Here is a 56941-nt window from a genome sequence, read left to right as displayed (position 1 = left end):
GGGGACGCCTTCGGCAGGAGGCGTCTGTACGCCTACGGGCTCGCGGCGTTCACCGTCACCTCCGCCCTGTGCGGCCTCGCCCCGACCATCGAATTCCTCGTCGCGGCACGCCTGTTGCAGGGCGCGGCCGCCGCCATGCTCGTGCCTCAGGTCCTCGCGACGATCCAGGCGGCGACCGCGGGCCAGGCACGGGCCCGTGCGATCGGCATGTACGGCGCGACCGCGGCCCTCGGCATGGTCGTCGGGCAGATCCTGGGCGGGCTCCTCGTCTCGCTGGACATCGCCGGGCTCGGCTGGCGGTCGGTCTTCATGATCAACGTGCCGATCGGCGTGGCCGCGCTGCTGGCCGTCCGGCGGATCCCCGTGACCAAGGCCGACACGAAGCCGGGCTTCGACCCCGTGGGCACCGTGCTGTTTGGTGTCACCATGGTCTGTGTCCTGGCCGTGGTCGTGGCGGGCCCCGACCTGGGCTGGCCGCCATGGCTGTGGTCGCTGCTCGCGGTCGCCGCGGTGGGGGCGCTGGCGCTGGCGCGGGCCGAACGCGGCCTTGAGGCACGGGGCGGCTCACCGCTGCTGTCCCCGTCGGTGCTCTCCCACCCGGGGATGCGCAGGGGGCTGGCGGCGATGGTGCCGTTCTCGGCCGCCTTCGGTGCCTTCCTGTTCGTCTACGCGCTGATCGCGCAAGGGCACTTCGGCCTGGACGGGCTCGCCTCCGGCGGAGTGCTGGTGCCGTTCGCCGCGGCGTTCTTCGCGGTCACGCTGTTCACCCCGAGGATCGCGGCGGCCCTGGGCGCCCGGATCGTCACCCTGGGCGCCCTCGTCCAGGGCACGGGCCTGCTGCTGCTGGCGCTGGTGATCCGGCTGGGCTGGCCGCACCCCTCCCTTGCGCTCGTGCTCGTCGGCATCGGCCTCTTCGGCATGGGCGCGGCACTGATCGGCCCGACGCTGTTCCGGATGATCCTCGCCGACGTGCCCCCCGGGCAGGCCGGCATGGGCAGCGGTGTGCTGGTGACCAGCCAGCAGATGGCGACCGCGCTGGGCGCGACCATCGGCGGAACCCTCTATGTCTCCCTGTCCGACTGGCTGTCGACGGCGTCGGCGGCCGTACTCGTCCTCGCCCTGTTGGGGTGTTTCGCAGTGACCGTGTTCGTGATCAGTCTGAAGCTCCCCGACCCCCGCTGACACCCGCGCCCCTGGAACGGCGCGCTCTGATCCAGACCTTCTCGTCGGCAACGGCGCGCCGTCCCGCGGCGTGCCCGCGCGCAGAAGCGGAGACAGCCAAGTGCAGTTACAGACAAGGACAGCCGTGGTGACCGGCGCGGCCAGCGGTATCGGTCTCGCCCTCAGCGCCCGCTTCGCACGCGCCGGCGGCCGCGTGGTCATGGCGGACGTCGAGGGCGACGAACTGCACCGCAGGGCCGCCGAACTCGCCGGGCTCGGCGGGGAGATCACCGCGATGACCCTCGACCTGACCGATCCGGACGCCGTCGAACGGCTCGCGGACACGGCGTTCGACCGCTTCGGCGCCATCGACGTGGTGTGCAACAACGCCGGTGTCCTCGGCCCCGTGGGACAGCCCCTGTGGGAGGTGGCGCTGCCCGAGATGCGGCGGGTCTTCGAGGTGAACCACTGGGCGCACGTCCTGGTGGCCCGTGCCTTCGTGCCCCGGTTGCTCGACGGCCGACGCCCCGCCCACCTGGTCCACACGGCCTCGATGTCCGCCTTCGTCGTCGGGGCCGGCAGCGCCGCGTACGCCGCCTCCAAGCACGCGGACCTGGCGGTCGCGCGCAGTCTGCGCGCGGACCTTCAAGGCACCCCGATCCGGGTGTCGGTGCTGTGTCCCGGCCGGGTCGACACCCCCATGGTCCGCGGACTGACGGCCCCGCGCGGCGCGGGCGGCGACACCACGGTCAGCGCGGAGGACGTCGCGGGACTCGTGTGGGAGGCCCTCGGTTCCGACCGCTTCTACCTCTTCAGCAACTCCGACGCCCCGCTGCGGCTGCGTGATCAGTTCGACGACATACGACGTCATGTTTCCCTTCCGTCCCCTGCTGTTGAGGAGGAGCTGTGGCCCGCGCCGAAAGCGACGACCGTAGCGACGAAGCCCTGACCATCGACCTGGAAGCGGTGAGGGAGAAGTACCGGCAGGAACGCGACAAGCGCAGCGTCGGCCGTACCTACCAGTTCGCGCGCGGTGACTTCAGCCGCTACGCACGCGACCCCTACACCGAACGGCAGGAGCGCGAGCCGCTCACCGACGAGGTGGACGTCGCCGTCGTCGGCGCCGGCATCGGTGGCCTGCTGACGGGCGCCCATCTGCGCAAGGAGACCGGCCTCGAGCGCATCCGGCTGATCGACGAGGCCGGCGACGTCGGCGGCACCTGGTACTGGAACCGCTTCCCCGGCGTCCGGTGCGACGTCGAGAGCTACGTGTACATGCCGCTGCTCGAAGAGATCGGCACGATCCCCACCGAGAAGTACTCCACAGGCCCCGAGATCTTCGCCCACCTCCAGCAGATCGCCCGCACGTACGACCTCTACCGCGACGCCCTCTTCCAGACCGCCGTCACCGAGCTGCGCTGGGACGAGGCCGCGGGCACGTGGCTGGTGAGCACCGACCGCGGGGATCTGATCCGGGCGCGGTACGTGGCCATGTCGATCGGCCTGATGCACCGCCCCAAACTCCCCGGGATACCGGGCCTGGAGACGTTCGCCGGGCACTCCTTCCACACCAGCCGCTGGGACTTCGACTACACCGGCGGCGACAGCACCGGCGGCCTGACCAAGCTGAAGGACAAGCGGGTCGGCGTCATCGGCACCGGCTCGACGACCATCCAGCTCGCCCCGCACCTCGCCGAGTGGGCCGAGCAACTCGTCCTCTTCCAGCGCACGCCTGCCACGGTCGACGTGCGCGGCAACCGGCCCACGCCGCCCGACTGGGCGGACAGCCTCGAACCGGGCTGGCAGCAGCGCCGGATGGAGAACTTCCACGCGCTGACCTCCGGGATCCCCCAGGACGAGGACATGGTCCAGGACCGCTGGACCCAGACCACGGCCAAGCTGGCCGCGGCGATCCTGCCCACCGGCGACACCGGGGGCGACCCGAAGGAGCGGGCGCTCGCGGCCGAGCGGGCGGACTTCCTCAAGATGGAGGAGCTGCGCGCCCGCATCGACAGCGTCGTCACCGACCCCGCGACGGCCGCCGCCCTCAAGCCGTACTACCGCGTGTACTGCAAGCGGCCCTGTTTCCACGACGGTTATCTCCAGACCTTCAACCGGCCCAACGTGACCCTGGTCGACACCCAGGGGCAGGGCGTGGAGCGGCTCACCCCGGCCGGGGTGGTCGCGAACGGCCGGGAGTACCCGGTCGACTGTCTGGTCTTCGCCACCGGCTACGAGCACGAGTTCGCCGTCCCGTACACCGACCGCGCCGGCTACGACATCGTCGGGCGCGACGGCAGGAAGCTGTCGGAGAAGTGGGCGGACGGAGCACGCACCCTGCACGGACTGCAGGTGAACGGCTTCCCCAACTGCTTCATCCTGTCCAAGGTGCAGGCCGGCCGGCACGTCAACATCGCCTACATGCTGGGCGAGCAGACCCGGCACCTCGCGCACATCGTCAAGTGCGTCGAGGAGCGCGGCCACCGGGTCGTGGAGGCCTCCGAGGCCGGCGAGAAGGAATGGGTCGAGGAGATCCTCCGGCTCGCCACCAACGACATCGACTTCCTGGAGAACTGCACGCCGGGCCTCTACAACAACGAGGGCGACCCGAGCGGAATGCCCCTGCTCAACTCCAGCTACGGCGGCGGCTCGGTGGAGTTCGTGAACATCCTCAGGCGCTGGCGCGAGGCGGGCGACCTCGCCGGCCTCGACCTGCGCTGACCACCCCACCCTTCTGCGAAAGGCGGCAACGCCCATGGACATAACGCCGATACGCGGCGCCGCGCTCGGCGCCGTCGTGCACGGCGTCCATGTCACCGGCGACATGGACAAGACCCAGTTCGACGAAATCTGGGCGGCGCTCGACGCCCATCTCGTCCTCGTCTTCCGCGGCCACGAGACCCCCTCGTACGAGGAGTTCCTGGCCTTCGGCCGCCGCTTCGGGTACATCCCGAAGACCGGTCTGACCAACGGCGCCCACCCCGACCACAACGAGATCCTGATCGTCTCCAACCTGGTGGAGGACGGCCGCAAGATCGGTGTCGGCGACGCCGACTGGATGGGGTGGCACACCGACTACTCCTTCCGCCCCCGCGTCTCCCAGGTCGGCTTCCTGGAAGCCATGGAAGTGCCGGCCTCCGGTGGCGGGGAGACCCTCTTCACCGACATGTACGCCCTGTACGAGTCGCTGTCGCCCGAAGAGCGCCGGCGCCTGCACTCCTACCGGGTCCGCCACGCCCTGCGCACCGGGTACGAGGAGACCATCGAGGAGGAGCTGCAGCGCGAGGTGTCCCTCGGCGAGGGCAGCGAACCGATCAAGGCCGAGGACGGCACCTCCACCATTCACCCGCTGATCGCCCGCAATCCGCGCACCGGCCGCCAGTCGGTCTACGTCAGCACCCTCAACACCAAACGGATCGTGGACCTCGCCCCCGACAGCAGCCGCAAGCTGCTCGACGAACTCCTGTCGCACGCGGGCAAGCCCCAGTTCACCTACGCCCACACGTGGCAGCCCGGGGACATCGTCATGTGGGACCAGCTCGGCACCATCCACGCCAAGCAGGCCTTCGACCCGGCCGAGCGGCGCGTCATGCGCCAGGTCGTCAGCATCTTCGACGACCCGACCGGCCCCTGGCGCGCGGAGGTCGTCGCATGAGCACCGCTCCCGCCTGCCTCAGCCACGGCCGGGTCACGATCACCCCGGCGCTGCGCGCCGCCGTCGACCGGCTGGACCACCGCTCGCGCCACCAGGCCGCCTACCACTTCGGCTGGATCACCGCCGGCGGCGCGCCGACCAGAGCCGACGCCGGCAAGGCCGTGCGGCCCGCGCTCGCGCTCCTCTCGGCGGAGGCGGTCGGCGCACCGCCCGAGGTCGCCCTGCCCGGGGCCGTCGCCGTGGAGCTCGTGCACAACTTCTCCCTGGTGCACGACGATCTGATGGACGGCGACGAGGAGCGCCGCCACCGGCGCACGGTCTGGAAGCTGTGGGGTCCCTCCAGCGCGATCCTGACCGGTGACGCCCTGCTGGCGCTCGCCCAGGAGGTGCTGCTGGACACCGGGCTGCCGACGGCGGCGCCCGCCGCCCGGCTCCTCGCCCGCACCACCCGGCATCTGATCCGCGGTCAGGTCCAGGACCTGTCCTTCGAACAGCGCCCGCACGTCACGGTCGAGGAGTGCGTCGACATGGCCGCAGGCAAGACCGGCGCGCTGATGTCGGCGAGCGCCGCGATCGGCGCCGTCCTCGCCGGGGCGCCGGAGCCGACGGTGGACGCGCTGGCGCTCTACGGCGACCAGGTCGGCCTCGCCTTCCAGCTCGTGGACGACCTCCTCGGCATCTGGGGCGACCCGACCGTCACCGGCAAGCCGGTCCACTCCGATCTGCGCGCCCGCAAGAAGTCCCTGCCGGTGAGCCACGCGCTGAACCAGGAGGGCCCGCTCAGCGCCGAGCTGGCCGCCTGGCTCACCGCTCCCGGCGAACCCGACGAGGAGGAGGCGCGGCGCGTGGCCGGCCTGATCGAGGGCGCCGGCGGCCGGGACTGGGCGCAGGCCGAGGCCGCCCGGCGGATGGCGCTGGCCGAGGACGCGCTGCGCGGTGTCGAGCTGAACGCCGCCGCGCGGGACGAACTCCTCGCGCTCGGACGGTTCGTCGTCGACCGCGAGGTCTGAGCCCGGCCCGCCCCCGTACCCGTACACCTCCTTTCCGATTCCGATTTCCGACTTCTGACTTCCGACTTCCCGATCGGCGCAGCACCCCCGAGAGGGCATCGTGCCCGCCACCCCTCGCCAGCCCACTCCCAAGGATTCCCTCATGCCCCAGGACGTCCACTTCCACATACCCCTGCCGGGTCGGCAGAGCCCGGATCACGCGCGGGCCGACGCCGAGCAGCTCGCCTGGCCGCGGTCGCTCGGACTGATCAACTCCGAGGCCGCGGCGACGCGTCATCTGCGCGGCGGCTACGCCGACCTGGCCTCCCGCTTCTACCCGCACGCCACCGGCGCCGACCTGGACCTGGGCGTCGACCTGATGTCGTGGTTCTTCCTCTTCGACGACCTCTTCGACGGGCCGCGCGGCGAGAACCCGGAGGAGACCAAACAGCTCACCGACGCCGTCGCCGCGGCGCTGGACGGCCCCCTCCCCGACACCGCGCCCCCCATCGCCCACGGCTTCGCCGACATCTGGCGGCGCACCAGCGAGGGCATGACACCCGCCTGGTGCGCGCGCAGCGCCCGGCACTGGCGCAACTACTTCGAGGGTTACGTCGACGAGGCGGAGAGCCGCTTCTGGGACACGCCGTACGACTCAGCGGCCCAGTACCTGGCCGTGCGCCGGCAGACCATCGGGGTGCAGCCGACGGTCGACCTCGCCGAGCGCGCGGGCCGCTTCGAGGTGCCGCACCGGGTCTTCGACAGCGCCGTGCTCTCCGCGATGCTCCAGATCGCCGTCGACGTCAATCTGATGCTCAACGACATCGCCTCGCTGGAGAAGGAACAGGCCCGCGGCGAGCAGAACAACATGGTCATGATCCTGCGCAGGGAGCACGGCTGGTCCGACGACCGCAGCGTCACCCACATCCAGGGCGAGGTGCGCGCCCGTCTGGAGCAGTACCTCCTGCTGGAGTCCTGCCTGCCGCAGGTCGGCGACATCTACCGGCTCGACGACGCCGAGCGCGAGGCCCTGGAGCGCTACCGCAACGACGCCGTGCGCCCCGTGATCCGCGGTTCCTACGACTGGCACCGCTCCTCGGGCCGCTACGACGCCGAGTTCGCGCTCGCCGCCGGCGCCCAGGGCTACCTGGAGGAGCTGGGGAGCACCGCCCACTAGCGGCGGCGCGCACCGCGCTCCGCCGTCGCGGCGGCACAGCTGTCCACCGACCGGCACAGCTGTCAACAGTCCAGTAGAGACGGGAAGTTGAGAATCGAATGACCGAGCAGACCACCTTCTCGGCGGGTACGGCTCCTGGGGCGCTCCCCGTCGTGGGGCACGCCGTCCAGATGATGCGTCACCCCCTGAACTTCATGACCTCGCTGTCGGCCCACGGCGACCTGGTCGAGATCAGGATCGGCCCGACCACGGCCTACGTCCCGACCCACCCCGAAGTGCTGCGGCACGTGCTGACCAACGACCGCATCTTCGACAAGGGCGGCATCTTCTACGACCGCGCCCGCGACATCGCCGGCAACGGCCTTGTCACCTGCCCGTTCTCCGACCACCGCCGCCAGCGCCGGCTGATGCAGTCGGCGTTCACCCGCGGCCAGCTCAAGCGCTACGCCGAGGCCATGCACGCCGAGATCGCCGACACGGCGTCGCGCTGGCACGACGGCATGGTCGTCGACGCCTTCCAGGAGATGTACGGCATGGCCCTGCGCACGGTCGGCCGCACCCTGTACTCGACGCCCGTCAGCCCCGAGCTCGCGGCGAAGGTGGAACGTTCCTTCGACGTGGTGCTCAACGGCCTGTTCCGGCAGATGTTCCTGCCGGACGCGATCCGCCGGCTTCCCCTGCCGTCCCAGCGCCGCTACAAGAGCAATCTCAACTTCCTGCACGAGACCACCCAGCAGCTCATCGACGACTACCGCAGCGACGACACCGAGCGCGACGACCTGCTCGCCGCCCTGATCGCCTCCCGCGACGACGACGGCGGCCGACTCGGCGACACGGAGATCCACGACCAGGTCATCAGCGTCATGGCGGCCGGCACCGAGACCGTCGCCGGTACCCTCACCTGGGTCTTCTACCTCCTCTCCCAGCATCCCGGGATCGAGGCCGCGCTCTACGACGAGATCGACACCGTCCTCGACGGCCGCGCCCCGCAGTGGGACGACCTGCCGAACCTCTCGCTGACCGACCGGATCATCTCCGAGACGCTGCGACTGCACCCGCCGGCCTGGCTGTTCACCCGCCTCACCGCGTCGCCGACCGAACTCGCGGGCCGTCACCTGCCCGCCGGATCCACCGTCGTCTTCAGCCCCGCCGCGGTCGCCCAGTACGAGGACGCCTTCGACAACCCCACGAAGTTCGACCCCGACCGCTGGCTCCCGGACCGCATCTCGCCGGCCTCCCGCCACGCGTTCGTCCCGTTCGGCACCGGCGCCCGCAAGTGCATCGGCGACCTCTACGCGCGCACCGAGGCCACCCTGGGACTCGCCACCATCCTCAGCCGCTGGCGGGTCTCCTGTGAGCCCGGCATGGACATCCGCCCGGTTCCGCTGGCCACCGTCTACCACCCGCGCCGGCTGCGCCTGCGGCTGGACGCACGCACGCCTCGCCGGGTGGCCTCCCCCGTCCCCGTACCGGCCGGGGGCGACGCGACGTGAGCGAAGGCGGCGCCGCGCCGCCCGGCCGGGCGGCGCGGTCCGCGTCGACGGGGCGGGCGGGGGACGGTCCGGTCGACGGACGGTCCTAGCGGCGCACGCGCGGCATCCCCAGGCCGATCCAGGAGATGATCTCGCGCTGGATCTCGTTGTTGCCGCCGCCGAAGGTGAAGATCACGGCTGAGCGGTAGCCGCGTTCCAGTTCGCCGTGGAGGACCGTGCCCGCCGAGCCCTCCTTGAGGGCGCCCGCCGCGCCGACGACCTCCATGAGCCAGGCGTACGCGTCACGGCGCGCCTCGGAGCCGTAGACCTTGACGGCGGAGGCGTCCTGCGGGGTGAGGGTGCCTTCCTGGACGGCGTTCACCATCTGCCAGTTGAGGAGCTTCATCGCGTCGAGCCTGGTGTGGGTCCTCGCCAGGCGCTGGCGGACCCAGGCCAGGTCGATGACGCGGCGGCCGTCGGCGAGCTTGGTGTCCATGGCCCAGCGCTGGACGTCGTGCAGGGCGCGGATCGCCATGGTGCCGTGGGCGGCGAGCGTGACGCGCTCGTGGTTGAGCTGGTTGGTGATCAGACGCCAGCCCTTGTTCTCCTCGCCGACGCGGCGGGAGACGGGCACCCGGATGTTCTCGTAGTAGCTGGCCGTGGTGTCGTGCGAGGCGAGGGTGTTGATGAGCGTGCAGGAGTAGCCGGGGTCGCTCGTCGGTACGAGGAGCATGGTGATGCCCTTGTGGGGCGGCGCGTCGGGGTCGGTGCGGACGGCGAGCCAGATCCAGTCGGCGGTGTCGCCGTTGGTGGTCCAGATCTTCTGCCCGTTGACGACGTACTCGTCGCCCTCCCTGACGGCCCTGGTCCTGAGGGCGGCGAGGTCGGTGCCCGCGTCGGGTTCGCTGTAGCCGATGGCGAAGTCGAGCTCTCCGGAGAGGATCCTCGGCAGGAAGTGGGCCTTCTGCTCGTCCGTGCCGAACCGCATGATGGTCGGCCCGACGGTGTTGAGGGCCATGAGCGGCAGCGGCACACCCGCCTGGGCCGCCTCGTCGAAGAAGATGAACTGTTCCATGGGTGTGAGCCCGCGCCCCCCGTACTCCTTCGGCCACCCGACGCCGAGCCAGCCGTCCCTCCCCAGGCGGCGCACGGTCTCGCGGTAGAACCGCTTCTGGGCGGCGGGGTCGGCGTACCGCGCGTGGACGCCGTCCGGCACCAGCTCGGCGAAGTACGCACGCAGCTCGGTGCGCAACTGCTGCTGCTCAGGCGTGTATTCGAGGTGCACGGCCCCTCCAGGCGCTCAACTGGTGGCTCACGGTTCGGCTCGCTCGGTCCCGGATCCGACGGCGCACACAGTAGAACGCGTTCCAGAAATAGGGAATGGTGACGACGTGGTCAGCGGCCGTCCCTCGGACGGTGGGCCGTGCCCCTGGGCCCCCCGGGCCCTCCCCGCTGAGCTGCGGATTCAGCCCGACGCATGTCCGGATGTGACAGGGAGTCGTCATTGCGGCCATGGGGCCGGGCGATGAGGATGGGGGCATGCCCCTTCCGCACAGGGTCGTCATCGCGGTCTTCCCCGATGTCGATCTCCTCGACGTCACCGGCCCCGCCGAGGTCTTCGCGCTCGCCAACCGCGAGACCGCGGGCCGCGCCGGCTACCAGGTGCGCCTCGCCGGGCCCGCCGCCGGAGCGGTCCGTACGTCGGCGGGTGTGCGGATCCTCTCCGACCTCTCCTTCGACGAGGTCGGAGAGGACGTGGACACCCTGCTGGTGCCGGGCGCGGTCGACATGGCCGACGAGGGGCCCGTGGCCCGGGTCGACCCTGATGTCGTGGCGTGGGTGAAGGACACCGCGCCGCACGCCCGGCGGGTGGCGTCCGTGTGCGTGGGCGCGCACGTGCTGGCCGCGGCGGGGCTGCTGGACGGGAAGACGGCGACCACCCACTGGTCGACCGCGGCGCAGCTCGCGGCCGACCATCCGGACGTCACGGTCGACCCGGATCCCATCTTCGTCCGCACCGATCGGGGGCGGCTGTGGACAGGGGCGGGGATCAGCGCCTGTCTGGACCTGGCCCTGGCGCTGGTCGCCGAGGACCAGGGCGAGGAGACCGCGCTCGCGGTGGCCCGGCAACTGGTGCTGTACCTCAAGCGGCAGGGCGGGCAGAGCCAGTTCTCCGTACCGCTCAGCCGCTCGGCCACCACCCGTCGTGACATCGACGAGCTGCGGCTGTGGATCGCCGACCACCTCGACGACGACCTGTCCGCGGGGGCCCTGGCCGCCCGGATGTGCCTGAGCGAGCGGCACTTCGCCCGGGTCTTCACGCAGGAGACGGGCACCAGCCCCGCCGCGTACGTGGAGGCCGCCCGTATCGAGGTCGCCCGGCGGCTCCTCGAGACCACCGACGATCCGCTCGACCAGGTCGCGACCGCCGCGGGGTTCGGCTCCGTCGAGACGCTGCACCGGGCCTTCCGGCGTCGGCTGGCCACCACACCGGTCGCCTACCGCCGCCGCTTCCGCACCCGTTCCGCCTGACCTGTCCGACCTGTCCGACCTGTCTGGCCTACCTGGCCTACCTGGCCTACCTGGCCTACCCGGCCCGCCGCACTCGAACCCGCGGCGGCAGCGGGGCAGCGGGCCTCGCCATGCCCGTCCCAGTTCCCGTCCCAGCCCCCGCACCCGTACCCGTACCCGTTCCGGGTTTTCGTTCCCTCAACTACCTGAAGAGAGGCACCTCATGAGCAACACCACCCCGTCCAAGGCCCTGCGCGACGTGTTCGGCCTGGACAACCGTCCGCCCCGGCTCGCCGCTTCCGCCCTCGTCCTGGTCGACTTCCAGAACACCTACCGCACCGGCGTGATGGCGCTGGAGGGCGCCGACGAGGCCCTCGCGGCCGCCGCCCGGCTGCTTGAGCGCGCCCGTGCCGCGGGCATCCCGGTCGTCCACGTCATCAACGACAGCGGGGAGAACACCCCGTACGACATCCGTGCCCACATCGGTTCGATCAGCGACGAGGTCGCCCCGCGCGACGGTGAGCCGGTCGTCGTGAAGGGACTGCCCGACTCCTTCCAGGCCACCGACCTGGAGAAGGTCCTGACCGAGCGCGGCTTCGCCCCCGGCGGCGACAGGGACCTCGTCCTGGCCGGGTTCATGACGCACATGTGCGTCCAGTTCACCGCGCAGGGCGCCGTCAACCACGGCTACCGTCCCACGGTCGTAGCCGAGGCCACGGCCACCCGCTCCCTCACCGCCCCGGACGGCGCGGTCGTGCCCGCCGCCACGCTGCAGGCCGCCGCGCTGACCACCATCACCGACCGGTTCGGCCCGGTCGTCCCCACCGTCGACGCCCTCCCCGCCTGAGCACCGCCGCCCTGCGCCCGGCCTCGGCCCCGCGTCAGCCCATCGTCGTCAGGAAGTCGTCGCACGCCTTCGCGCAGCGGCGGCAGGCCTCGGCGCAGCCGGCCGACGCGGGGCCGACGCCGCAGAGCGACGCGCACTGCAGGCAGATGGCGCGGCACCACTCGACCTGCATGCGGACGCGCTGTTCGTCCTGGTCGCTCTGCTCGGCAAGGACGCGGGACGTCGCGTCGCACACGTCCGCGCAGGCGCTGTTGAGGCGGGGCGCGTCACCCGGCTCCGCGGGGCCCTGCCGCATGGCGCATACGCGTACGCAGTCGTCGCAGGCCTGTGCGCAGGCGAAGCGGTCCTCCAGATAACGGACGAGGTCGTGGTGGCCGAGCTCCTCCGGCGGGGACGGGGTGCGCGCCGAGGTCGCAGTGGTCGTCACGGAAGTCATGGAAACGGCGGTCGTCGTCGATGTCACGGGCCTCTCCCTTCGCTCCCGCACGGGTAGCCGCGCCTCTGGTGGCCCAAACACGTCGGAGGAGGGGAAGCCTCGCGCCCCCTCCATGGCTTCTGTATTTGCCGGCACGAATGCCCCATCGGGCCGCCCCGCCAAGCCCGTTCGGCCCGGCACCGCGCGGTAGAACGGCGGGATGACGACTCATCACGGAAGCCGTTCCGTACCGACCGCGGAGATCGGCGACCGCCATCCGCTGTCCCTGGTCCTCGTCACCCTGACCGCCGTCAGCGGTCTCGTCGACGCCGTCTGCTATCTCGGTCTCGGCCGCGTCTTCACCGCCAACATGACGGGAAACGTCGTCGTCATCGGCTTCGCCCTGGCCGGGGCCCCGGGGTTCTCCGTCATGGGGTCGCTGGTGTCCCTCTCGGCCTTCCTCGTCGGCGCCGCCGCCGCGGGCCGCCTCGCACTCGCCTTCCGGGACAGGCACCGCGTCCCCTGGGTCCGCACGGCGGTCGGGGGCGAGGCACTGCTCCTCGCCATCGCCACCGCCGTCGCGTTCGCAAGCGACGGAACGCCGCCGTACCCCGTGATCGTCCTGGTCGCCCTCGCGATGGGACTGCGCAACGGCACCGTCGGCAGGCTGGCCGTCCCGGACATGACCACGACCGTCCTCACGCGCACCCTGGCGGCGCTCGCCGCCGAGTCACGACTCGCGGGCGGCACCGACCGGCGGGCCGTCCGCCGGATCGTCGCCGTCGCCGCGATGCTCGCGGGCGCGGTCCTCGGCGCGTGGCTCGTGCTCCACCACGGGATCGGCTGGCCGCTGCTCCTGAGTACGTCGATCGTCGCGGCGACGGCGATCGCGTACCGCGAAGGCGAATGACCCGGGTGGCCTGGAGGGCTCGCTCCCCCGCCTCCCGGTTCACACGACGCTCTCCCGATTGACTCAACTCCCGGATGTCATCACGTTTTAGACAATGTCTCGGTTTGGTCTCGGTCCCGTCCGCGCTGAACAAGCCCGCGCCCCGCACCCGTACTCACGCTCCGAGAAGCCGAGTTACGCGGCGCCGGACCCATGGCGTCGGCTCAGCGGCCACGGCACCGTCACGACGCATCACCATCCGAGGAGACCCCGATGACCAGCACGACCGGCACGTACCGCAGGAACACCGCCCTGTTCGCGTCCTTCGCGGCGGCGGGCGCCCTGCTGCTCTCCGCCTGCGGCGGCGGTGACGACGGCAACTCCGGTGCGAAGTCCCCCGGTTCCGCCCCTTCGTCGGCGTCATCGGATTCCATGGAGCTCTCCCTCAAGTCCGGTACCGCCCAGCAGAACAGCGCCCCCAAGAAGACCGGCGACTGGGCCAACGCCCCCGGCAAGCCCGCGGCAAAGCCCGTGCAACGCAAGTGGGTTCAGCTCTCGGCGAGCAGGGCGGGCGCCCTCGATCCGGTGGTCGTCAACGGCTCCGGATTCACCCTGTACCGCTTCGACAAGGACACCGCCACCCCCTCGAAGTCGAACTGCAACGACACCTGCGCCACCACGTGGCCGCCCGTGCTCGTGAACCCGGGCAGCAAGATCTTCGTCGACGGCGTGGACCCGTCGCAGGTCGGCGTCATCACCCGCGACGACGGCACCCACCAGGTCACCGTCGGCGGCTGGCCGGTCTACCGCTTCAGCAAGGACACCGAGCCCGGCGACACCAACGGCCAGGGTGTGGGCGGCACTTGGTTCGGCGTACGGCCCGACGGCCAGAAGTCCGGGCAGCCCGCGGGCCAGGAGGAGAAGGAGGGGCAGGACGGGACCGGGGCCGACCAGGCGCAGGACGAGCCCGCGTCCGACGGGGCCCGGCAGGCGCCGGCCACCAGCGCGATCCTCTTCGACGACGCCGGCTTCTCGGACAGCGGTCCGGCGCAGGGCGTCGCGGGCCGGGGCTGCCAGAACGTGGCACGGCCCAAGGTGACGTCGTCGATCTCGCTCAGCGGCACGGCGAAGATCTGGTCGGGCCGCGGCTGCACCGGCGAGTCGAAGACCGTCGACGGCGATGTCGCCGACCTGGCCTCCATCGGCTTCGACAACAAGATCAGCTCGGTGAAGTTCGGCTGACGGCCGACAGACGCCTTCTCCGACAGCCACCTCCCCCGACAGCCGCCTTCACCGACAGTCAGGTCCGCTGACCGCCCCTTCCCCCCCGACCGTCACTTCCCCCGACCGCCGCCTTCGCCGACGGTCACCCACAGACCGGTGCCCACCCCGATCCGTCCCCCGGGGGTGGGCACCACTCCTGCGCGCCGCCGCGCCACGGCCCTCAGCCCTCGGCGCGGCGGCGCGCCGGCGCCTTGAGCTGGATCAGCGCAACGGACGGCGGCACGGAGCCGGGCGTGCGGTCCGCCGCGGAACCCGTCCCGCCCTCCGCGTCCTCCAACTCCGCGGAGAACGCCAGGCGGTAGTCGACCCGCCGCTTCACCGTCTTGTCCGCGGTGAGTGTGAACTCCACGCTCCTGCGCCCCATCGCCGGGACCCGCACGCGCCGCGGCCCCTCCGCCCGCGCCGACCACCCCTGCGCCGGGTCGGCGGCGACGGTCACGGTCCGCTCCGAGGTGGTGAAGTTGTAGACGTCCAGGGCCATTCGGGTGCGGGAACCGAGCCGGTAGCCGAGCGGCGGCGGGGCGTCGCCGTTGTCCTTGCCGGGTGCGCAGTTGCGGGCGCAGTAGCGCTGGCTGAGGACGATGTGCTCGGCGTCGGAGAGCTCACGCGACCGCCGGACCCGGGGTTCCCTGCGTGTACGCGCGATCTCCTCGCCGCCCGCCGAGACCACGTACACGGGGTCACGCGAGACCGGCACCTCCACCACGCCTGAATCCGCGGCGGCCCCACCGCCCGTCCCGACACGCCTCCCCATGATGTCGTGCACGGCCAACAGGTCACCTCGTACGGGCAGTTGGACCCGGGCGGGCTCCGGCGCCCACACGACCGTGACGGTCACGGGGCGCCCCGCCCCGTCGCACTCCCCCGTGGCGAAGACGTGCCCGACCGCATCCGAGGGCAGCCCCTCCACCGCGGCGAGGAAGTGCGCCTCACCGAGCAGGGACGTCAGCGCGGCGCACGCGCTGTAGGCGGGCCAGGGCTGGAACTCGCGGCTGAGCAGCCCGAAGTACACCCCCTCGTCATGGAGCGGCGGGCCCCCGAACCAGAACTGCCGGTCGTTCCCCGCGGCAAGACCTTCCACCATGGAGCGCACCACGTACCGTGCCTGCACGGCCTGTTGGTCCACATCCAGGTCGCGCCCGGGTTCCGCGGCGAGGAAGGCCCCGCACTCGGTCATCCACAGCGGTACGCCGTTCCCGTACCGGCCCGCGAGTTCGTGCTGCTCGTCGGCGGCGCCCGGGAACGCGGGCTCGTCCTGTTCGGCGGGGTCCGGATAGCCGTGGAAGGCCCAGACGTCGGCGTACCGCACGACGTCGTTCTCCAGCATCAGCCGCTGGAAGTGGCCCGCCTCGGCGATGCCGGGCAGCACCGTGAGCGGCGGGTGCGGAGCGTCCGCGATGCCGAGGGCCGCCGCTTTGACGTAGGCGGCGTGGGCGTCTCCGGTGCTGCGGGTGACGTCGACGTCCGGTTCGTTGGAGAGCTGCAGCGCCTCGGGCGTGGCCGACTCGTCGCGCCCGGCGGCGAGATGGCGGGCGTAGCGGTAGGCGTCCCGCAGGTCCGCAGGGAGCGGCAGCGAGGCGTCGGTCATCGCCCACTCGGGGGCGGGCGAGACGACTTCGAGCGAGGCCAGGCCGTGTCGGCGCAGGGTGCGGGTGATGCGGTCGTAGTGCTCGGTGGCGTAGGTGCCGCGCTCCGGCTCGGCCACGGGCCAGACGTTGCCGTCGCGCACACAGCCCACGCCCATGCCCTTCATCCCCGCGGCGAACGCGTCCAGGCGCGAGGGCGGAACCAGCGAGAACACGAAGGCGTTGACGCCGAACCGGTTGGCGGGCCCGCTCACCGCGCCCCGCTCGGGCAGGCAGGCGAAGTGCCGGGTCAGGCCGGTCCCGTGCCCTTCGGCGAGCTCGGCCTCCACGCGGTAGTTCCCCGGCGGGAGTGGGGGAAGTGTCAGCGACGCGCGTCGCTGACCGCCGGGAACGGTCACGACGCCCTCGTCCACGCGCTCGCCGAAGTAGTCGGTGACCGTGTACCGCACGCGGTGCGCGGCTCGGCCGTCCGGTCCGGCGACGCGAAGACGCAGGCAGGCGGGCTCACCGTGCCGGTACGTGCCGATGCCTGTGCGCGGATCGCCGACGTACACGTCGCGCAGCACGGTGTCCGCCACGCGCGTCAGCGCGAAGCGGTCGAGGGCCAAGGCGTACGCGACGGCGTCGACGTCGGAGTCAGCGCCATCGACGATCGCCCTCTCCTCCACCCGGAACGTCACCTCATTGCCCCCGGCGCGCAGTTCGACGTCTCCCAGCGCGAGCACGCTCAGATCGCCCCACGCCGCCTCGGACTCGTACCAGTACGGCTGGGACCTCCCGACCTCCCTCGGCGGGCCGTCGTCGACGGCGACGGCGAGGTACGAGGCGGCGGCCTCGGTGTGCGGGGCCTCGACGGGGGCGGTGGCGACCGCGGTCAGTTCGTACGTCCCTGCGGCGGGCGCCTCGATCGTGTACGTGGCGAACCAGCCCTCGTCCGGCGGCTCTTCGGTCGACAGGAGCGCCAGGTACTTCCCCTCCCCCGCCCTGCGGTCGGCGGCGACGGGGATGTTCGTCCGCGCCGCCGACTCGGCCTGCACCGTGATCACCGCGTCACCGCGGCCCGCTTTCCTGGTCGTACGCCGGTCACATCCCATGCCTCACAGCACACATGGGCCCACCGGCCGCGGTCGTCCTGCGCGAGGGCGGCCCGCCCCGGATCCCTCCTCGGGGTCGGGGCTCACCCCCAGGGCGGACGCGACCCCGACACCGCCCCCGAGAACGAGGAGCTCACCGTACGGCGGTGACACGGGCGGTCCTGGCGCGGATCGCGAAGTGGATCGTGGGGCCCGGCACCGCGGGGGAACTCCGGCTGCCGGAGTTAAGGGAGCCCCGCCGCGACGGGGGAGACACGGCGGGGCTCACCCATCGAGTGCCCGATCTGCGGCCCGTCACACCCCCGGGTTCGCACCTCTTTGCGAGTGGCCGGCGGTCAGCGGGTGTCCCACCACCGGGATGCCTGGTCATCGGGGTCCTCGGGGCTCGCGAAGTGGAAGGGGATCCGGAACATCCCGGCCACCTCCTCGCCGATCCGCCGCGCCTCGACGGCCTCGGGCCACGGCGGCACCTGCCCGTTGAAGATCCGCAGGTCTGATCCGTGGCGCAGGGTGGTGAGCCGGATCTCCCGCGGCACCGCTCCACCGCCGCCCGCCGGGGCGAAGACGGCGACGACGTCCACCATCCACCCCTGGGTGTCCCCGTCCCACAGCGCCTCGATCACCACGGGCGGCTCCGGCTCGGCCCGGATCAGCGCCGCCATGTCGGCCACGGTGGGCGGGGAAGGGCGCACGATGCGGTCGGCGAGCGCTTCGTAACGCGACGCCACGACGTCCTGGCACGCGCGCAGGCTGCCGGAAAACGGCACTCCGGCGAGGACCCCGGCCTCACCGAACGCCTCCCGGACCTCCTTCACCGCCCACACCATGCGATCCGCCAGTACGAAAGCGTCCACGCGCTCCCGCACGGCTTGCGGCAGCGCGTCCCAGATCCGTGTGTCCATCGCGCCATTGGATCCCGGCGCGCCCCTGCGCCGGGCCGCGGGGTGGGCGCCAGGTATCGGTCACCCGGGGTTGGGCTCGCTCGTTCCTCACGCGTACGTGCGCCTCCCCCGCCGGTACGCGATCTCACCCAGCACGATGTCCACCGCGAGGAACGCCACCAGCGGAATGCCCAGCAGCGGCACGAAGTAGCCGAGGACGGCGACCGCCGCCATCAGGGGGACCAGGATGTGCGCCGGGACGTCCCGCCACGCTCCGCGCGGCATCGGGCGGCCGAAGCGCGCGCCGCGCCCTCGCTGCCACCACATCCGGTAGCCCCACACGATCAGCAGGACCAGGCACAGGGCCAGCGCGGCGAGCGCGATCTGGTTGGCCAGACCGAAGAGGGTGCCGGTGTGCGCGTCGATGCCCCAGCGCGTCAGCTTGGCGAGGACCGGATAGTCGTCGAACCGCAGGACATCGGTGACCTCGCCGTTCGCCGGGTCCACCGCGACGGAGTCCTGCTTCTCCGGCCAGCCGCGCCCGATCTGCTTGACCACGTACGCGGACGAGGCGTCGGCGGGCGGCACGATCTCCACGGGGTTCGAAAGGCCCTGCTGCCGGGCGGACTTCAGGACGGCGTCCAGGCCGACGTCCGTCCTGTCCGTGTCCGTCGCTCCCGTGGCCCCTGAGGCCGGGCCCGCACCGGCGCCGTGCCCCGCGTGCTCCCCGCCCGAGCCCGCCGCGGGCGCCCCGTCGGACGTGACGCTCGCCGACACCGCGGGCGTGGTCTGGCCGACGGCCTCCCGCAGGTCGCCGATGCTCTCGCCCGCGTACGCCGACCAGGTCAGGCCCGTCGCCGAGAGGACGAACAGGCCGAGCGCCGCCCACACGCCGACCGTGCCGTGCAGCGACAGCGTGCGGCGGCGGCCCTTCGCGCCCCGCAGCTTCCGCCGCGCCCTGCGCCGGCCGAACCACAGGACGAGACCACCGCCGGCGATCACCCAGAGCCAGCTGGCGGCGAGCTCGCTGTAGAGGCGGCCCGGCTCGCCGAGGTGCAGATCGCGGTGGAGTTCGTCGATCCAGGTGCGCAGCGGCAGGGCGCCGCTCGACCCGTACTGCTCCAGCGCGCCGCGCACCTCGCCCGTGTACGGGTTCACGAAGACGGCGAGGGTGCGGTCGGGGTCGACGCCGGGCACCCCGGACAGCAGGACGCGCGTGGTGGCGCCGTCCTCCGGGGACGGGCGGACCGCGCTGACCTTCCCCTCGGGGTGCGCCTCGCGGGCAGCGGCCACCTGGCGGGCAAGGGGCAGTTCGTTCTTGTCGGAGGCCACGGGGACGCGCAGCTCATCGGCGTACACGATCTTCTCGGCCTCGAACGAACCCGCGTAGAGCAGGCCCGTCACCGCCGCTACCAGCAGGAACGGCGCGATCAGCACACCGGCGTAGAAGTGCAGGCGCAGGACCAGCGGGCGCAGGGACGCCCAGGGGGACCTGCGCCCGGCGGGCCGGGCCCCCGAAGCCGGTGGCGACGGCTTCGGGGGCTCGGCTGGCTGCTGCCCGTCGCCTGCGGCGAGGACGGTGGGTTCGGCGGGCATGACGGGCTCTCCTGGATCGACGCGGTCGAATCGACCGACGGGCCGCGGCCCGGCTTCGGCCGGACCGGTCCAGGAGTCGGCCCGGGGACCGACCGAGTTCCCGCCTCCTCATGTGACGTACGCCACCGGGGAGCGGTCAGGTCGCGCCGGCTCCGTCCTGTCCCGGCGCGCCGGACCGGCGCCTGATCGTCTGGACGATCGCCGAGAAGTCCCTCGCCCCGCCCTCGCCCGCGGCGAACTCCTCGTACAACTGGGCCGCCCGCAGGCCGAGTTCGGCTTCCACTCCGGCCGCGCGGGCGGCCCCCGCGGCCAGGCCGAGGTCCTTGGCCATGAGCGCCGCGGCGAATCCCGGCCGGTAGTCGCGGTTGGCGGGGCTCGCGGGGACGGGGCCCGGCACCGGGCAGTTGGAGGTGAGCGCCCAGCACTGCCCGGACGCGGTGGAGGCCACGTCGAACAGGGCCTGCGCGGACAGGCCCAGGCTCTCGCCGAGCACGAAGGCCTCGCTGACCGCGACCATCGAGACGCCGAGGATCATGTTGTTGCAGATCTTCGCCGCCTGCCCGGCCCCGGCGGCCCCGCAGTGCACGGCCTTCTTCCCCATCACCGCGAGCAGCGGCTCCGCCTCGGCGAACTCGGCCGCGCCGCCGCCCGTCATGAAGGTCAGCGTGCCCGCCTCGGCCCCGACCACCCCGCCGGAGACCGGGGCGTCCAGGGCGCGATGGCCCGCGGCGACCGCGGCCTCGTGGGCGAGGCGGGCGTCCGCGACGTCGATGGTGGAGCAGTCGACGAACAGCGTGCCCGGGGCCGCGGCGGCGAGCAGCCCTTCGTCGCGGTAGAGGGCGAGGACGTGGCGCCCGGCGGGCAGCATGGTGATCACCACGTCGGCGCCGGAAGCGGCCTCGACGGCCGAGTCGGCGGGCACGACGCCCCTGCCCGCGGCCTCCTTCAGCGCGTCGGCCACCAGGTCGTGTCCGACGACGCGGTGGCCCGCCGCGACGAGGTTCGCGGCCATCGGCCCGCCCATGTGCCCGAGGCCGATGAAGGCGATCGTCCTCCGTGTCGCCCGCCCTGCGGCGTCCTTGGTCCCGCTCACCACGCCACCTCCTGTCCCGCGCCGCCGTCGGCCAGGGAGAGTTCCCGGTCGCCGAGCGGTGCGAAGTATCGTTCGACGTCGTCGTCCGTCACCTCGGCGAGCGTGCCGGGGTGCCAGCGCGGCGAGCGGTCCTTGTCGATGACCTGGGCGCGGATGCCCTCGGCCAGGTCGGGCGCGCTCAGGGCGGCGCAGGAGACGCGGTACTCCTGGTCCAACACCGCCTCCAGCGAGCCCAGTTCACGCGCCCGGCGCAGCGACGCCAGGGTCACCTTCAGCGCGACGGGCGACTTGGCGAGCAGCGTGTCGGCGGCCTCCTTCGCCGCGCGCGAGCCGTCCGCGAGGAGGCGGTCGACGATCTCCTCGACGGTGCCCGCGGCGTAGCAGCGGTCGATCCAGGGCCGCTCGTCCGCGAGAGGGCCCGGCGGCGCGTCCCCGACGTACCGCGCGAGGACTTCTCGTACGGGCGCCTCGGCGAGGTCGGCGAGCAGCCGGGGCAGTGACGACGACGGCACGAAGTGGTCGGCGAGGCCGCACCTGAGCGCGTCGCCCGCGGTCACCTGCGCGCCGGTCAGGGCGAGATGGGTGCCGAGCTCGCCGGGCGCGAGGCCGAGGAGGTAGGTGCCGCCGACGTCCGGCACGAAGCCGATGCCCGTCTCGGGCATGGCCACGCGGGAGCGTTCGGTGACCACGCGCACCCCGGCGTGCGCGGAGATTCCGACGCCGCCGCCCATCACGACGCCGTCCATGACGGCGACGTACGGTTTCGGGTAGCGGGCGACGCGGGCGTCGAGGCGGTACTCGTCGCGCCAGAAGGCCCGTGTCGCGTCACCGCTGCCGACGGTGACGTCCTCGTGGATGGACCGGATGTCGCCGCCCGCGCACAGCCCGCGCTCCCCCGCGCCGGTGAGCACCACGGTCGCGACGGCGGGGTCGCTCTCCCATGCGGTCAGCGCCTCGTCGATACGGCGGACCATGGTGTGGGTGAGGGCGTTGAGGGCGCGGGGGCGGTTGAGGGTGATGTGCGCCGCGCGGCCCTCGACGCGCAGGACCACGGGGTCGTCGGCCGCGGTCATCGGACGGCCTCGGTGAGGCCGCGGGCCACGATCACGCGCATGATCTCGTTCGTTCCTTCCAGGATCTGGTGGACCCGCAGGTCCCGGACGATCTTCTCGATGCCGTACTCGCTCAAGTAGCCGTATCCGCCGTGGAGTTGGAGGGCGCGGTCGGCCACGGAGTAGCCGGTGTCGGTGGCGAACCGCTTGGCCATGGCGCACAGTTCGGGGGCCCGCGGGTCGCTCCGGTCCAGGGCGTCGGCGGCCTGGCGCACCAGGGCGCGGGCCGCGGACAGCTCCGTGGCCATGTCGGCGAGCCGGAACCGCAGGGCCTGGGAATCCAGGAGGCGCGCGCCGAACGCCTCGCGGTCGGCGAGGTGGGCGATGCCGCGGTGCAGGGCGCTCTGCGCGCCGCCCAGGGAGCAGGCGGCGATGCCGAGGCGTCCGCCGTTGAGGCCGTTCATGGCGATGCGGAAGCCCTCGCCCTCGGCGCCGAGGCGGCGGTCCGCGGGGACGCGTACGCCGTCGAGGACGACCTGTCGGGTGGGCTGGGCGTTCCAGCCCATCTTGCGTTCGTCGGCGCCGAAGGACAGGCCCGCGTCGTCCCGTTCGACGACGAACGCGGAGATGCCGCCGGGCCCTTCCTCTCCGGTGCGGGCCATGACGACGTACACCTGCGAGGTGCCCGCGCCGGAGATGAACTGCTTGACGCCGGTGAGGACGTAGTGGTCGCCGTCGCGTTCCGCGCGGGTGCGCAGGGCCGCCGCGTCGGATCCGGCGCCGGGTTCGGTGAGGCAGTAGCTGCCGAGCGTCTCGGCCGCGCACAGGCCGGGCAGCCAGCGGGCGCGCTGGCTCTCGTCGCCGTAGCGGTCGATCATCCAGGCGACCATGTTGTGGATGGAGAGGTATCCGGCGATGGAGGGGCAGCCGGTGGCCAGGGCCTCGAAGACGAGGGTTCCGTCGGTGCGGCCGAGCCCCGAACCGCCGTGTTCCTCGCGTACGTAGACACCGCCGAGGCCCAGTGCGGCGGCCTTGCGCAGTACGTCGACGGGGAAGTGCTTGTCGCGGTCCCAGGCGACGGCGTGCGGCGCGAGGTGTTCCTCGGCGAAGTCGAGCGTGACCTCGGCGAGGGCGAGCTGGTCCTTGGTGAGGGCGAGTTGGCCCTTGGCGAGGGTGCCGTTCGGCGACGTCATCGCGGTCATCCCATCGTGGGGATGGTGAAGTCGGCGCCTTCCCTCGCTCCGGATGGCCAGCGCGAGGTGACGGTCTTGGTGCGGGTGTAGAAGCGGATGGCGTCGGGGCCGTGCTGGTTGAGGTCGCCGAAGCCGGAGCGCTTCCAGCCGCCGAAGGTGTGGTACGCCACCGGGACCGGGATGGGTACGTTGACGCCGACCATGCCCGCGCCGACGCGGCGGGAGAAGTCGCGCGCGGTGTCGCCGTCCCGGGTGAAGATGGCGACGCCGTTGCCGTAGGAGTGCTCGGTCGGCAGGCGCAGGGCCGCCTCGTAGTCGGCCGCGCGGGACACGCACAGGACGGGGCCGAAGATCTCCTCGCGGTAGATCCGCATGCGCGGTGAGACCCGATCGAAGAGCGTGGGCCCGGCGAAGAAGCCGTCCGCGTGTCCGGGCAGGGTGAAGTCGCGTCCGTCGACGACGAGTTCGGCTCCTTCGCCCACGCCGATGTCGACGTAGCGGCGTACGCGGTCGAGGGCTTCGCGGCTGACCAGCGGGCCGAAGTCGGCCTCGGGGTCGTCGGAGCGGCCGATGCGCAGCTCGGCGACGCGTTCCTTGAGGCGGGCGACGAGCGCGTCCGCGGTCTCCTCGCCGACCGGCACGGCGACCGAGATGGCCATGCAGCGCTCCCCCGCCGAGCCGTATCCGGCGCCGATGAGGGCGTCCACGGCCTGGTCGAGGTCGGCGTCCGGCATCACGATCATGTGGTTCTTGGCGCCGCCGAAGCACTGGGCGCGCTTGCCGTTCGCGGCGGCCGTGGCGTAGATGTGCGCGGCGATCGGGGTGGAGCCGACGAAGCCGAGGGCCTGGACGCGGGAGTCCTCGAGGAGGGTGTCCACCGATTCCTTGCCGCCGTTGACGACGTTGAGGACGCCGGGCGGCAGGCCCGCCTCGAGGAAGAGCTCGGCGAGCCTGAGCGGTACGGAGGGCGCGCGCTCGGACGGCTTGAGGACAAAGGAGTTGCCGCAGGCGAGGGCGGGCGCCGCCTTCCACAGCGGGATCATCGCGGGGAAGTTGAACGGGGTGATCCCGGCGGTGACGCCGAGCGGGACGCGCAGGGAGTGCACGTCGATGCCGGTGCCGGCGTTGTCGGTGAACTCGCCCTTGAGCAGGTGCGGGATCCCCGCGGCGAACTCCACGACCTCCAGGCCGCGTTGCAGGTCGCCATGGGCGTCGGAAACGGTCTTTCCGTGCTCGCTGGACAGCAGGCGGGCCAGCGACTCCCGCTCCCCTTCGACGAGTTGGAGGAACCTCAGCAGCACGCGGGCGCGCCGCTGGGGGTTCCACTCGCCCCACTCGCGCTGCGCGGCAGCGGCATCGGCGATCGCCGCGGTCGTCTCCGCGCGCCCGGCCAGCGGCACCTGCGCCTGTACGGAACCGGAGTTGGGGTCGTAGACATCGGCGAAGAGTCCGGACGTGCCGGACACGTGCTTGCCGCCGATGAAATGTGTCAGTTCACGGACCATGAGAGCCTGCTCTCGTCGGGTGAGATCCGGGGATGGCACGGCAGACCGACGGCGGCACCGGGGTGGGGGTGCGCGGCCGGGAATGACGTGGGACGCGAAGGCTCAGGAGCCGTCGCGGAGTCGGGGGGCGTCAGGGGCCACCGCTCGCTCCGCCGGTTCACCTGGGTCGTGGGTACGGACCGGTGCCATGCGTGTCTGCTCCATCCTCGTGGACAACACGGAACACCCCGCGGCCGGTATCCTGACTCCCGGATCAGCGCGCGTTCTCCCGCCTTCCCGACGGCACTTGTCCGTCAGTGGCGCATCGCTCCACGAGAACGCGCTCCCCGGTCACAGTGGCGGGACCGCGCCGGATTCACACCGGCTTCCCTGCACCGCGGGCTCTGGTCACGAACATATAGTTGGACGTCCTAGTAAGTCCACCCCGACTTACACGAAGGCCGGAAGCAGCGCCTCCGCCACCGCCTCGACCGAGGGCGGGAAGACCTCGGCCTGCTCCAGCAGTTGCGGGCGGCGGAGTAGGGCGGGGCAGGGACGTTCAGGTCGGTGCGTGGTGGGCCAGCGCGTGGTGCGGGTCCTGCTCGCCTTCGACGGGCGCGGGGTCGGCGTGGACCAGCGCCGCGGTCAGCCGGGGCACCGCGTGCAGCAGCGCGTGTTCGGCGTCGACCGCCACCTGGTGCGCCTCGCGCACGCCGAGTGAGCCGTCCACGAAGACCGCCACTTCGGCGCGCAGCCGGTGCCCGATCCAGCGCATCCGCAGCTCGCCGACACCCCGTACGCCCGCCACGTCCAGGAGAGCCCGTTCGGCCGCGTCGACCAGCGCGGGATCGACCGCGTCCATGACGCGCCGCAGGACCTCGCGGGCGGCGTCCCGCAGCACCAGCAGGATCGCGGCCGTGATGAGCAGCCCGACCACCGGGTCGGCGAACCGCATGCCCAGGGCTGCGCCGCCCGCGCCGGGCAGCACGGCCAGCGAGGTGAATCCGTCCGTGCGGGCGTGGAGTCCGTCGGCGACCAGCGCGGCCGAGCCGATCTCGCGGCCGACGCGGATGCGGTACCGGGCCACGCATTCGTTGCCGACGAAGCCGACGAGCGCGGCGGCCGCCACGACGGGGACGTGCTGCATGTCCCGTGGGTTCAGAAGCCGTTCGAGGGCCGTCCACCCGGCGAACGCGGCCGAGGCGGCGATGGTGAGCACGATGACGAGGCCCGCGAGATCCTCGGCCCTGCCGTATCCGTACGTGAAGCGACGCGTCGCGGCCCGCCTCCCCAGGACGAACGCGATGCCGAGCGGCACCGCGGTCAGGGCGTCCGCGGCGTTGTGCACGGTGTCGCCGAGCAGGGCGACGGAGCCGGAGACCACGACGACCACGGCCTGTGCGAGGGCCGTGAGCCCCAGCACGGCGAGCGACATCCAGAGCGCCCGCATCCCGCGCGCCGAGCTCTCCATGGCGGTGTCGACCTTGTCGGCGCTGTCGTGGGAGTGCGGCACGAAGAGATGCCGCAGGCGGCGCCGGAGGGAATGGGCGTGGGGGTGGGAATGGGCGTGGGGGTGGGGGTGTCGATGCGGGTGAGGGTGCTCGTGGTCGTGGCGGTCGCTCACGTGGGGCCCCTTCCAGTACGCGGACTTCCAGTACGCGGACGGCGCCCCTCATTGTGTGCGTACGAGCGCCCGCGAGGCGTGCGTATGGCTACACGCATGCGGCCCTCACCTGCGCATCTTTCGCACCGGCACGGTGCGAGGTCCCTGCGGTGTCGCTGTGGGGCGACTACCGCGCGCTCAGCAGCCCATCGCCCACGTGTGGGAGTCGCCGCGGTCGTTGGCGGTGGCGTTGTAGCCGACCTCGTCGCCCGGGCGGAGGCAGATCGTCATGTCGCCGCCGGTGGAGGGCCACTGGACGGCGTCCTCGTGGACCTGGACGTGGTCCTTGACGCCGGGTCCGGAGATCCCGTGGTTCGCCCAGGAGGAGTCCTCGTCGGCGATCCAGCTCTCCCACCATTCGTCGTCGCCCGATGCGTTCATGCGCTGGCCGCCGAAGTTGGCCTCGGTCCAGGCACAGAAGTTGCCGCTCGGGCAGTCCGCCGCCGACGCGGGTGCGGCCGTGGTCAGACCCATGCCGGTGGCGAGCAGAACGGCGGCGAGCAGGGCTACGGGGTGTTTCATGAAGGGTTCCTTTCCTTGCCTACTGCGGTGAGTGAGTGGTGCTGCGCGGACGGCCCGTCGAGTTCTGCGGTGAGCAGTTCCCGCGCCTCGGCGAGTGCGTGCGCGCGCATCTCCCGGTAGGCGGCGCGGTCGCTCGGCAGGGCCTTGGACTTGAGGTTGTTGACGTGGGTGACCGCCCGGAACCAGCGGCGCTGGTCGCCGTAGAGACGCCGCTCCGCGGTGGCCAGGCAGCCGTCGGTGTGGTGGCCGATGACGTGCCCGCTGGGCAGCTTGAGCCTGAGCTCGGTGGGGCCGGTGCCGAACAGCGCGCGGTCGACCCGGCGGGCTTCGGCCGCGTCGGAGGGCGGGCGGCCGGGGCGCGGCGGGGTGAGTCCGCGACCGGTCAGGCAGCGGTCGGTGAGCAGGAGTTGCGCTGCCTTGAGGGTGTCGTCCGGGCTGAGCGAGACGGTCGGTTCGCGGGGCGTACCGCAACCGGCCAGGCCGGCGAGCGGGGCCAGCAGACACAGCGCCGTGAGCGCAGCGCCGCGCGTGCGCCGCCCGGGGTTCACCCCTGCTCGCAGTCAGGGTGTCGGCCGGTGTCGAGGGCGTCGAACTCGTCCCACCACTCCCAGCCCCCCGAGTGGTCGGCGCCGTGGATCCTGCGCCGCGGACAGGGTCGCGGACTCGGGACGTGCGGGGCGTACACGGTCGTGTCGACCTGTGAGCCGGACGACTTGGCGTGGCGGTGCGCGCGGTCGGCGGGCACGGCGAATCCGCCGGCCGCCCGGTCGCGGCGCCAGGCGCCACCCGCCCCCGCCTCTCCCGGCTCGGGCCAGGAGCAGACCTTCCCCGGCGCGCCCCCGGCCGGGGGCGCGAGCGGAGGTGACGCGGTCGGCGCGGGTACCGCGAGGGTGCCGGACACGGCAAGGACAGGGCGGCTCAACAGGGCCTCCGGGTGCGACAGCTGGACGATGCACGCGCTGCCTTCCCGGGCGTTGCCGCAGGCAAGCGCGGCGCCCGGAGACGTCACTCGAAACAGCGAGTTGTCATATCGCGGCGAGCACGGCCCACGGCACGCACGCCCACCTCTGGCCCCGCGTCTTCCCCCCCGAACCCCGCACCCGGCCCCGGCCCCGGCCCCGGCCCGGAGAGCTTCGCCCGGCCGACGAGGCGCGCTACACGGCCTCGTCCCGGTGCGTGGGCCGGCCGTCCAGGACCGTCAGGAGCACCGGCAGGTCCGGCAGGTCGGTGGCGGCGGTGGTGAGCGGGTCGTCGGCGAGGACGGTGAGGTCGGCGCGGTGGCCGACGGCGATGCGCCCCGCCTCGTGCTCCTCCCCCGCCGCGCGGGCCGCGTTGACGGTCATGCCCCGCAGCGCCTCCAGGGCGGTGAGCGCCTGCTCGGGGCCGTGCGGGGCCTGGTCGAGGTCGCGGCTCGGGCGACGGTGGCGGGCGCCCGCCATGACGGCGAGCGGCGGGTAGGGGGCGATGGGCCAGTCGGAGCCGAGGACGACCGTGGCGCCCGAGTCCCACAGGTCGCGGCAGCGCCAGGCGCGCGAGGCGCGCTCCTCGCCGAGGCGGCGCGACCAGTTGTCGGTGTGGTCGGCCCGGGTGAAGTCGCAGCAGTGGGTGGGCTGCATGGAGGCGATGACGCCGAGTTCGGCGAAGCGGCCGAGGGTGTCGTCGGGCACGGTCTCGATGTGCTCGATCCGGTGCCGCACGTCTCGCCCTCCTGCGGCCATGGCCTTCTCGACGGAGTCCAGGGCGTGGCGCACGGCCGCGTCCCCGATGGCGTGGGTGGCGGTGGGCACGCCCGCGCGGTGGAGCGCGCCGATGACGTCGGTGTACGCGGCCGGGTCGGGCCAGAAGGCGTGCGTGGACTCCCCGTGGCAGTCGGGGCGTTCGAGCCAGGCGGTGCCGTTGTCGATGGTGCCGTCCATGAAGAGCTTGACGCCCGCGGTGCGCCACAGGGCGCCGCCCGTGCCCTGCCGCTCGATGAGCGCGCGCAGCCCGTCGGCGTCGGTGCCCGGCTGGCACCAGGGGGCGACGCGCAGCCGCACCGGCAGCTCGCCCGCCGCGTCCAACTCGGCGTACAGCGCGAGGCTTTCGCCGTTCGCGTCCATGGCGTGCCCGCCGGTCAGACCTGCGGCGGCCATGGCGTTCAGGGCCGCGGCGAGCCGGGCGCGGCGCTCGCCGTGCGTGGGCCGCGGAGCCACGCGCTCGACGAGTTCGCAGGCTGCGTCCTCCAGGAGCAGCCCGGTGGGCCGACCCGCTTCGTCGCACACGACCTCGGCCGCCTGGTCGAAGGTGCGCGGGCCGTCGACGCCGGCGAGTTCGAGGGCGCGCGGGCTGGCCACCATGGAGTGGGCGTCGAAGAGTTGGAGCAGGGCCGGGACATCGTCGAGGACGGGGGCGAGGGCCTCGGCGGCCACGGGGCGGTCCCCGAAGACGTTCGGGTCGAGGCCCCAGCCGCGCAGCCACGCGCCGGGGGCGAGCGTCCCGACCTCACGGGCGAGCGCCTCGCGCACCGCGGCCAGGTCGGCGCAGCCCGACAGGTCGAGGCCGTCGGTCAGCTCGGCGCCGGAGACGGGGTGGAGGTGCCCGTCGACCAGGCCGGGCGTCACGACGGCGCCCTTCAGGTCGATCACCGTCGTGGCGCAGTCCGCGAGCGCGCGTACGTCGTGGTCGTCGCCCAGCGCGGAGATCCGCCCCGCGGACACGGCCAGGGCGGTCTGCGGCAGGAACCCTCCGGTGGCCGGGTCGAGCAGACGGGCGCAGAGCAGGACGAGAGGGGTGGACACCAGGGGGCTCCTCGGGGCGGGGTCGGCGGGTGACGGAGGTCAGTGCTGGGCGGACGTGTCGGGGTCGGCGGTCAACGTCCCGTACTCGAGCCCGAGTTCGCGCTCGGCCGTGGTGACCGCCATCCGCCTCACCGCTTCGGGGCGGTTGCTGACGTCGGTACTGGCGTGGGTGCCGAGACCGTCGAGCACCACCAGAATCTGAATGGCCGTCACATCGGGGTCGGCGGTGCGGAATTCGTCGCGCTCGACGCCCTCACGGATGAGCCCGGCGAGTCGCCCGCGCCAAGCGGCCTCCTGCTCGGCCACGCGGTCGCGGAGCACGGGGCGGTAGCGCCTGAGATGCCGCGCGTTGATCCAGAGTCGGCTGATGTCGTCGTACGCCTCGCCGCTCGCGCGTGCGAAGAACCGCGCGAGGTGCGACGTGGGGTTTCCCCTGGTCCGCTCGACCGGCAGGAGGCCGTCGAGCTCGGCGCTCGCGGCGCTGCCGAACGCCTCGGCGACGAGGTCCTCGGCGGAGGGGAAGTAGTGGCTGATCAATCCCGGGCGCACGTCGAGCTCCTCGCCGATGCGCCGGAGGGTGATGCACTCCAGGCCCTCCGTCAGGGCGATGGCGGCGGCCGCGGCGACGATTTCCGCACGTCGGGCGGCCGGTGATTTCCGAACTCGCTTGCGCTGAACGCTTGACGACATGCCCGCAACGCTATTGAGTGTGCGACCAATAAGCAAGCAGACGGCTGCGGCGAGCACCCTCGGAGGGCTTCATGGCGTCCACGATCCCCGACCCGCACCCAGGCACGGACGGCGCGCACGCGGCGGCTGTGCCGCTGGACCCGGCGGGCCGCATCGAGGTGCACGGGATCGACCACATTCCCGAGCGGGAACGCCACGGCCGCCCCCGGGAGCTGTTCGCCGTGTGGGCCGCGGCGAACGTGAACTATCTGAGCCTGGTGGTGGGCGGCGCCCTGATCCTCATGGGTCTGACCCTCCGGCAGGCCCTCGCGGTGATCGTCGTGGGCAATCTGACCTGGCTCGCGGTGGGGCTGCTCGCCGTCTCGGGTCCCGCCTCCGGCACGCCGAGCGAGGTGGTCATGCGGGCCATGTACGGCGTCCGCGGCAACCGCGTGAACATCGCGATCACCGGCTGGGCCATCTGCATCTGCTACATCGCGCTCAATCTCTCCGCCGCGGCCCTCGCCGCCTTCTCCCTCGTCGACAGGGCCGGGGTCCCGCTCACCACCGGCACCAAGATCGCTGTCGTGGCCGTCATCGCCGCGCTCACCCTGGCCATCAGCGTCTACGGCCACGCCACGATCATGAAGCTGTATCTGCCGATCACGGTGGCCCTCACCCTGGCCTTCGCCGTCGTGGCCCTCTACGTGCTCGACCGCACCGACTTCGGCTACGCGCCCGCCGAGCCGCTGACCGGCGCCGCCCTGTGGACGGCCCTCGTGGGCGGCGTCACGCTCATCGCCTCAGGACCGCTCTCGTACACCAACAGCGCCGACTTCTCACGCTACCTGCCCCGCGCGACCTCGCGGAAGGCGATCGTGGGCTGGACCGCGCTCGGCGGGTTCCTGCCCAGCGTGGTGGTCTGTTCCCTGGGCGCGTTCGCGGCGACCGCAGTCCACATGACCGACCCGCAGACCGCGCTGGAAGGCATCCTGCCGAGCTGGTTCACGCCCGCCTTCCTGCTCGCCCTGGTGCTCGGCACGATCTCCCTCAACGCACTGACCGCGTACAGCGCGGGGCTCGCCCTGCAGTCCGCGGGCGTACGCATCCGCCGTTCCCTCAGCGTCCTCGTCGACGGCGCGTTCGCCGTCGCGCTGACCCTGTACGCGCTGCTCGTGTCCAACTTCCTCGACACCGTCAGCAACGTCCTCCAGCTGACCGTCGTCCTGCTCGGCCCCAGCATGGCGGTGTACGCGACGGACATCGTGCTGCGCCGGGGCCGCTACGACGGCCCCGCCCTCACCGACGAGTCCCCCGGCAGCCCCCACTGGTACACCGCGGGCGTCAACTGGCCGGGCGCTCTGGCCCTGGCGTCGGGCACGGCCGCGGCGGCGCTGTGCGCGAACACCCTGTACACCGGTCCGGTCGCGCACGCGCTCGGTGGACTCGACCTCGCGCTGCCCGTCGGCGTCGTGGTGGCGTCGGGCGTCTACGCGCTCACGCACCGCCGCCCGGGCCACAAGGTCACTGGCCGTCCTTCAGCTTGACGATCCTGCCGTCCTTGTCGACCGTGTGGGTGTTCCAGTACTCGTCCCACTTGTCCCCGACATGCTCGGGGACCTTCCCCTCCGGGTAGCGGGCGTACCCCTTCGGGGGTTCCTCGCCCTTGGACACGCACGCGCTGCCGCTGCCGCCCACCGCGAGAACCGGGTACTCTCCCCCGCCACAGATCGCGTCCTGCGTGGAGCAGCCCGTCAGCACCGCCACGGACGCGCCCGCCAGCGCGAGGCCCGCCAAGACCCTCGCGGGACGACCGCCGTATGCGGGCGCCATCGTTCGAACTCGGCTGGTCTTGCGCACCGTTGACTCCTTCTGCTCGTCTTGTACCACCAGCCTGCGGCGCATCCGAGGACCGATCATGAGTACGCGTACTCAGAAGGCGTCGCGGACCACCTAGGGAAAGCGGCCGCCATGAGCATTCTCGACTCCTCGATACCGCGCTTCCATCTCGCCATGCCGGTGGACGACCTGGCCGCCGCACGCCGCTTCTACGGCGGGGTCCTCGGCCTCGAAGAGGGCCGCAGCGCGGACACCTGGGTGGACTGGAACCTGCACGGCCACCAGTTCGTCACGCACCTCGCACCGGAGCGCGCGCGGCGCGTGCACAACCCGGTCGACGGCCACGACGTCCCCGTGCCGCACTTCGGTCTGATCCTGACCGTCCCCGCGTTCCAGGAGCTCGCGGCGCGGCTGCGCACGGCGGGCACCGAGTTCGTCATCGAGCCGTATGTGCGCTTCGCGGGGCAGAAGGGGGAGCAGTGGACGATGTTCCTCCTGGACCCGGCCGGCAACGCCCTGGAGTTCAAGGCGTTCGCCGACGACTCGCAGGTGTTCGCCGCCTGACGGGCATCAGGGCGGCATATGGAAACCGCGTCCGAGGTTGAACGCGGATCCGGGGGCCGCTTCCATGGAGAGCGTGAACAGCGCGTGGCTCCTCCTCGACCGGCCCCCTCATCGGGCGTCCCGTCGCATGCCCCGCTGTCCTGTGACGGGAGTGTCCGCCGCGCGCTGACGCGTTCTCCCGAGGAGCTCAGGGGCGCCGTGACCTGAACCGGCGCCCCTGTGTGTCACATCCATCAACACACCCTCTTCGTACGCGATGTGAGTCGCCGTCAGGCACCTCGGACGTCGCGTGCCCCAACCCCTGGATGACCCATGCCCGAATCCGGCCTGCCCACCTCCTCCCCCCTGTCCGGCCGCACCGCCCTGGTCACCGGCGCCACCTCCGGCATCGGTTTCGCGACCGCGCGGCAGCTCGCGGAGCGGGGAGCCCGCGTCCTGCTGCACGGGCGCACCGCCGAGGAGGCCCGTGCGGCCGCCGACCGCCTGATCGCCACCACCGGCATCGACGCGGCCCGACTCCACGCGCTCGGCGCCGACTTCGCCCACCTCGACGAGGTCGAGGCACTGGCGGACCGGGTCGTGCGGGACCACCCCCACGTGGACGTCCTCGTCAACAACGCCGGGACGGCGGCTCCCGAGCGGCACACCATCACGGCCGACGGCAACGAGATCGCCTTCCAGGTCAACTTCCTCGCGCACTACCTGCTGACCTGCCTCCTGGAGCCGTCCCTGACCTCCGCGCCGGGCGGCCGTGTCGTCAACGTCTCCTCCTCGCTGCACCGCACGGCGTCGATCCAGTGGAGCGACCCCCACCGCGCCCGCCGCTACTCCCGACTCGCCGCGTACGCGCAGTCGCAGCTCGCCCTGACGGTGTTCGCCGCCGACCCGCGGGTCACCGCGGTCTCCGTGCACCCCGGGGTGTGCGACACGGCCCTCCTGCCGCTGTACGCCGACGAGGGGGCGACTGCGGCGGAAGGCGCCGCGCACGTGGTGCGGCTGTGCGATCCGGCCGTGGAGATCGTCAACGGCGCCTACTACGACCGCGCCGAGCGCGTCGCTCCCGCGCCCTCGGCCACCGAGGGCCGAACCGTCAAGCGCCTCACCAAGCTCGCCGACCTGCTGGTCGGCCGCGCCACCGTCTGACACCGCTCATTTTCGGCCCCTCTTTTCCCTGCTCACAAAGGAGTTGCCCCCGCCAGGTCCCGGTGCGGCCTGCGCACCGCCCGGCTCCGAACCGGCCCTCACCACGGGCACTTTGACGCCATGATGAGCCAACGTGGCCCATCATGGCGTCACTTGCGCGCCATGCTGACATCGCGGTACTTCCCGCACCGGAGGGACACCATGCAGCACGAACTGACGAATGATCCCGTGGACGGCCTCCCGACGGACACCGCGGACCTCAGCCGTCGGCCGTCGCGACCTTCAGGCCGAAGCCGATCAGGACGACTCCGGTGACACGGTCGAGCCCGCGGCGCACCGACGGCTTCTCGAAGAACGCGCGGGCCTTGGCCAGCACCATCACATAGCCGCCCAGCCAGATCAGGGTGAGGGCCGCGTGCAGGAGGACGAGCAGGGCCATGCCCAGGTGCGAGGGGAGCTCGCGCGGGGCGAGGGTGGGCAGCAGGCCGGTGTAGAAGACCGCGATCTTCGGGTTGAGCACATTGCTGACCAGGCCGGTGCGCCACGGGTTGCCCCCGGTCTCCGACGCGCTCGCGGCGACGGCCTGCCGACCGCTCCCGCGGCTCCTCACCAGGGCCTGCACGCCCAGGAAGACCAGGTACGCCGCGCCGAGCAGCTTCACCGCCGTGTACGCGGCCGCCGACGCGGCAAGGACGGCGGCGAGGCCGACCACGGTCAGCACGCCCCAGACCAGCAGCCCGGCGGTGATCCCGCCGACCGTGCGCAGGCCGTCGCGCCAGCCCGCGCCGACCGCCCGTCTCGTCACCACGGCCATGTCGGGCCCGGGCACCACTGTCAGCAGCGCGAGCACACCCGTCGCCGCCATGATCTGCGTGAACATGGAGGCAGTCTCACATCGGGCGGGATCCCTCGGCACAGCCGGGTCCAACAGGGCCCGGTCAGCCGTACGTACGTCAGGCGAGCGTGCGCACCACGTCCCGTACCTGTCCCGCGACCGACTCCGGGAGCGGCGCGTAGTGCAGCCGGGAGAGGTTCTTCTGGCCCGCCTCGCTCGCGGTGTAGGTCAGGAACGACTTGAGCGCGGGCAGGGTCTCCTTCTGGTTCCCCCTGTCGCAGACGATCTCGTAGGTCACCTGCACGATCGGGTACGCGCCAGGGGTCTTCGTGTCGTGGCGGAACTTCAGCGTCATGTCCTTGCCCTTGCCCGCGACCCGGGCCTCGGCGATGCCGGCCGACGCGGTGACCGGCGTCGGCTCGACGGGGGCGGGAGCGCCCGTGTCGACGGCGACCGTCCTGATCTCGCGGGCCCGCGCGAAGGACAGCTCGAAGTAGCCGATCGCGCCGAAGCCCGAGGTCACCTCCGAGGCCACGCCGCTCGACCCGCTCGCCGACGCGCCGCCCCTGCCCTGCCAGGCCTTGCCCACCGGGTGGGTCCAGACCTCGGGTGCGGCGCCCGCGAGGAAGGCCTGGAAGTTCTGCGTGGTGCCCGAGTCGTCCGACCGGTGCACGGGCCGTATCGGCATCGAGGGAAGCTCCGCGCCCGGGTTGAGACGCGCGATCTCCGCGTCGTCCCACATGGTGATGCGGCGGTCGAAGATCTTGGCGATGGTCGGCGCGTCCAGGACGAGGTCCTCGACGCCGGGCAGGTCGTAGCCGATCGCGATGGGGCCGCCGACCATGGGCAGGTCGATCGCCCGTCCACCCCGGCAGACGTCCTTCGAGTGCTCGACGTCCGCCCGCTTCAACGCGCTGTCGGAGCCGCCGAACGCGGTCGCGCCCCGCAGGAACTGCGCGCCGCCCGCGCCGGATCCGATGGGGTTGTAGGCGATCCGCACGCCGGGGCAGGCGCCTTGGTACTGCTTGATCCAGTACTTCATCGCGTTCTGCTGGGCGCTCGACCCGGTGCCCTGTACCTTGCCCGTCTTCGCGCAGTCGATCCCCGCGACGGCCGCGGACCCGGCGGAAGCTCGGTCGTCGCCCTTCCCGTCGTCCTCCCCGAGGCCCACAAGAGCGCATCCCGTGAGCGACAGCGACAGCAGGGCCGTCAGGGAGGCCGCCGCGAGCGCTCTCCCGCCTTGGTACGTACGTCCTGGACCTGGGCGTTGCAACGTTGTCCCCTCGGGGTGCCGCGAACGCGTCGCGGATGTTCTTCTGTGACAGCCTCAGATGATCGTCGATGCGCGGTGCCGGCGGGTGACCACGAGGCGAACATCGGGCGACGTACTGCCGTACGGACATCGAGCGGTAGTCGCAGTGGAGCACAGCGTGAGGGTGACCTACACTCCGCCCCATGAAGATCGCGAGTGCTGCCGTCGTCGAGGACCTGGCGCCAACGGGCGTACTGCGGGCCTCCATCAACCTGGGCAACCCGGTCCTGGCACAGGGGACACCGGCGGCTCCGGCCGGCATCACGGTCGACATCGCGCGCGAGATCGGCGCGCGTCTCGGCGTCCCCGTGGAACTCCTCTGCTTCGACGCGGCCCGCAAGTCGTACGAGGCGATGGCCTCGGGCCTGGCGGACCTGTGCTTCCTCGCGGTCGAACCGGCCCGCGAGGCCGAGGTCGCCTTCACCGCGCCGTACGTCGTGATCGAGGGCGTGTACGCCGTGCCCGTCGACGCGCCCTTCGCCACCCCCGCCGATGTCGACCGTGCCGGTGTACGGATCGGCGTGAAGCGGGGCTCCGCGTACGACCTGTTCCTCACCCGCACGCTGCGCGACGCGACCGTCGTACGGGGCGACGAAGGAGTCGAGGTGTTCCGCGCCGAGAAGCTGGAGGTCGCGGCGGGCATCCGGCAGCCGCTCACCGCGTACGTCGCCGCGCACCCCGAACTGCGCCTGATCGAGGACCGGTTCATGCAGATCCGGCAGGCCGTGGGCACGACCAGGAGCCGTGCGCCCGAGACCGTCGGCTTCCTCCGTGAGACCGTGGAGGAGCTCAAGGCCACGGGGTTCGTCGCGGCGTCGCTGCGGCGTTCCGGACAGGCGGAGACACTGGCCGCCCCGCCCGGGTAACCTGCCGACGGATCGTCCCCCGCGAGGAGTTGGAATGCCCGGTCGCACGAGCACGCGCTGACGCATCAGGTCGATCGACCCGTCATCGCGTGCTGCCCCTGATGCGCGGCACAGCGAGCCTTTCCCCGCCCGTGCGTCCACCGACACCGTTGTTGCGTGCCGGTGGGCCGGGCGTCGCTCTCGGCATTCTTCAGGGGTCTGTATGCCATCCGTCTTCCACGACGCGCCATCCGTCTTCCACGACCGCGATTTCCGTCTGCTCTGGGCAGGCCAGAGCGCCTCGCAGTGCGGGGAGCAGGTGGGTCTGGTCGTCCTGCCGTTGACCGCCGTGCTGGCGCTCGACGCGGGGAGCGCCCAACTCGGGGCGCTGCGCGCCCTGGAGCAGGTGCCGATCCTGCTGTTGTCGCTGTTCGTCGGCGCGTGGGTGGACCGGCGGCGGGCGCGCGACGTGATGGTCCTCGCTGACCTCGGGCGTGCGGTGGCGCTGGCCGTCGTTCCCCTCGCGTATCTGCTCGGTGTGCTCGGGATGCCGGCGCTGCTCGCCGTCGCGCTGCTCCTCGGCGCGATGAGCGTGGTCTTCGACGTCGCCTATCAGGCCTCTCTCGTACGGCTTGTGAGGCGCGATCAGTTGGCGCGGGGCAACAGCGCGTTGGAGGGCAGCAGGTCGGCGGCGCGGATCGGTGGGCCCGCGCTCGGGGGTGCGCTGGTGTCCCTGTGCTCCGCGCCGGTCGCCCCTCTGTCGGGGGCGGTCCTCTTCGTCCTGTCGTTCCTGTCCATTCGGGGCATGCGTCGGCGCGAGTCGCTGTCCGGGCGTGAGGCGCCGCCGTGGCGGGGCGAGCGCGTCGAACCTGCCGGGCGGGTGGGGCGGCGGATCCAGGAAGGGCTTCGACTCGTCCTGCGTGACCCGTCGTTGCGGGCGGTGGGAACGGCCTCGGCGGTTTTCCAGTTCTCCTTCGCGGCGCTGATGACCGTGTATCTGCTCTTCCTTCCGCGTGAGCTCGGTCTGTCGGGCGCGGGCGTCGGCCTGGTGCTCGCGGCGATGGGGCCGGGGGCGGTCGTGGGGTCGCTGCTCTCGGCGTGGCTGCCGGGGAGGATCGGGTACGGCAGGGTGCTGGTGTGCTCGGCCGCGCTCGCCGACGGTGTGATGCTCTGCGTGCCCGCGCTGCACGGTTCCTCGACTGTCACCGTCGCCCTGCTGATGGGCGTCAACTTCGTGTTCGGCGCCTTCAGTCAGACGGTCAACGTCACCGTCATGGCCGTGCGCCAGGCCGCCACTCCCGTCCGGCTCCAGGGCCGGGTGGTCGCGACGATCACCTTCGTCGGCATGGGGCTGACTCCGCTGGGCTCGCTGCTCGGCGGGTTCCTCGCCGAGGCGTGGGGGCTGCGCGCCGCGCTGCTGACGACCGCGGCCGGGCTCGCGCTGTCTCCCTTGGTCATGGCCTGCTCCCCGCTGGCACGTCTGGGCCGGTGGCTGCCGTCGGTCTGACGCGGCTGCCGCCGGACAACGTGACTGTCATCGGCCCGACACGGCTGTCATCGGCCTGACGTGGGCGTTTCTCGGCCACAAGTACGCCGCACGACGTGCAACACGCCACACTTGTCACTCCCGTTCGGGCCGTGAAAGGACCACCCCATGACAGAACCCAGTTCCTCGGCGGAGAGGGACGCGGAGACGGCGCCAGGGACGCAGGGGGAGCCCGAGCCGTCCGCGCCCGGCGGCCCCGGCCGTCGCAGGGTGCTCGCGTACCTCCTCGCCGCCCCGACCCTCGCCGTCGGCGTCCGCCTCGGCGCCGACGCGGTCGCCGGGCAGGAGGCCGCGGCCGCCGTGCCCTCGCCGCCGCAGCCGGAGAACCTCTTCGACCTCGGCGATCTGCAGAACCTGGTCGCCGCGCCGACCTCCGGACTGATCACGATCCAGGTGCACACCGACGGCACCGCCTCGTTCGCGGTGCCGCGCGCCGAGGTCGGCCAGGGCATGACCACCGCCATCGCCATGATGATCGCCGAGGAGATGGACCTGCCCCTGGAGAAGGTGCGGGTCGATCTCGCCGACGCACGGCCCGAGTTGCTGATGAACCAGTTCACCGGCGGCTCCAACTCGATGCGCAGCATGTATCTGCCGGTGCGCACCGCGGCGGCCGTCGCCCGCCACCGCCTCCTCGCGACGGCGGCGGAGCAGTGGGGTGTGGCGGCCTCCGGACTCACCGCCGAGGACGGCGTGATCAGGCACGGGGCCACCCGCAGCGCCAACTACGGCTCGCTCGCCGAGAAGGCCGCGAGCACCGAGGTCCGCGCGGCCTCCGCACCCCTGAAGTCCCGCGAGGACTTCACCGTCCTCGGCACGCCGCGCAACCGCATCGACGCGCTGGAGATCGTCACCGGCCGCAAGAAGTTCGGCATGGACCACGACGTGCCCGACGCCAAGCCGACGATGGTGCGCAGGCCGCCGACCATCAACGGCACGGTGAAGGCCGTCCACAACGCCGACGCGGTCCTGAAGATGCCCGGCATCACCGACGTGGCGACGATCGAGCACGGTGTGGCCGTACGCGGCGCGACGTTCGGTCAGTGCATCGACGCGCTGCGGGCGTTGGAGGTGACCTGGGGCCGGGGCACCGTGGACAAGGAGTCGGACGACAGCGTCCTGCGCAAGATCAAGGCGGCGGCGCTCCCGATGATCGTGCCGCCGCTGCTCACCAAGAAGTTGGACGCCGAGTTCACCTTCGCGTTCGCCAGCAACAGCCCGCTGGAGCCGGACAACGCCATCGCGGACGTCCGCGCCGACCGCGCCGAGATCTGGGCGAGCCTCAAGGTGCCGATCGTGGCGCAGCAGGACATCGCCGCCCGCCTCGGCCTGCCCCACAAGGCGGTCACCGTGCACGTGGTGGAGGGCGGCGGCTCCTTCGGCAGGCACCTCTTCCACGACGTGGCCGCCGAGGCCGCGGAGATCTCGCAGAAGATGGGCAAGCCGGTCAAGCTGTCCTGGTCCCGCACGGACAACTTCCGTCAGGGGCGCACCCATCCGATGTGCGTCTCGCGGGTCCGCGCCACGTACGGACTCGGCAACGTCCTCAGCTACGAGCAGCGGCACACCGGTTCACAGACCGACTTCGGCCACGGACTCGGCGAGATGATCACGTCGGCGGCGGCGAAGCTGCCGGTCGCGGGCAATCTGACGTTCGCCGAGACGATCTTCCAGCTGACACAGTCCACGCCGTACGACTTCGGTGTCACCACACAGCTGCTCAACGAGGTGCCGCTGAAGTTCAACACGGGCAGCATGCGCAACATCTACTCGCCGAACGTGGCCTGCGCCCGGGAGCTCGTGGTGGACCAGCTCGCCGCGAAGATGGGCAGGGACCCGGTCGAGTTCCGCCGCTCGTTCCTCAAGGACAAGCGGCTGCGCGCCGTCCTGGACAGGGCGGTCGAGGAAGGCGAGTGGGGCAAGACGCTGCCCTCGGGGATGGCGCAGGGCATCGGGCTGCACGCCGAGTACCGGGGCGCGGTCGCCACGCTCGTCGAGATCGACTGCCGTCCCGAGACCGTCAACCGGAAGATCCCGGACGCGGTGACGGGGCCGCGCGTCACCAAGGCGCTGATCGTCGTCGACGCGGGGTTCGCCATCAACCCCCGTGGCCTGGAGGCCCAGATGATGGGCGGCTTCAACGACGCGCTCGCCATGGCCCTCACCTCCAGTCTGCACATCGAGGACGGCCTTCCGCTGGAGGGCAGCTGGGACAACTACTTCTATACGAGGCAGTGGAACACGCCCCTGGAACTGCGGGTGGTCGTCATGCCGAGCGACAGCGAAAAGCCCGCGGGTGCGGGTGAGTTGGGGGTGGCGCCCGCGTTCGCGGCCATCGCCTGCGCGTACGCGCGCGCCACCGGCACCCTGCCGACGAGCTTCCCGATCAACCACGGCACGATCAGCTTCGACCCGCTCCCCCGCGAGCCCTCCACGCCCCAGTCCCCCACCGACGGTCTCGACCGCGCCTTCTGAGGAGCCGAACCCTCCATGGCAAGCCACACCTTCAAGCTCAACGGCGAGCGGATCACCGTCGAGGCCGAGGACGACGTACGCCTCCTGTGGGTCCTGCGCGACCTCCTGGGCGTCACGGGCCCCAAGTACGGCTGCGGCCTCGGCGTCTGCCAGGCGTGTACGTCGCACATCAACGGCAAGGCGTTCAACCCCTGTTCGGTCCCGGTCGCCAAGATCGCCCCTGACGACGAGATCACCACGATCGAGGGCCTGCCCGCCACGGTCGGCAAGGACCTCCACCCCATGCAGGAGGCGTGGCTGGACCTGGACGTGGCCCAGTGCGGCTACTGCCAGCCGGGCCAGATCATGACGGCGGTCGCCAAGGTCCGCCGGGCCGCGGCCGAGGGCCGCGAGATCACGGACGCCGATCTGGACGAGATCCGCAACATCTGCCGGTGCGGGACGTACAACCGGATCCGGGATGCGATCAGGGCGGGGGCGAAGAACATGTGACGGGGCGTCGGTCGACGGCGGGGCCGAGGTCACTCCTCCGGCTCCCCCGTGCCGGACATGCTGAGCAGCAGGTCCTGCAGGCGCTGGAATGCGGCGACGGGGAAGGACTGCGGACTGCCGCCCCCCAGCATGGCATCGAACACTCGCTCGTAGTCGTCGAACGCCAGGCCCTTCGGCATCCGGCCGCTGTGCACCTGACGCTCCCAGAACTCCCTCACGAGGCGCTTGCCGTCGGGGAGCCGGAAGTCGGTCAAGGCCACCGGGTCGCTCCGCATGAACTCCTTGAGGTGCCGGAACCCGGGCCAGGTCTGGGGCGTCACCACCAGGAAGCGCAGTGGGAACTCGTCGGCCGACTCCTCTACGGGACCGAGCAGCAGCGGCAGCAGCACGGCTCGGAAGTCCGACTCGGTGATCACTTCGGCGTGGTCGATCGCGAGGAGGTGCGGTCGACGGCAGGCCTGGGACCGCAGCCCGAGCGTGTTCAGGAAGGTCTCGAAGATCTCTCGCCTGCGGGCCTCGGCGTGTCGGTCGCTCTCCACCACGAAGGGGCCCCCGCAGTCCACCGAGGGCGCGGGGAGCCGCTGCGCCCAGTCCTGGCCGCCTCGCAACGCCCGGTTGAGAACCTGGTTGAACTTGGCGAACTCCTCCGGGCTCATCGGTTCGGGCTGCCGAGGGTCCGTGCAGGCCTCGCGCAGCGCCCGCAGGACGGCGAGCCAGCCCAGGGTGCCGGGATCGTCGCCGTCGCCCCGGCCAGCGTAAGCGGCGAGATCGGCGTACGTGACGTCCTCACCCCGCAGCATGCTGGTGAGCAGGCACCACTTGGCCAGCCACGTCTTGCCGGACCCGCGCTGCGCCGAGGTGATGGCCAACAGGCGTTGCGGCTGCTCCCCCGCATGCTGCTCCCACCAGCCGATGCGCCGCTCCCTGTCCCGCCCCAGGAACATGCCGAGCTGCTCGAAGGGCCAGCTTCCGTTGAGCCGGGTGAGCTCGGGCTCCGCGTGGCCGAAGTCCACCCGCAGGACGTCGTCCGGGTTGCTCACGGCGGAGTGCAGGACCGGCGGCGCCCAGGAGGGCCCGTCGGGTTCCGTCATGTGCAGATGATGGTGGACCTCGGTGAGCGCCACGTCGAGAGGCCGCCCTCGGGAGAGCTGCTCGTAGAACGCGTACGAGAACCCGGTGGTGGGCGAGACGGCGCCCTGCATGGTCACCACCGCCGCGGAGCCCCGGACCAGACAGGCGTCGACCAGCGCCGTCAACTGGGCGGCGGGAGCGTCCGCTTGACGGTGCGTGGTGAACACGACGAGCGGCGGCGTCCACCCGTCGTAGAGGGCGCCCATCTCCTCCGGACCGAGCCACCACCATTTGTTCTCGCCGTGGACGACGCACAGATAGCCCTCCGCCGTGTCCATGCGATGCCCGATGAAGTGCAGCACGCGCGGACGCAGAGCGGCGATTTCTCCGGCCAGCCGCGGAAGGCTCGGGCCGTCGAGGACCTCGGTATGGACCCGCCCGGGGAGAGCGGAGAGCGCCGCCCCGATCATGGCGACCTCGCGCTCCGCCGCACGATCGGGGTCGTGCGGATTGCAGATCACGAGCAGGACGCGGAGGGGACCGTGGCTGCTGGATTCACCGGCGCCCCCGGAAGGGCCCGCGTGCCGCTTTCTGCTGATCGCCAAGCGGGTCCTGCGCCACAGAGACCGTACGTCGCCCATCAACTCCCATGGCAGTGCCGCGAGTTCGGGGGTGTCGATGTCGAGCCTGACGCGCAGCGGAGCCTCTTCGGGCACCTCGCTCAGCAGCTTCTCCCACAGCCCCGCAGGAGCCCCGCCGAGCAGCCCTTCGCGCAGCCGCGGACCGACGTGCGCCCAGTCGTACGCGATCCCGCCGACTTCGGCGCCCAGTGGCCACTCCGCACGTCCGCCGACCGCCGTCAGACACACACGGTCGCCCTTGATCCGTAGATCGACCTCCGGCACGCCGCCGAGAGACATCGACGGGATCTCAGCACTCCGAAGCCGAGCCTCCAGCCGCCCGAAGCCCCTGGCCTCCTCGGGCAGCGGGTCCGTACCGGCCTCGTGGCTCAGCCATGCGGGGAAGTCCGGTGCGCGACCCGCCAGTTCGCCGATCCGCCGTGCGACGCGGCGCGTGGTCTCCGTGGTCTGCGCGGTGGGCAGCGCGTCGACCAGGATGCGGCGTACGTCGTCCGGGAAGCGGAAGACTCGGTGCCGGTGGCGGATGGTGTCCTGGGGCATGTGCGCCGCCGGCCGCACCAGACCGCCCAGGAACACCTCCGCGAGCTGCGCGGTGGTGGTGGGCCATGGAAGCGCCTCGGCGACCAGTCGCATGACGGGGACGGTGAGCGGTGAGACGGCCGCCAAGTGGGTCGCCAGGCGATAGGCACCGGGCGACGCCGTACGGCGGAAGTCGCGGACCTGCTGCGCGGCCGGGGCGTCCCCCGCGCGCGGTGCCGGCGGCCCGGGCCGAAGCGCCGGGATCGCGGCGTCCCACAAGTGCAGCGTCTCGCCACCGCTGCCCGACACCGTCAGCCGTACCCATGCGGCCAGGGCGCGCGGGTCCGGCTCCAGTACGGGGACGGGCATGCCGCTGAGGTAGCTCAACTCCGCGGGCAGCAAGGGGTCGTCGATCCGCCAGGTCACGTTGGCGGCGCCGGGCCTGCAGGACCGCACCGTCCAGCGGCGCGCGGCCAGCCCCGAGCCGTCCCACATCCGCGGGGGCAAGGCGTGCAGCACTGCCGTCGGCCCGTACCTGGCCCACTGGGACAGCAACGCGTGCACGCCTCCGTCACGCCAGCCGGGACCCGCCCCGTCGGACACGAGGAGCGTCATCGTACGGCCGGAGGGGTCGGTGATCGCGGCGGGCCGCACGACGCGTTGGGCATCGGCGAACGGGCGGGTGACCAGGGTGGGAGGATGACCGGCGCGCAGCCGCAGTCCTCTGACCTCGATCCGCCGGAAGGCTCCCAACTGTTCCAGCAGCGTGCGCAGTTCGGTGCAGCGCCGCTGCCACAGGAGCATCGACGGGCCGTCGTCGAGGACGAGGACGAGATCGAGCCAGCGCTCCCGGACTGGCCGGGTCACCACCTCCATGAGTCCGGTCTGCGCGATCTGCTCCACCGTCGCGGCCTCGTCGACCTCGGTACGGAGTGGTGAGGGCCTGTACCTCTTCAGCGGACGCAGGGCCCTGGCGGCCGGCAGGAACGTGGACAGCGACCGGGGTTCGGGGACCCTGACGGGCCTTCCCCGTGGCCGGGGCGGCGCCGCCGTGTCGGGTCCGGGCCCGCCCGTCGGCGATGCGCGGTCCGCGCTCGCCGGGTCCTGCGCACCGACGGGTTCGTCGAGCTCCGGTGCGGCGTACAGGTCCGCCGACGGATCCTGCTCCCTCTCGACACGGTTCGGCACCGCGTCGGTCCGCCCTTTCGGAAGCGGTTTCCCGTTCCCGGAGCTCCTCCCCGCCGTCGCCAGGGCCAGGGGCGCCGCCTCTCCGCGAGGCATCCGCTCCGCCAACCACAGCACGTCGACGAGCTCCTGCGCGGTCGGCTCGCCGCCCACTTCCCGCAGCAGACGCAGCATCTCCTCCAGCACGGCTACACCGCTCCACCCAGCTGATGGAGCACCGCGTCGAGCAGCCCCTCCGCATCGAGGTCCACGCCGCTCAGACGTAGATGGGCGGCATTGAGCAGCTGATCCGTGGCGAGCTCCCCCGGCGCACGGCGGGCGAGGAACGTGCGGATCAAGTCGGCGACGCCCGGCAGCGCGTCCTCGCCGAGATGGGCGCCGACGATCGCCCACAACCGCTGCTCGTCGGGGTCGGGCAGGTAGAGACGTACGCAGCGGCGCAGGAACGCGGGCGGGAACTCCCGTTCTCCGTTGCTGGTGATCACGATCACCGGGAACTCGGAGCACCGGACGAACCCGCGCGTGACGAGGACGGGGGGCTGCGCGTGCGCCGTGTGCACGTGGACCCGGTCCTCCCCCGCGGGCAGCCTGGAGAGCTCCGGTATCTCGAACTCCCCCTCCTCCAGGACGGTGAGCAGGTCGTTCGGCAGGTCGACATCGCCCTTGTCGAACTCGTCGATGAGCAACACGCGCGGCGTCGGGCACGGTGTCATCGCGGTGCCCAGCGGCCCGAGCCGGATGAAGTGCCCGATGTCCGGGAGCGCCGTGCCCTGGTCCTTGGTGAGGCTGCTCTCGCGGAGCCGGCCGACGGCGTCGTACTGGTACAGGGCCTCGGCCACGGTGGAACGGCTGCTGACCGGCCAGCGCAGCACCTTGCCCAGCTGCATTTCGTGCGCGATGGCGTACGCGAGGGAGGACTTGCCGGTGCCGGGGTGACCGGTGACCAGCAGGGGGCGGCGCAGATGCAGGGCCGCGTTGACGACATCGGCCTGGGGCCGGTCGATGAGGTAGGGGCGGAACGCGTCGGGGTGTCCGGGAATCGCGTCTTCCGGGGTGCTCCTCGGCCCGAACCGGCGCCAGGGGGGCGGCTCGGGCATCGTGACGTGCCGCGGCTGACCGTCCCCGCGGAAGAGCCGCCAGCCGTCGGCGGTGTCGGTGCTCGGCGGTTCCGTCATGGGGTCTGCTCCTCGCCTGTCGGGTCCCTCCAGTACGGCAGCGGCGGGATTCGCGTGGGGTCGTCCCAGATGAGGGCGGGCGCCGTGGTGACCGCCTCAGGCTCGCCGAGCGCTCGCGCGCGGTGCCTGCGTACGCGATGGGGAAGCGCCGTGAACGAGCCCTTGGACATCAGGGCGGTGAGATGGTCGCTCCGGTCGGTGGTCCTGCGGTCCCACAGCACCACCGGCACGCCCAGAGCAAGGCACATCGCCCGCAGGCGCGCCCGATGCCGTTCCTCGCAGCCCAGCACCACCCGGGCCACGTTCCGGTCGTCCGCGAGCAGTCCGTACACCTGCATCGGAGTGGTGTGCCCGTGGTCCAGGCACAGCAGGGCGCCGTGCTCGCGTCGGTCCCAGCGCAGCCGCCAGTCGGGCAGCCGTGCCCCGGCGCGGTGGCGCACCTCGGGGCATCGGATGACGATCGCGTACTCGGCGCCGAGTACGCACGGAATGCCGGTGTCGGGGTCCTCGCCGTCCCACTCCTCGATCGGTTCGTCGAGATCTCCGCGGTCGAGCAGGACCTCGATGACGGGTTCCGCGGTCGCCGTCGCCGTCGGCTGTCCGGCTCCACCGCTCCCACCGCTCTCCGCGGTCGCGCGGAGCAGGGCTCTGTGCAACCGCCGTGCAATCTCGGCCGGTTGGAGTTCCTGTTCCTCCGCGACGACCCTGCGGTCTTCCTCGCCGACGCGGCCCGAGTTGTACCAGGCTGCGCAGTGGTACATGCCGGAGTACCCGCGCCACAGCCGCACCGTGAGTCGGGGCTGGGCGGATTCGGTGGCGCGCCGACGACGTGCCTCCGCCCAGGCCACCGCGTCGTACCGGCGCTCCCGCAGGGCGGCATCCGCCACTCCGAGGCGTTCGGCCACCGCCTTGCACCACTCCCGCAGGCCGTCGGCGCGCGCCGCGTCGCAACAAGCAGCCACGTACTCCACGACCCGCAACAGGGCCGGTACGCGAGGCGTGCCGTCGGGTATGGGCGCGCTGTCGCCGCCGTACTCCTCCAAGAGTCCGACGAGCCGCTCCGTTTCGGGGGCCTCCGTCTCCTCTTCAGGGGTCTCCGTCTCCTCGTCGAAGAGCAGCGCGTGCGGCAGGGCCTCGCGAGCCGCTTCCCTCAACGGGATCATGCCCTCCGCAGGGAGCAGATCGAGCAGCCAGCGGTGCTCGCGGACCGAGAGCAGACCGGGCAGGAGAGCGGACCGGCCCAAGGACAGGAGCGCGGCGGTGCCGACCGGATGCTCCTTGGCCAGGCCCTCCGTCAGCACGGCGATGGCCCGATGCCGGGTGAGCAGCACCTCCGCGATGTCGTCGACCGTCGCCGTGTCGCTCTCCGAGGTGTCGAGCCCCAGATCGGCCGCCAGCCTGTCGGCGTGGGCGGCACGTGCCACCGGGTCCTGGAGCAGGTCCGCGACCGTCCGCGCCATCGCATGGCGCACGGCGGGGTCCACGGCGATCGTCAGGAGTGCCGCGCCGCACCGCTTCTGCGGCAACTGGACGTATCCCTCTCCCAGTTCGGCCTCGATCACCTGCCAGGGGAGGGTGATCGTGCGGCGGACGACCTGGTGGTCGGCGAAGGTGTCCGTATCCGCCGGCATGATGCCCAGGACGATACCCACCGCGGCCTGCTTCGCCTCGCACCACAGAGGGCCGCCGCTGTAGCCGGGTCCGATGGCCGCTCCGCGCAGCACCGAGTCGACCACGGCCCAGGAGTCCTCGCGCAGGCGCACCGAGCCGTCGGCGAAGGTGAACGACTGGCCGCTGCCGTACCAGGCGCGCACCTCCTGCCCCTCGTCCATCGCCGCCCACGGCACCTGCCGCAGCCCCGCGGGAGGCGTCCCGCCCAGCGTGAGCACCGCCAGGTCACCTGTCCAGATCCGGTCGCCGGGGCGGGCAGGCTCCCGCTTCGGACCCGGCCGCCGCGCCGGAATCCACCGCGTGACCCGCGCCGTGAACAAGGCGTTGCCGTCCGACACCGGAAAGCCGAGGTCCACCGAGGCAGCCGTCGCCGGGCGATCCTGGGTGAACAACTCACGCCCGAGCGCGGCGTTGACCACGTGGGAGCACGTCAGCACGCGCCCTTCGCCGAGGTACACACCACCGCCCGCGATCGAACCCGAACGTAGTTTCCTGACCGAAGCCAGGTACGTCCGTACCGTTCCCGCTCGGGTCCTCGGCGCACGCAGCCCGCTGCGCTCCTCACCCGGCATGGTCGAGATGCCAGGTCGCGGTGACCGTCATGGTCGCTTCGGCGGTGGCGCCCACGATGCCGATCTTCAGGTCCTGGGCGACACGGACCCCGAAGGAGACGGAGAGCTCCTGCGGGGTGTCCGGGACGGTGGAAACCGTGTCGTGCACCTGTTGCAGCAGGGGCACGACCGGGGCGAGCAACATGCGCAGGGCGCTTTCGGCCGCGGTCACGACCCGGCGGCCGCCCGCCACGGGTCGGGACTGGCCGAAACCCGGGACCGGGTCGTCGGCGCCCTCGGTGCCGTCGCCTTCGCCCGCGGCATCAGGCAAGGGAGCGAACGCCCGCAGGGCCAGCCGTGTCCCGTCATCGAAGGAGAACTCGATGAAGTCTGCCACCGCACCAGTCTGCCCGAATCACCAACTCTTTGGCGATATACGGGAGTTGCGCAGACATGGAGAAACTCCTCACCGCATACGGACATTCCTCACAGCGGCCCGCCCCCGAGCAGCTGCCCTCCGTCCACGACCAGCGTCTCCCCCGTGATCCAGCGCGCCCCGTCGCCCGCGAGGAACGCCACGGCCTCCGCCAGGTCCTCGGGTTCGCCGATCCGGCCCAGCGGGGTGGCCGCGGCGACCCGGGCCTCGTTCTCCTGCCAGAGCGCCTCGGCGAGCTTCGTGCGGACGACGCCGGGTGCGATGGCGTTCACGCGGACCTTCGGGCCCAGTTCCAGGGCGAGTTGCTTGGTGAGGTGGATGAGCGCGGCCTTGGAGACGTGGTAGATGCCGACGTCCTGGGCCACCGAAAGGCCGCCGATCGAGGCGGTGTTGACGACGGCGCCGCCGTGTTCGCCCATCCATGCCTTCACCGCCAGTGACGTCCACAGGATCGGTGCCCACAGGTTGACGTCCATCGTCTTGGCGAAGCGCGCGTGGTCCTGGTCGACGACCGGGCCGTACGCGGGGTTCGTACCGGCGTTGTTGACCAGGATGTCGAGGCTGCCGTACGTCGCGACGACGTGGTCGACGCAGGCGCGGGCGGCGGCCTCGTCGGTTGCGTGGGCGCCGAAACCGGCCACGCCTGCGCCCAGTTCGGCGGCCGCCTCCTCGGCGCGTTCCTCGCTGCGCGAGGTCACCACGACCTGCGCGCCGCGGTCGCGCAGGGCCGCGGCCGCCGCGAGGCCGATGCCCCGGGACGCGCCTGTGACAACGGCGACCCTGCCGTCCAGCGGGCCGCTCATCGCGCGGCCCGCTCGGACTCGCGGCGGCGCAGCTCGCGCAGCGCGATGGTGCGCTTGTGCACCTCGTCGGGGCCGTCGGCCAGGCGCAGGGTGCGCAGATGGGCGTACATGGAGGCCAGCGGGAAGTCGTCGCTGACGCCCGCGCCGCCGTGCACCTGGATCGCGCGGTCGATGACCTTGAGCGCGACCTCGGGGGCGGCGACCTTGATCGCGGCGATCTCCGTGCGCGCCTCCTTGTTGCCGACGGTGTCCATCAGGTGCGCGGCCTTGAGGGTCAGCAGCCGCGCCATGTCGATCTCGACGCGGGCCTCGGCGATCCAGTCCTGGATGTTGGCCCGGTCGGCGAGGGGCGCACCGAACGTCGTGCGCGACTGCGCGCGGTCGATCAGCAGATCGAGGGCGCGTTCGGCCATGCCGATCGTGCGCATGCAGTGGTGGATGCGGCCGGGGCCGAGCCGCGCCTGGCTGATCATGAAGCCGTCGCCCTCGCCCGCGAGCAGGGCACCGCGGGGGACGCGCACGTCCTCGAAGAGCACCTCCGCGTGGCCCTCGCGGTCCTGGTAGCCGAAGACGGGCAGGCCGCGCAGGACCGTGACGCCCGGGGTGTCGAGCGGGACGACCATCATGCTCTGCTGACGGTGGCTCGGCCCGTCCGGGTCGGTCTTGCCCATGACGACGAGCACCCTGCAGTTCTTGTGCAGGGCGTTGGAGGTCCACCACTTGCGGCCGTTGAGTACGTAGTCGTCGCCGTCGCGGACCATCCGCATCTCGATGTTGCGGGCGTCGGAGCTGGCGACCGCGGGTTCGGTCATCGCGAACGCGGAGGCGATCTCGCCGGCCAGCAGCGGCTTCAGCCACTTCTCCTTGTGCTCCTCGGTGCCGAAGAGCGTGAGGACCTCCATGTTGCCGGTGTCCGGCGCGTTGCAGTTGGTGGCCTCGGGGGCGAGGTGCGCGCTGCGGCCCATGATCTCGGCCAGCGGCGCGTACTCCAGGTTGGTCAGGCCGGGGCCCCACTCCGGGTGCGGGTGGAAGAGGTTCCACAGGCCCTGCTTCCTCGCCTCGGCCTTGAGCTCCTCCAGGATCGGCGGGTGGAAGTGCGGATCGCCGGACTCCGCCATCTGCGCCTCGTACACCGCCTCGGCGGGGTAGATGTGCTCGTCCATGTAGGCGAGCAGCCTCTCCTGGTACTCCTTGGCCCTGTCGGTCACGTCGAACACGGGTCGTCCTCCCACGGTCTTGGTCCGGCGGTCTTGGTCCGGCGGTCTTGGTCCGGCGGTCTTGGTCCGGCGGTCTTGGTCCGGCGGTCTTGGTCCGGAGTCTGGGTCTCACGCGCCGGGCGTCGGCGCCAGGAGGCGCGCCAGCTCCGCGGCGGTCGTGGCCGCGTCGCGGTGCACGACCCCGGCGATGCCGAGCCGCTCGGCCGCCGCGACGTTCTGGCGCAGGTCGTCCACCATCACGGTGTCCTCGGGCCGCGCCCCGATGCGCTCGCACGCGATCTCGTACGCGCGGCGCGACGGCTTGCGCACCCCGATCTCCCCGGACACCGTCACGGCGTCGAACATCGCGGGCAGGTCGAAGCCGGCGTAACAGTTGTCGCCCAGGGAGTTGGAGAGCAGTCCGACGCGGTGCCCGTCGGCCCGCGCCTTCGCCACGAGGGCGATCATGTCGGGGTCCGCGCGCAGCCGGACCTGCAGACGGTCCACCAGCCCCGGGCCCTCGACCGCCGCCCCGTGCGCCCGCAGCCGCGCCGCGAAGCCGTCCTCGAACTGCCGCTCCCCGATGCGCCCTTCCTCGTGCGCCACGAGCAGCGCGGCGCTCTCCTCGTCCTTCGAGAGCAGCCGCAGCAACAGCCGCGGGTCGTCGCCCAGTTCCGCGCCGAGCTCCTCGAAGGCGGCGACCACGCTCGTGGTCAGCACCCCGCCGAAGTCGAACAGGACCGCACTGCGCGTACGCGTCTCAGTCATCGCCTGGCACCCTCACTCGCCTCGGGTCCCGTCAACATAATTGAATCCGGATTCAGGTTCAAGGGTCATCGGGCCACCCGGACGGCCTGCCGAGCGCGGCGCCTCGCCTCCCGTGCTCATCGGGCCTCGACCGCGGCCGGGCCCGGCCCCGCCTGCGGGTCGCCGTCCGCTCAAGGGGGTCCCCGGATGAGGGGGCCCTGTACATTTGAACCCAACGTCAAGTTCAATACCTTGAACACGGCCTCCACCAGCGCGAGTTCTCGCGCCGGACCTGCGGATCACGGGAGTTCTGCGTATGACGACACACATCCCGATCGCCGAGTGGAACCGCGTCGCGACGCGCGAGGTCGCGACGGACGGCATCACGCTCCGCGTCTTCGACCACGGCGACGAACGGCCGGGCAGGCCCCCGGTGGTGCTGTGCCACGGCTTTCCCGAGCTGGCGTTCTCCTGGCGGCACCAGCTCTTCGCACTGGCGGAGGCGGGGCATCGCGTGCTGGTCCCCGACATGCGGGGCTACGGCGGCAGTTCACGCCCCGCCGACGTCGACGCGTACGACATCCTGACGCTCTGCGGCGACCTGGCCGGGCTCCTCGACGCCGTGGGCGCGGACGACGCCGTCTTCGTCGGGCACGACTGGGGCGCCGCCGTGGTCTGGCAGATGGCCCTGGCCCACCCCGAGCGGGTGCGCGCGGTGGCCGGGATGAGCGTGCCGGTCACGCCGCGGGCCCCTGCGCCGCCGCTGCCGATCCTGCGCAAGCGCCTCGGCGACGACTTCTACATGGTGTGGTTCCAGGAGCCCGGTGTCGCCGAGGCCGCCCTGAGCAGGAACGTCCGCAGGACCATCGTCACCAGGCAGATGTTCACCGCCACCTGGCCCGAGCACGACGACGAGCAGTTGACGCTCCCGCCGTGGCTCAACGAGGAGGAACTGGCCTACTACGTCGACACGTTCCAGGAGACGGGTTTTCGCGGAGGCCTCAACTACTACCGCAACCTGGACCGCAACTGGACGCTCACCGAACACCTCGCCGACCGCGTCGTCACCCGGCCCTCGCTGTACCTCACCGGATCCAGGGACCCCGTCGGGAAGTTCATGCCCGCGAAGGACCTCGACCGGATGCTCGCGGACCCGCGCGGGCACGTCGTGCTCGACGGCGCGGGCCACTGGGTCCAGCAGCAGCGTCCCGCCGAGGTGAACGCCGCTCTCCTGACGTTCCTCTCCGAGGTCGGCTGATAACATCCGCTGCCACCGGTTACGTACAGTTCGAACGACAGTGAATGGATCGCAGTGGCTGCCCAGGCCCCGGCCGCAGACGGCGGCCAGAAGCAACCGATCACACCCCGCAGCGCGCGTGGCGTCAGGACCCGCAACGCCCTGATCGCGGCCGCCCGTGAGGTCTTCGAGCGCGACGGGTACCTGGACGCCCGCATCACGGACATCTCCAAGGCGGCCCACGTCGCGTCCGGGTCCTTTTACACGTACTTCAACAGCAAGGAAGAGATCTTCCAGGCACTGGTCGAGCAGGTGCAGGAGGAGATGCTCCACCCGCACCTGCGCGAGCGCACCGGCATCACCGATCCGCGCGAGCTGATCGACGCCTCCAACCGCGAGTACCTGCGCGCCTACAAGAAGAACGCCCGTCTCATGGCGCTCTTCGAGCAAGTCGCCCAGATCGACGAGCAGTTCATGGCCCTGCGCATCGAGCGCGGCAACGCCTTCGCCCGGCGCAACGCCAAGCTGATCCGCACGCTGCAGGAGAGCGGACGGGCCGACACGACCCTGGATCCCCTGGTGACCGCGCACGCCCTGTCCGTGATGGTGAGCCGCATGGCGTATCTGGTCTTCGTGCTCGGCCAACGCATTCCGTACGAGCGGCTCGTCACCACGCTCAACACGATCTGGGAGAACGGGCTGCGGTTGCAGGATCCGGAGCCGGGCGCGGAACAGGGCGCGGGGCAGGTCGCCGACGCCGGGGGCTGACGCGCCCCCGGGTCTCACGGGACCCTCAGTCCTGGCGGAGCGCCCGGGTCCGCAGCGCGATCAGCGCGTCCAGGCGGAACTGCGGGTCCGAAAGCCCCTTGCCGAAGAGGTCGTTGAGCTGACGCAGGCGGTTGCGGGCCGTCTGCGGGTGGATGCCCAGCGCCGACGCGACCTCGGGCGCGGTGCGCCCCGCGGACATGAGCAGGGCGTCCAGGGTGTCCGCCAGGCGTTCCGCCTTGCCCTCCGGGAGGGCACTCAAGGGGGCGAGGATCTGCTCGGCGAGGAGTTCGCCCACGTGCGCGCCGCCCAGCAGATGCAGTTCGCCCAGGTGGTCAGCCGCCATGACCGGTGCCCCGGTCTCCGCGGCGTGCGCGGCGGCCGGCAGCCGGTGCAGGGCGAGGCGGGCGCAGTACAGCGAGACCCACGCCCGCTCCGGCGGGACGGCCGGGCCGACGACCGCGCCGCGGCCGCGCAGGACCGCGCGCAGCTGCTGCAGCCGGTGCTCGCCGTCGGGCGCGGGGACGACCAGGTGGAGTTCGCCGCCGCGGGACGTGGTCAGGACGTCGTCGTCGAGGCCCGGCAGCTCCGGGAACACCTCGGCCGGTGAGCGCAGGGCGACGCAGGCCAGCGTGGCGGGAAGGGGCCACTCGGCGCGGCGCGCGAGGTGGGTCAGGGGCTCGCCGCTCGGGTCGGGCCGCCGTTCGACGAGGCGGCCGGCGAGTGTGCGGCGGTTGCGCTGCACCTCGTCGCCGGACCGGGCCCGCGCCTCCTCGAAGCCCCTGGCCGACTCCTTGGCCATGGCGTGCACGTGCGTGAGGACGGCCTCGCTCAGGGGTACGGCGATGTCGCCGGGCAGCCCCGCGTTCCGGGCCGCGGCGACATAGCCCCGGCAGGCCGCGCGCGCCCCGATGAGGTAGGCGGCGTGCAGGTCGTCCAGGCCGCGCCCGCTGAGGAACTCCAGCCTGCCGAGCCGCCGGAAGCCGGGCGCGTAGTGGTCCTGCGGGGCGTCCGGGTCCTCGATGAGCTCGGCGAACTGGGTGGCGGCCAGGCGTACGGCCACCGTCAGGTCCCGCCCGACCGCGGATCCCGCGGGGTGCCGGTAGCCGTGGATCTCCCGGCGGATGGCCTGCACCATGTCGGTGGTCGACTCCTCGATCCGGGAGCGCAGGACCGGGGCGAGGGCCGCGGGCAGCTCCTTCCACGGCGCCCTCGACAGAGGAAGGTCGGCAGCGATCAACTCAGGCTTCTTTCCTAGCAGTTACCGGTGAGTGTTCGGATGCGGAGTGTAAACCGCGTGACATCCTCCGGACGCGCGTGCCCCATACATCTGGCGCGTACCGCTCGGTCGCACGCACGCTTACGAGCCGCCGGGGCCCTGCCCCGGCCCAGAGCCGCTCGCCGCTGTTGGAGAACGCCCATGACCATCGCTCTCGCGCACCCCCACGATCCCGCGCCCCGCCCGCAGGAGCTGCGCAGGCTCCTCGGCCCGCACCTGCCCGCCGCGGTCCAGGAGATGACGTCCGAGGTCGCGGCCCGGCTGCCGGGCTACACCGAAGCGGTCAACCGCACCCACGGCTATTCGGTGCACCGCGTCGTCGATCGCACCGTCGGCCAGTTCATGGCGGCGCTCGACGCCCCGAGCCACGCGGCGTCGCACGCCGCCGAGTTGGCCGCGCTGTACGAGGGGATCGGCGCGCAGCACGCCCGGCGCGGCTGCCCGCTCGACCGGCTGCGGGACGCCCTCGGCCTCGCCGGCCAGGTGGCCCGGCGCCGGCTCATCAAGGACGCCTACCGCTTCGCGTGGCCCGGTGCGACGCTCGGCTGGCTCATCGAGGCGAGCGTCGCCGTGACGGAGGCCGCCGCGTCGGCAGCCACCCGCGGGTACGCGCAGGAACGCGGCTGCGCGGAGGAACGCGGTGTCGCCGCCTCGGAGTTGGCGGAGCACCGCGAGCGGCTGCGCGACGCGCTGGTCGCGGAACTGCCCGTGGGGCGCCGCGCTCTCGCCCGGCTCGCCGAGGCCGCGGCGTGGCCGCTCCCCGACCGGCTCGCGGTGCTCGCGCTGCCGCCCGGCACGTCGACGCGGCACGCGATCCTGCCGCCCGAGGCGCTCGTCCGCCATCACGCGAACCTGGCGTATCTCGTCCTGCCCGCGCCCGAACTGCCCGGCGCCCAGCGGCACTTCCCGCTGATGCGGACGGAGGGTGCGGCGCTCGGCCCGTCGGTTCCCCTCTCCCGGGGTGCCGCTTCCCTGCGCTGGGCGCGCCACGGCGTGGACCTCGTCCGCCGGGGGCGGCTGCCCGCGCGGGCGCCGTTGCGGTGCGCCGACCACCTCTCCGTACTGGCCGCTTCGCGCTCCGGCGACCTGCTGGAGGCCGCGTCGCCCGGCGTGCTCGGGCCGTTGCTCGGCCTCCCCCAGCGCCGCCGCGATCCCTTGCTCAGGACGCTGTTCGCCTACCTCGACAGCGGTGACAACGCCGTCCTCACCGCCCGGCGCGTCTTCGTCCACGAGCAGACGGTCCGCTACCGGTTGCGCCAGATCGCCCGGCTGACCGACGGGGCGCTCCCGAACGCCGAGAACCGCCTGGAGACGATGCTCGTGCTGACGTGGCTGCTCAACGAGGCGTGAGGCAGGGGCCTTTGGGCGAGCAGGCGCCTTTGGGCGAGCAGGGGTCTTCAGCAGCGGCTCTTGGTTCCGGCGTGCACCGTCCCGTGGTTCAGGCGAGCAGCGGCTTCACGTGGTCCGTGGCGAAGCGGATGAACCCCTCGGGGTCCGGTTCGTCGGCCGTGGGCTGCAGGACGACCGTGTCGGCCCCCGCCTCGGCGAGCCGCCGCACCGCCTTCGCCACGTCCTCGGCGTCTCCGGCGACACCGAGGCCCGCGACGTCGCCCCGGCCGTCGTTCCTCATCTCGGCGCGCAGGCGCTCCGCCGCGTCGGGGCCGGTCGCGGTGGACAGATAGACCACCACGGGGTGCGCGCCGGTGCGCCCTGCCGACTTCCGTCCCTCGTCGACGAGTCGGCGGGCCTCGCGCACCCCTTCCACCGGGACACCCGCGTCCAGGATGGTGCCGTCCGCGGCCTCCCCGGTGAGCCGGACGGAGCGTGGCCCGCGCGCGCCCGCGTAGACCGCGGGGGCCGAGGCGGGCGGCCAGTCGAGCGCGACGTCGTCGAGGCTGACGTACCGCCCCTCGGTGGTGACGCGCTCGCCCGCCAACAGGGCCCGCATGGCGTCGAGATGCTCGCGGAGCAGGGTGAGCGGCGATGCGACGCGCGCGCCCACCTGCCCCATCCAGTCCTGTACGCCGTGTCCGACGCCCAGCATGACCCGGCCGGGGAAGAGCCGGTGCAAGGTGGCCGCCTCCATCGTGGTGAGGGCGACGTTGCGCAGCGGGACGGGCAGCAGCCCCACCCCCACGCGCAGCCGCTCCGACCAGGCGAGGGCGGCGGCCGCGCTTGCGATGCCGCTCTCCAGGAAGCAGTCCTCCCAGAGCCAGAGCTCCTCCAGACCCGCGTCCTGCGCGGTGCGCACCATGCCACGCAGGCGCTCGGGGGGAAGCTGGGGCCGGAACACCACGCCGAGAGTCGTCATGGCGCCTTCCTACCTCCTGGCCTCGCGGGCGATCAACCGGTATGCGGCTGCCACCGGTCGGAGGACCCGGGCGACGTCTGTCACCTCGCGCATGTCCTCGCACCCGCGTGGAGGGCGACCGCGGTGTTGCTGCCGAGCGTGGCGGTGAACCGCCGTGCGGAGTCGACCGTGACGCGCCTGCCGGACTGGACGTCGCAGTAGTCGCCCGCGGGCAGCGAGGTCTGGAAGGTGCGGGTCAGCGGCGAACCTTCGTGGTTGATGGCGACGTACGCCTTGTCGCCGCGGCCGAAGGC

At 72.2% G+C, this 56941-nt stretch carries 48 protein-coding genes, 1 pseudogene and 1 riboswitch (2 of these 50 running past the window's edge); of the genes and pseudogenes, 21 read left to right on the top strand and 28 right to left on the bottom strand.

From position 1 onward, the window contains the following. The 7 genes from ACZ4D5_RS39240 to ptlI form a co-directional block, all read left to right on the top strand. Window positions 1–1182 carry the 3' portion of an MFS transporter gene (locus ACZ4D5_RS39240; protein ID WP_467777276.1) on the top strand. 273 nt of this gene lie to the left of the window's left edge, so only the last 1182 of its 1455 coding nucleotides appear in the window; its start codon lies off the left edge, out of view; its stop codon occupies window positions 1180–1182. 100 nt (window positions 1183–1282) lie between these two features. Further along, complete coding sequence (gene ptlF / locus ACZ4D5_RS39235) at window positions 1283–2110, top strand: 1-deoxy-11-beta-hydroxypentalenate dehydrogenase (protein WP_467777275.1); 828 nt, start codon at window positions 1283–1285, stop codon at window positions 2108–2110. Beyond that, window positions 2068–3882, top strand: a complete 1815-nt coding sequence (gene ptlE / locus ACZ4D5_RS39230; RefSeq protein WP_467777274.1) for a neopentalenolactone/pentalenolactone D synthase — start codon at window positions 2068–2070, stop codon at window positions 3880–3882. The genes ptlF and ptlE overlap by 43 nt, the downstream gene beginning before the upstream one ends. 34 nt (window positions 3883–3916) lie before the next feature. Next, entirely contained in the window at window positions 3917–4816 is a 900-nt protein-coding gene (gene ptlD, locus ACZ4D5_RS39225) for a neopentalenolactone/pentalenolactone F synthase (RefSeq protein ID WP_467777273.1), read from the top strand. Further along, a complete protein-coding gene (locus ACZ4D5_RS39220; RefSeq protein ID WP_467777272.1) occupies window positions 4813–5826 on the top strand; it encodes a polyprenyl synthetase family protein in 1014 nt (337 codons plus the stop codon). Before ptlD ends, ACZ4D5_RS39220 begins: the two co-directional genes overlap by 4 nt. Window positions 5827–5968: 142 nt before the next feature. Beyond that, window positions 5969–6982, top strand: coding sequence for a pentalenene synthase (gene ptlA / locus ACZ4D5_RS39215; RefSeq protein WP_467777271.1), 1014 nt, complete (start codon window positions 5969–5971; stop codon window positions 6980–6982). A 98-nt stretch (window positions 6983–7080) separates the two neighbouring features. Then, window positions 7081–8475, top strand: coding sequence for a pentalenene oxygenase (ptlI, locus tag ACZ4D5_RS39210; RefSeq protein ID WP_467777270.1), 1395 nt, complete (start codon window positions 7081–7083; stop codon window positions 8473–8475). A gap of 85 nt (window positions 8476–8560) precedes the next feature. Here the strand turns inward: ptlI and ACZ4D5_RS39205 are convergent, their stop codons facing one another. Further along, window positions 8561–9739 (bottom strand): acyl-CoA dehydrogenase family protein, encoded by a 1179-nt coding sequence (locus ACZ4D5_RS39205; protein WP_467777269.1) that lies wholly within the window; start codon window positions 9737–9739, stop codon window positions 8561–8563. 254 nt (window positions 9740–9993) lie between these two features. Here ACZ4D5_RS39205 and ACZ4D5_RS39200 point away from each other — a divergent pair, with 254 nt between their 5' ends. Both ACZ4D5_RS39200 and ACZ4D5_RS39195 read left to right on the top strand, forming a co-directional pair. Further along, the gene (locus ACZ4D5_RS39200) at window positions 9994–10986 is read left to right on the top strand and encodes a GlxA family transcriptional regulator (protein ID WP_467777268.1); all 993 of its coding nucleotides are present in this window, start codon (window positions 9994–9996) and stop codon (window positions 10984–10986) included. A 202-nt stretch (window positions 10987–11188) separates the two neighbouring features. Further along, window positions 11189–11812 carry an isochorismatase family protein gene (locus ACZ4D5_RS39195; RefSeq protein WP_467777267.1) on the top strand — a complete coding sequence of 208 codons (624 nt, stop codon included), beginning with the start codon at window positions 11189–11191 and terminating at the stop codon, window positions 11810–11812. Between the two features lie 34 nt (window positions 11813–11846). Here the strand turns inward: ACZ4D5_RS39195 and ACZ4D5_RS39190 are convergent, their stop codons facing one another. Further along, window positions 11847–12248, bottom strand: a complete 402-nt coding sequence (locus ACZ4D5_RS39190) for a four-helix bundle copper-binding protein (protein ID WP_467777282.1) — start codon at window positions 12246–12248, stop codon at window positions 11847–11849. 199 nt (window positions 12249–12447) lie between these two features. Between ACZ4D5_RS39190 and ACZ4D5_RS39185 the strand changes: the two genes are divergently transcribed. Together ACZ4D5_RS39185 and ACZ4D5_RS39180 are read left to right on the top strand one after the other, a co-directional pair. Next, window positions 12448–13137 carry a YoaK family protein gene (locus tag ACZ4D5_RS39185; RefSeq protein ID WP_467777266.1) on the top strand — a complete coding sequence of 230 codons (690 nt, stop codon included), beginning with the start codon at window positions 12448–12450 and terminating at the stop codon, window positions 13135–13137. 252 nt (window positions 13138–13389) lie between these two features. Then, a complete protein-coding gene (locus ACZ4D5_RS39180) occupies window positions 13390–14358 on the top strand; it encodes a COG4315 family predicted lipoprotein (protein ID WP_467777265.1) in 969 nt (322 codons plus the stop codon). A gap of 202 nt (window positions 14359–14560) precedes the next feature. Here ACZ4D5_RS39180 and ACZ4D5_RS39175 read toward each other — a convergent pair whose 3' ends face one another. The 13 genes from ACZ4D5_RS39175 to ACZ4D5_RS39115 form a co-directional block, all read right to left on the bottom strand. Continuing rightward, window positions 14561–17080 carry a hypothetical protein gene (locus ACZ4D5_RS39175; protein ID WP_467777264.1) on the bottom strand — a complete coding sequence of 840 codons (2520 nt, stop codon included), beginning with the start codon at window positions 17078–17080 and terminating at the stop codon, window positions 14561–14563. 335 nt (window positions 17081–17415) lie between these two features. Continuing rightward, window positions 17416–17982 (bottom strand): hypothetical protein, encoded by a 567-nt coding sequence (locus ACZ4D5_RS39170; protein WP_467777263.1) that lies wholly within the window; start codon window positions 17980–17982, stop codon window positions 17416–17418. A gap of 87 nt (window positions 17983–18069) precedes the next feature. Continuing rightward, window positions 18070–19557, bottom strand: a complete 1488-nt coding sequence (locus ACZ4D5_RS39165; protein WP_467777262.1) for a PepSY-associated TM helix domain-containing protein — start codon at window positions 19555–19557, stop codon at window positions 18070–18072. 136 nt (window positions 19558–19693) lie between these two features. Beyond that, a complete protein-coding gene (mmsB, locus tag ACZ4D5_RS39160; protein WP_467777261.1) occupies window positions 19694–20650 on the bottom strand; it encodes a 3-hydroxyisobutyrate dehydrogenase in 957 nt (318 codons plus the stop codon). Then, the gene (locus tag ACZ4D5_RS39155) at window positions 20647–21723 is read right to left on the bottom strand and encodes an enoyl-CoA hydratase/isomerase family protein (protein ID WP_467777260.1); all 1077 of its coding nucleotides are present in this window, start codon (window positions 21721–21723) and stop codon (window positions 20647–20649) included. Before ACZ4D5_RS39155 ends, mmsB begins: the two co-directional genes overlap by 4 nt. Next, on the bottom strand, window positions 21720–22895 hold the full coding sequence (locus ACZ4D5_RS39150; protein ID WP_467777259.1) for an acyl-CoA dehydrogenase family protein: 1176 nt from the start codon (window positions 22893–22895) through the stop codon (window positions 21720–21722). Before ACZ4D5_RS39150 ends, ACZ4D5_RS39155 begins: the two co-directional genes overlap by 4 nt. Before the next feature lie 5 nt (window positions 22896–22900). Then, complete coding sequence (locus ACZ4D5_RS39145; protein ID WP_467777258.1) at window positions 22901–24400, bottom strand: CoA-acylating methylmalonate-semialdehyde dehydrogenase; 1500 nt, start codon at window positions 24398–24400, stop codon at window positions 22901–22903. Between the two features lie 214 nt (window positions 24401–24614). Beyond that, a riboswitch (cobalamin riboswitch) is annotated at window positions 24615–24794 on the bottom strand. Window positions 24795–24938: 144 nt separating this feature from the next. Next, window positions 24939–26003, bottom strand: coding sequence for a cation diffusion facilitator family transporter (locus ACZ4D5_RS39140; RefSeq protein WP_467777257.1), 1065 nt, complete (start codon window positions 26001–26003; stop codon window positions 24939–24941). 177 nt (window positions 26004–26180) lie between these two features. Then, on the bottom strand, window positions 26181–26564 hold the full coding sequence (locus tag ACZ4D5_RS39135; RefSeq protein WP_467777256.1) for a peptidase inhibitor family I36 protein: 384 nt from the start codon (window positions 26562–26564) through the stop codon (window positions 26181–26183). After that, window positions 26561–27112: a hypothetical protein gene (locus ACZ4D5_RS39130; protein ID WP_467777255.1), complete on the bottom strand. Its 552-nt coding sequence runs from the start codon at window positions 27110–27112 to the stop codon at window positions 26561–26563. The genes ACZ4D5_RS39135 and ACZ4D5_RS39130 overlap by 4 nt, the downstream gene beginning before the upstream one ends. Then, on the bottom strand, window positions 27109–27486 hold the full coding sequence (locus tag ACZ4D5_RS39125; protein WP_467777254.1) for a hypothetical protein: 378 nt from the start codon (window positions 27484–27486) through the stop codon (window positions 27109–27111). The genes ACZ4D5_RS39130 and ACZ4D5_RS39125 overlap by 4 nt, the downstream gene beginning before the upstream one ends. Window positions 27487–27718: 232 nt before the next feature. Continuing rightward, the gene (locus ACZ4D5_RS39120; RefSeq protein WP_467777253.1) at window positions 27719–29341 is read right to left on the bottom strand and encodes an amidohydrolase; all 1623 of its coding nucleotides are present in this window, start codon (window positions 29339–29341) and stop codon (window positions 27719–27721) included. 39 nt (window positions 29342–29380) lie between these two features. After that, the gene (locus tag ACZ4D5_RS39115; protein ID WP_467777252.1) at window positions 29381–30031 is read right to left on the bottom strand and encodes a TetR/AcrR family transcriptional regulator; all 651 of its coding nucleotides are present in this window, start codon (window positions 30029–30031) and stop codon (window positions 29381–29383) included. A 71-nt stretch (window positions 30032–30102) separates the two neighbouring features. Between ACZ4D5_RS39115 and ACZ4D5_RS39110 the strand changes: the two genes are divergently transcribed. Further along, window positions 30103–31557 (top strand): purine-cytosine permease family protein, encoded by a 1455-nt coding sequence (locus ACZ4D5_RS39110; protein ID WP_467777251.1) that lies wholly within the window; start codon window positions 30103–30105, stop codon window positions 31555–31557. Here the strand turns inward: ACZ4D5_RS39110 and ACZ4D5_RS39105 are convergent. Then, window positions 31535–31843, bottom strand: coding sequence for an SCO0607 family lipoprotein (locus ACZ4D5_RS39105; protein ID WP_467777250.1), 309 nt, complete (start codon window positions 31841–31843; stop codon window positions 31535–31537). The two genes, ACZ4D5_RS39110 and ACZ4D5_RS39105, sit on opposite strands and share 23 nt — an antisense overlap. 138 nt (window positions 31844–31981) lie before the next feature. Between ACZ4D5_RS39105 and ACZ4D5_RS39100 the strand changes: the two genes are divergently transcribed. After that, a complete protein-coding gene (locus ACZ4D5_RS39100; RefSeq protein ID WP_467777249.1) occupies window positions 31982–32413 on the top strand; it encodes a VOC family protein in 432 nt (143 codons plus the stop codon). 312 nt (window positions 32414–32725) lie between these two features. Continuing rightward, window positions 32726–33556: an SDR family NAD(P)-dependent oxidoreductase gene (locus ACZ4D5_RS39095; protein WP_467777248.1), complete on the top strand. Its 831-nt coding sequence runs from the start codon at window positions 32726–32728 to the stop codon at window positions 33554–33556. A gap of 259 nt (window positions 33557–33815) precedes the next feature. On the opposite strand, the gene ACZ4D5_RS39090 is transcribed toward ACZ4D5_RS39095, so the two are convergent. Together ACZ4D5_RS39090 and pstS are read right to left on the bottom strand one after the other, a co-directional pair. Further along, window positions 33816–34436 carry a LysE family translocator gene (locus tag ACZ4D5_RS39090; protein ID WP_467777247.1) on the bottom strand — a complete coding sequence of 207 codons (621 nt, stop codon included), beginning with the start codon at window positions 34434–34436 and terminating at the stop codon, window positions 33816–33818. Window positions 34437–34509: 73 nt separating this feature from the next. Further along, window positions 34510–35664 carry a phosphate ABC transporter substrate-binding protein PstS gene (gene pstS, locus ACZ4D5_RS39085; protein ID WP_467777246.1) on the bottom strand — a complete coding sequence of 385 codons (1155 nt, stop codon included), beginning with the start codon at window positions 35662–35664 and terminating at the stop codon, window positions 34510–34512. Window positions 35665–35846: 182 nt separating this feature from the next. On the opposite strand from pstS, the gene ACZ4D5_RS39080 reads away from it, so the two are divergent. From ACZ4D5_RS39080 to ACZ4D5_RS39065, 4 genes are all read left to right on the top strand, one after another. Beyond that, complete coding sequence (locus ACZ4D5_RS39080; protein ID WP_467777245.1) at window positions 35847–36569, top strand: transporter substrate-binding domain-containing protein; 723 nt, start codon at window positions 35847–35849, stop codon at window positions 36567–36569. Between the two features lie 202 nt (window positions 36570–36771). Beyond that, the gene (locus ACZ4D5_RS39075) at window positions 36772–38055 is read left to right on the top strand and encodes an MFS transporter (protein WP_467777244.1); all 1284 of its coding nucleotides are present in this window, start codon (window positions 36772–36774) and stop codon (window positions 38053–38055) included. A 147-nt stretch (window positions 38056–38202) separates the two neighbouring features. After that, window positions 38203–40569 (top strand): molybdopterin cofactor-binding domain-containing protein, encoded by a 2367-nt coding sequence (locus tag ACZ4D5_RS39070; RefSeq protein WP_467777243.1) that lies wholly within the window; start codon window positions 38203–38205, stop codon window positions 40567–40569. A gap of 15 nt (window positions 40570–40584) precedes the next feature. Then, window positions 40585–41061, top strand: a complete 477-nt coding sequence (locus tag ACZ4D5_RS39065; RefSeq protein WP_467777242.1) for a (2Fe-2S)-binding protein — start codon at window positions 40585–40587, stop codon at window positions 41059–41061. A 29-nt stretch (window positions 41062–41090) separates the two neighbouring features. Here the strand turns inward: ACZ4D5_RS39065 and ACZ4D5_RS39060 are convergent, their stop codons facing one another. The 7 genes from ACZ4D5_RS39060 to ACZ4D5_RS39030 all read right to left on the bottom strand — a co-directional run bounded on the left by ACZ4D5_RS39060 (window position 41091) and on the right by ACZ4D5_RS39030 (window position 51077). Continuing rightward, window positions 41091–44663 carry an SAV_2336 N-terminal domain-related protein gene (locus ACZ4D5_RS39060; RefSeq protein WP_467777241.1) on the bottom strand — a complete coding sequence of 1191 codons (3573 nt, stop codon included), beginning with the start codon at window positions 44661–44663 and terminating at the stop codon, window positions 41091–41093. 2 nt (window positions 44664–44665) lie between these two features. Continuing rightward, on the bottom strand, window positions 44666–45652 hold the full coding sequence (locus tag ACZ4D5_RS39055) for an AAA family ATPase (protein WP_467777240.1): 987 nt from the start codon (window positions 45650–45652) through the stop codon (window positions 44666–44668). Then, window positions 45649–47895 carry a VMAP-C domain-containing protein gene (locus ACZ4D5_RS39050; protein WP_467777239.1) on the bottom strand — a complete coding sequence of 749 codons (2247 nt, stop codon included), beginning with the start codon at window positions 47893–47895 and terminating at the stop codon, window positions 45649–45651. Before ACZ4D5_RS39050 ends, ACZ4D5_RS39055 begins: the two co-directional genes overlap by 4 nt. Continuing rightward, window positions 47885–48271, bottom strand: a complete 387-nt coding sequence (locus ACZ4D5_RS39045; RefSeq protein WP_467777238.1) for a CU044_2847 family protein — start codon at window positions 48269–48271, stop codon at window positions 47885–47887. Before ACZ4D5_RS39045 ends, ACZ4D5_RS39050 begins: the two co-directional genes overlap by 11 nt. 89 nt (window positions 48272–48360) lie before the next feature. Then, window positions 48361–49113: an SDR family oxidoreductase gene (locus ACZ4D5_RS39040; RefSeq protein WP_467777237.1), complete on the bottom strand. Its 753-nt coding sequence runs from the start codon at window positions 49111–49113 to the stop codon at window positions 48361–48363. Further along, the gene (locus ACZ4D5_RS39035) at window positions 49110–50330 is read right to left on the bottom strand and encodes an acyl-CoA dehydrogenase family protein (protein WP_467777236.1); all 1221 of its coding nucleotides are present in this window, start codon (window positions 50328–50330) and stop codon (window positions 49110–49112) included. The genes ACZ4D5_RS39040 and ACZ4D5_RS39035 overlap by 4 nt, the downstream gene beginning before the upstream one ends. A 108-nt stretch (window positions 50331–50438) precedes the next feature. After that, a complete protein-coding gene (locus ACZ4D5_RS39030) occupies window positions 50439–51077 on the bottom strand; it encodes an HAD family hydrolase (RefSeq protein WP_467777235.1) in 639 nt (212 codons plus the stop codon). A gap of 295 nt (window positions 51078–51372) precedes the next feature. Here ACZ4D5_RS39030 and ACZ4D5_RS39025 point away from each other — a divergent pair, with 295 nt between their 5' ends. Together ACZ4D5_RS39025 and ACZ4D5_RS39020 are read left to right on the top strand one after the other, a co-directional pair. Next, a complete protein-coding gene (locus tag ACZ4D5_RS39025; protein WP_467777234.1) occupies window positions 51373–52314 on the top strand; it encodes an alpha/beta fold hydrolase in 942 nt (313 codons plus the stop codon). 54 nt (window positions 52315–52368) lie between these two features. Then, the gene (locus tag ACZ4D5_RS39020; protein ID WP_467777233.1) at window positions 52369–53061 is read left to right on the top strand and encodes a TetR/AcrR family transcriptional regulator; all 693 of its coding nucleotides are present in this window, start codon (window positions 52369–52371) and stop codon (window positions 53059–53061) included. Between the two features lie 25 nt (window positions 53062–53086). On the opposite strand, the gene ACZ4D5_RS39015 is transcribed toward ACZ4D5_RS39020, so the two are convergent. After that, a complete protein-coding gene (locus ACZ4D5_RS39015; RefSeq protein WP_467777232.1) occupies window positions 53087–54298 on the bottom strand; it encodes a PucR family transcriptional regulator in 1212 nt (403 codons plus the stop codon). Window positions 54299–54478: 180 nt separating this feature from the next. Here ACZ4D5_RS39015 and ACZ4D5_RS39010 point away from each other — a divergent pair, with 180 nt between their 5' ends. Beyond that, window positions 54479–55687, top strand: a complete 1209-nt coding sequence (locus ACZ4D5_RS39010) for a PucR-like N-terminal domain-containing protein (protein ID WP_467777231.1) — start codon at window positions 54479–54481, stop codon at window positions 55685–55687. An 88-nt stretch (window positions 55688–55775) separates the two neighbouring features. Here the strand turns inward: ACZ4D5_RS39010 and ACZ4D5_RS39005 are convergent, their stop codons facing one another. Beyond that, window positions 55776–56648: an LLM class flavin-dependent oxidoreductase gene (locus ACZ4D5_RS39005; protein ID WP_467777230.1), complete on the bottom strand. Its 873-nt coding sequence runs from the start codon at window positions 56646–56648 to the stop codon at window positions 55776–55778. Window positions 56649–56734: 86 nt separating this feature from the next. Then, window positions 56735–56941, bottom strand: a pseudogene (locus tag ACZ4D5_RS39000) (alpha-amylase); its annotated part runs 1194 nt beyond the window's last position; the annotation flags it as partial.

The sequence above is a fragment of the Streptomyces sp. NPDC025651 genome, from assembly GCF_055558735.1.
Note: the sequence above shows the minus strand (reverse complement) of the source record. Positions and strands in the feature narration are given on the sequence as shown.

Excerpts from the sequence above, each read along its gene's own strand:
- ACZ4D5_RS39095 (WP_467777248.1), top strand. The coding sequence starts at position 32,726 with ATGCCCGAATCCGGCCTGCCCACCTCCTCCCCCCTGTCCGGCCGCACC.
- ACZ4D5_RS39065 (WP_467777242.1), top strand. The coding sequence starts at position 40,585 with ATGGCAAGCCACACCTTCAAGCTCAACGGCGAGCGGATCACCGTCGAG.
- ACZ4D5_RS39075 (WP_467777244.1), top strand. The coding sequence starts at position 36,772 with ATGCCATCCGTCTTCCACGACGCGCCATCCGTCTTCCACGACCGCGAT.
- ACZ4D5_RS39105 (WP_467777250.1), bottom strand. The coding sequence starts at position 31,843 with ATGGCGCCCGCATACGGCGGTCGTCCCGCGAGGGTCTTGGCGGGCCTC.
- ACZ4D5_RS39025 (WP_467777234.1), top strand. The coding sequence starts at position 51,373 with ATGACGACACACATCCCGATCGCCGAGTGGAACCGCGTCGCGACGCGC.
- ACZ4D5_RS39050 (WP_467777239.1), bottom strand. The coding sequence starts at position 47,895 with ATGCCGGGTGAGGAGCGCAGCGGGCTGCGTGCGCCGAGGACCCGAGCG.
- ACZ4D5_RS39030 (WP_467777235.1), bottom strand. The coding sequence starts at position 51,077 with ATGACTGAGACGCGTACGCGCAGTGCGGTCCTGTTCGACTTCGGCGGG.
- ACZ4D5_RS39180 (WP_467777265.1), top strand. The coding sequence starts at position 13,390 with ATGACCAGCACGACCGGCACGTACCGCAGGAACACCGCCCTGTTCGCG.
- ptlD (WP_467777273.1), top strand. The coding sequence starts at position 3,917 with ATGGACATAACGCCGATACGCGGCGCCGCGCTCGGCGCCGTCGTGCAC.
- ACZ4D5_RS39115 (WP_467777252.1), bottom strand. The coding sequence starts at position 30,031 with ATGTCGTCAAGCGTTCAGCGCAAGCGAGTTCGGAAATCACCGGCCGCC.
- ACZ4D5_RS39165 (WP_467777262.1), bottom strand. The coding sequence starts at position 19,557 with ATGCCCGCCGAACCCACCGTCCTCGCCGCAGGCGACGGGCAGCAGCCA.
- ptlI (WP_467777270.1), top strand. The coding sequence starts at position 7,081 with ATGACCGAGCAGACCACCTTCTCGGCGGGTACGGCTCCTGGGGCGCTC.
- ACZ4D5_RS39010 (WP_467777231.1), top strand. The coding sequence starts at position 54,479 with ATGACCATCGCTCTCGCGCACCCCCACGATCCCGCGCCCCGCCCGCAG.
- ACZ4D5_RS39080 (WP_467777245.1), top strand. The coding sequence starts at position 35,847 with ATGAAGATCGCGAGTGCTGCCGTCGTCGAGGACCTGGCGCCAACGGGC.
- ACZ4D5_RS39135 (WP_467777256.1), bottom strand. The coding sequence starts at position 26,564 with ATGAAACACCCCGTAGCCCTGCTCGCCGCCGTTCTGCTCGCCACCGGC.
- ACZ4D5_RS39200 (WP_467777268.1), top strand. The coding sequence starts at position 9,994 with ATGCCCCTTCCGCACAGGGTCGTCATCGCGGTCTTCCCCGATGTCGAT.
- ACZ4D5_RS39195 (WP_467777267.1), top strand. The coding sequence starts at position 11,189 with ATGAGCAACACCACCCCGTCCAAGGCCCTGCGCGACGTGTTCGGCCTG.
- ACZ4D5_RS39190 (WP_467777282.1), bottom strand. The coding sequence starts at position 12,248 with ATGACTTCCGTGACGACCACTGCGACCTCGGCGCGCACCCCGTCCCCG.
- ACZ4D5_RS39175 (WP_467777264.1), bottom strand. The coding sequence starts at position 17,080 with ATGGGATGTGACCGGCGTACGACCAGGAAAGCGGGCCGCGGTGACGCG.
- ACZ4D5_RS39220 (WP_467777272.1), top strand. The coding sequence starts at position 4,813 with ATGAGCACCGCTCCCGCCTGCCTCAGCCACGGCCGGGTCACGATCACC.
- ACZ4D5_RS39040 (WP_467777237.1), bottom strand. The coding sequence starts at position 49,113 with ATGAGCGGCCCGCTGGACGGCAGGGTCGCCGTTGTCACAGGCGCGTCC.
- ACZ4D5_RS39185 (WP_467777266.1), top strand. The coding sequence starts at position 12,448 with ATGACGACTCATCACGGAAGCCGTTCCGTACCGACCGCGGAGATCGGC.
- ACZ4D5_RS39110 (WP_467777251.1), top strand. The coding sequence starts at position 30,103 with ATGGCGTCCACGATCCCCGACCCGCACCCAGGCACGGACGGCGCGCAC.
- ptlA (WP_467777271.1), top strand. The coding sequence starts at position 5,969 with ATGCCCCAGGACGTCCACTTCCACATACCCCTGCCGGGTCGGCAGAGC.
- ACZ4D5_RS39155 (WP_467777260.1), bottom strand. The coding sequence starts at position 21,723 with ATGACCGCGGCCGACGACCCCGTGGTCCTGCGCGTCGAGGGCCGCGCG.
- ACZ4D5_RS39100 (WP_467777249.1), top strand. The coding sequence starts at position 31,982 with ATGAGCATTCTCGACTCCTCGATACCGCGCTTCCATCTCGCCATGCCG.
- ACZ4D5_RS39145 (WP_467777258.1), bottom strand. The coding sequence starts at position 24,400 with ATGGTCCGTGAACTGACACATTTCATCGGCGGCAAGCACGTGTCCGGC.
- ACZ4D5_RS39170 (WP_467777263.1), bottom strand. The coding sequence starts at position 17,982 with ATGGACACACGGATCTGGGACGCGCTGCCGCAAGCCGTGCGGGAGCGC.
- ACZ4D5_RS39005 (WP_467777230.1), bottom strand. The coding sequence starts at position 56,648 with ATGACGACTCTCGGCGTGGTGTTCCGGCCCCAGCTTCCCCCCGAGCGC.
- ACZ4D5_RS39070 (WP_467777243.1), top strand. The coding sequence starts at position 38,203 with ATGACAGAACCCAGTTCCTCGGCGGAGAGGGACGCGGAGACGGCGCCA.
- ACZ4D5_RS39055 (WP_467777240.1), bottom strand. The coding sequence starts at position 45,652 with ATGACGGAACCGCCGAGCACCGACACCGCCGACGGCTGGCGGCTCTTC.
- ACZ4D5_RS39150 (WP_467777259.1), bottom strand. The coding sequence starts at position 22,895 with ATGACGTCGCCGAACGGCACCCTCGCCAAGGGCCAACTCGCCCTCACC.
- ACZ4D5_RS39090 (WP_467777247.1), bottom strand. The coding sequence starts at position 34,436 with ATGTTCACGCAGATCATGGCGGCGACGGGTGTGCTCGCGCTGCTGACA.